At 39.9% G+C, this 57,671-nt stretch carries 52 protein-coding genes (1 of these 52 only partly in view); 21 read left to right on the plus strand and 31 right to left on the minus strand.

Annotated features, from left to right (window positions below; genetic code table 11):
- The first annotated feature begins 169 nt into the window (after positions 1-169).
- Together QL995_RS18170 and QL995_RS18175 are read left to right on the plus strand one after the other, a co-directional pair.
- Positions 170-3,643 (plus strand): S8 family serine peptidase, encoded by a 3,474-nt coding sequence (locus QL995_RS18170; RefSeq protein WP_290294778.1) that lies wholly within the window; start codon positions 170-172, stop codon positions 3,641-3,643.
- A gap of 139 nt (positions 3,644-3,782) precedes the next feature.
- Positions 3,783-5,957 (plus strand): S9 family peptidase, encoded by a 2,175-nt coding sequence (locus QL995_RS18175; protein ID WP_290294779.1) that lies wholly within the window; start codon positions 3,783-3,785, stop codon positions 5,955-5,957.
- A gap of 42 nt (positions 5,958-5,999) precedes the next feature.
- Here QL995_RS18175 and QL995_RS18180 read toward each other — a convergent pair whose 3' ends face one another.
- From QL995_RS18180 to QL995_RS18195, 4 genes are all read right to left on the minus strand, one after another.
- Positions 6,000-7,487: a HAMP domain-containing sensor histidine kinase gene (locus tag QL995_RS18180; RefSeq protein ID WP_007580487.1), complete on the minus strand. Its 1,488-nt coding sequence runs from the start codon at positions 7,485-7,487 to the stop codon at positions 6,000-6,002.
- Positions 7,488-7,497: 10 nt separating this feature from the next.
- Positions 7,498-8,223 (minus strand): response regulator transcription factor, encoded by a 726-nt coding sequence (locus QL995_RS18185; protein ID WP_007580488.1) that lies wholly within the window; start codon positions 8,221-8,223, stop codon positions 7,498-7,500.
- A 62-nt stretch (positions 8,224-8,285) separates the two neighbouring features.
- Positions 8,286-9,020: a spondin domain-containing protein gene (locus QL995_RS18190; protein WP_002962335.1), complete on the minus strand. Its 735-nt coding sequence runs from the start codon at positions 9,018-9,020 to the stop codon at positions 8,286-8,288.
- 10 nt (positions 9,021-9,030) lie between these two features.
- Positions 9,031-9,732 (minus strand): spondin domain-containing protein, encoded by a 702-nt coding sequence (locus QL995_RS18195; RefSeq protein WP_007580506.1) that lies wholly within the window; start codon positions 9,730-9,732, stop codon positions 9,031-9,033.
- Positions 9,733-9,916: 184 nt separating this feature from the next.
- On the opposite strand from QL995_RS18195, the gene QL995_RS18200 reads away from it, so the two are divergent.
- Together QL995_RS18200 and QL995_RS18205 are read left to right on the plus strand one after the other, a co-directional pair.
- The gene (locus QL995_RS18200; RefSeq protein ID WP_007580507.1) at positions 9,917-10,282 is read left to right on the plus strand and encodes a DUF4870 domain-containing protein; all 366 of its coding nucleotides are present in this window, start codon (positions 9,917-9,919) and stop codon (positions 10,280-10,282) included.
- A gap of 228 nt (positions 10,283-10,510) precedes the next feature.
- A complete protein-coding gene (locus QL995_RS18205) occupies positions 10,511-10,945 on the plus strand; it encodes a YqaA family protein (RefSeq protein ID WP_010554546.1) in 435 nt (144 codons plus the stop codon).
- Between the two features lie 17 nt (positions 10,946-10,962).
- Here QL995_RS18205 and folX read toward each other — a convergent pair whose 3' ends face one another.
- From folX to ycaO, 7 genes are all read right to left on the minus strand, one after another.
- Complete coding sequence (gene folX, locus QL995_RS18210; protein ID WP_290294780.1) at positions 10,963-11,319, minus strand: dihydroneopterin triphosphate 2'-epimerase; 357 nt, start codon at positions 11,317-11,319, stop codon at positions 10,963-10,965.
- Positions 11,320-11,323: 4 nt separating this feature from the next.
- Complete coding sequence (gene folE / locus QL995_RS18215) at positions 11,324-11,878, minus strand: GTP cyclohydrolase I FolE (RefSeq protein ID WP_002962341.1); 555 nt, start codon at positions 11,876-11,878, stop codon at positions 11,324-11,326.
- 22 nt (positions 11,879-11,900) lie between these two features.
- Positions 11,901-12,620, minus strand: coding sequence for a dihydromonapterin reductase (gene folM, locus QL995_RS18220; protein WP_007580509.1), 720 nt, complete (start codon positions 12,618-12,620; stop codon positions 11,901-11,903).
- Between the two features lie 225 nt (positions 12,621-12,845).
- Entirely contained in the window at positions 12,846-13,676 is an 831-nt protein-coding gene (nadE, locus tag QL995_RS18225; protein ID WP_121953458.1) for an ammonia-dependent NAD(+) synthetase, read from the minus strand.
- A gap of 68 nt (positions 13,677-13,744) precedes the next feature.
- The gene (locus tag QL995_RS18230; protein WP_007580511.1) at positions 13,745-14,374 is read right to left on the minus strand and encodes a YceH family protein; all 630 of its coding nucleotides are present in this window, start codon (positions 14,372-14,374) and stop codon (positions 13,745-13,747) included.
- 43 nt (positions 14,375-14,417) lie between these two features.
- Positions 14,418-17,780 carry an ATP-binding protein gene (locus tag QL995_RS18235; RefSeq protein WP_290294781.1) on the minus strand — a complete coding sequence of 1,121 codons (3,363 nt, stop codon included), beginning with the start codon at positions 17,778-17,780 and terminating at the stop codon, positions 14,418-14,420.
- 115 nt (positions 17,781-17,895) lie between these two features.
- Positions 17,896-19,656, minus strand: coding sequence for a 30S ribosomal protein S12 methylthiotransferase accessory factor YcaO (gene ycaO, locus QL995_RS18240; protein WP_290294782.1), 1,761 nt, complete (start codon positions 19,654-19,656; stop codon positions 17,896-17,898).
- Positions 19,657-19,812: 156 nt separating this feature from the next.
- On the opposite strand from ycaO, the gene QL995_RS18245 reads away from it, so the two are divergent.
- From QL995_RS18245 to QL995_RS18260, 4 genes are all read left to right on the plus strand, one after another.
- Positions 19,813-22,098, plus strand: coding sequence for a penicillin acylase family protein (locus QL995_RS18245; protein WP_290294783.1), 2,286 nt, complete (start codon positions 19,813-19,815; stop codon positions 22,096-22,098).
- A 79-nt stretch (positions 22,099-22,177) separates the two neighbouring features.
- Positions 22,178-23,026 (plus strand): MBL fold metallo-hydrolase, encoded by an 849-nt coding sequence (locus tag QL995_RS18250; RefSeq protein WP_197189247.1) that lies wholly within the window; start codon positions 22,178-22,180, stop codon positions 23,024-23,026.
- A 99-nt stretch (positions 23,027-23,125) separates the two neighbouring features.
- Positions 23,126-24,658 carry a bifunctional GNAT family N-acetyltransferase/carbon-nitrogen hydrolase family protein gene (locus tag QL995_RS18255; RefSeq protein ID WP_010554553.1) on the plus strand — a complete coding sequence of 511 codons (1,533 nt, stop codon included), beginning with the start codon at positions 23,126-23,128 and terminating at the stop codon, positions 24,656-24,658.
- Positions 24,658-24,975, plus strand: coding sequence for a multidrug efflux SMR transporter (locus tag QL995_RS18260; RefSeq protein ID WP_290294786.1), 318 nt, complete (start codon positions 24,658-24,660; stop codon positions 24,973-24,975). Before QL995_RS18255 ends, QL995_RS18260 begins: the two co-directional genes overlap by 1 nt.
- Positions 24,976-25,045: 70 nt before the next feature.
- On the opposite strand, the gene QL995_RS18265 is transcribed toward QL995_RS18260, so the two are convergent.
- Positions 25,046-25,924: a DMT family transporter gene (locus tag QL995_RS18265; protein ID WP_290294787.1), complete on the minus strand. Its 879-nt coding sequence runs from the start codon at positions 25,922-25,924 to the stop codon at positions 25,046-25,048.
- 239 nt (positions 25,925-26,163) lie between these two features.
- On the opposite strand from QL995_RS18265, the gene QL995_RS18270 reads away from it, so the two are divergent.
- Complete coding sequence (locus QL995_RS18270) at positions 26,164-26,547, plus strand: MAPEG family protein (RefSeq protein ID WP_010554555.1); 384 nt, start codon at positions 26,164-26,166, stop codon at positions 26,545-26,547.
- A gap of 73 nt (positions 26,548-26,620) precedes the next feature.
- On the opposite strand, the gene QL995_RS18275 is transcribed toward QL995_RS18270, so the two are convergent.
- The 3 genes from QL995_RS18275 to QL995_RS18285 all read right to left on the minus strand — a co-directional run bounded on the left by QL995_RS18275 (position 26,621) and on the right by QL995_RS18285 (position 29,007).
- Positions 26,621-27,829 (minus strand): M56 family metallopeptidase, encoded by a 1,209-nt coding sequence (locus QL995_RS18275; protein WP_290294788.1) that lies wholly within the window; start codon positions 27,827-27,829, stop codon positions 26,621-26,623.
- A gap of 9 nt (positions 27,830-27,838) precedes the next feature.
- Complete coding sequence (locus QL995_RS18280) at positions 27,839-28,213, minus strand: BlaI/MecI/CopY family transcriptional regulator (protein ID WP_007580531.1); 375 nt, start codon at positions 28,211-28,213, stop codon at positions 27,839-27,841.
- Between the two features lie 101 nt (positions 28,214-28,314).
- On the minus strand, positions 28,315-29,007 hold the full coding sequence (locus tag QL995_RS18285; protein WP_197103193.1) for a pseudouridine synthase: 693 nt from the start codon (positions 29,005-29,007) through the stop codon (positions 28,315-28,317).
- A gap of 109 nt (positions 29,008-29,116) precedes the next feature.
- Between QL995_RS18285 and QL995_RS18290 the strand changes: the two genes are divergently transcribed.
- Complete coding sequence (locus QL995_RS18290) at positions 29,117-29,422, plus strand: DUF6482 family protein (protein ID WP_024589642.1); 306 nt, start codon at positions 29,117-29,119, stop codon at positions 29,420-29,422.
- Positions 29,423-29,462: 40 nt separating this feature from the next.
- On the plus strand, positions 29,463-29,870 hold the full coding sequence (locus QL995_RS18295) for a GNAT family N-acetyltransferase (protein ID WP_290294789.1): 408 nt from the start codon (positions 29,463-29,465) through the stop codon (positions 29,868-29,870).
- A 12-nt stretch (positions 29,871-29,882) separates the two neighbouring features.
- Here the strand turns inward: QL995_RS18295 and QL995_RS18300 are convergent, their stop codons facing one another.
- From QL995_RS18300 to QL995_RS18335, 8 genes are all read right to left on the minus strand, one after another.
- Positions 29,883-30,239, minus strand: a complete 357-nt coding sequence (locus QL995_RS18300) for a HopJ type III effector protein (protein ID WP_222713931.1) — start codon at positions 30,237-30,239, stop codon at positions 29,883-29,885.
- 22 nt (positions 30,240-30,261) lie between these two features.
- Positions 30,262-31,365: a retroviral-like aspartic protease family protein gene (locus tag QL995_RS18305; RefSeq protein ID WP_290294790.1), complete on the minus strand. Its 1,104-nt coding sequence runs from the start codon at positions 31,363-31,365 to the stop codon at positions 30,262-30,264.
- A gap of 23 nt (positions 31,366-31,388) precedes the next feature.
- Positions 31,389-32,096, minus strand: coding sequence for an HAD-IA family hydrolase (locus QL995_RS18310; RefSeq protein WP_197152268.1), 708 nt, complete (start codon positions 32,094-32,096; stop codon positions 31,389-31,391).
- 10 nt (positions 32,097-32,106) lie between these two features.
- Entirely contained in the window at positions 32,107-33,051 is a 945-nt protein-coding gene (locus tag QL995_RS18315; RefSeq protein WP_010554563.1) for a tyrosine recombinase XerC, read from the minus strand.
- Positions 33,048-33,659, minus strand: a complete 612-nt coding sequence (locus tag QL995_RS18320; protein ID WP_290294791.1) for a DUF484 family protein — start codon at positions 33,657-33,659, stop codon at positions 33,048-33,050. Before QL995_RS18320 ends, QL995_RS18315 begins: the two co-directional genes overlap by 4 nt.
- Positions 33,656-34,486, minus strand: a complete 831-nt coding sequence (gene dapF, locus QL995_RS18325; protein ID WP_024589649.1) for a diaminopimelate epimerase — start codon at positions 34,484-34,486, stop codon at positions 33,656-33,658. Before dapF ends, QL995_RS18320 begins: the two co-directional genes overlap by 4 nt.
- Before the next feature lie 64 nt (positions 34,487-34,550).
- Positions 34,551-35,804 carry a diaminopimelate decarboxylase gene (lysA, locus tag QL995_RS18330; protein ID WP_290294792.1) on the minus strand — a complete coding sequence of 418 codons (1,254 nt, stop codon included), beginning with the start codon at positions 35,802-35,804 and terminating at the stop codon, positions 34,551-34,553.
- Complete coding sequence (locus QL995_RS18335; RefSeq protein WP_007580552.1) at positions 35,805-35,999, minus strand: lipoprotein; 195 nt, start codon at positions 35,997-35,999, stop codon at positions 35,805-35,807.
- 157 nt (positions 36,000-36,156) lie between these two features.
- Between QL995_RS18335 and cyaY the strand changes: the two genes are divergently transcribed.
- The 8 genes from cyaY to add all read left to right on the plus strand — a co-directional run bounded on the left by cyaY (position 36,157) and on the right by add (position 45,922).
- Entirely contained in the window at positions 36,157-36,480 is a 324-nt protein-coding gene (cyaY, locus tag QL995_RS18340) for an iron donor protein CyaY (protein ID WP_002960979.1), read from the plus strand.
- Positions 36,477-37,133: a dienelactone hydrolase family protein gene (locus QL995_RS18345; protein ID WP_290294794.1), complete on the plus strand. Its 657-nt coding sequence runs from the start codon at positions 36,477-36,479 to the stop codon at positions 37,131-37,133. Before cyaY ends, QL995_RS18345 begins: the two co-directional genes overlap by 4 nt.
- A gap of 22 nt (positions 37,134-37,155) precedes the next feature.
- Entirely contained in the window at positions 37,156-38,133 is a 978-nt protein-coding gene (locus QL995_RS18350; protein WP_290294795.1) for a DUF2914 domain-containing protein, read from the plus strand.
- Between the two features lie 35 nt (positions 38,134-38,168).
- Positions 38,169-39,107 carry a hydroxymethylbilane synthase gene (hemC, locus tag QL995_RS18355; RefSeq protein WP_007580559.1) on the plus strand — a complete coding sequence of 313 codons (939 nt, stop codon included), beginning with the start codon at positions 38,169-38,171 and terminating at the stop codon, positions 39,105-39,107.
- Positions 39,108-40,949 (plus strand): uroporphyrinogen-III C-methyltransferase, encoded by a 1,842-nt coding sequence (locus QL995_RS18360; protein ID WP_290294796.1) that lies wholly within the window; start codon positions 39,108-39,110, stop codon positions 40,947-40,949.
- Positions 40,946-42,055 (plus strand): heme biosynthesis HemY N-terminal domain-containing protein, encoded by a 1,110-nt coding sequence (locus QL995_RS18365; protein ID WP_290294797.1) that lies wholly within the window; start codon positions 40,946-40,948, stop codon positions 42,053-42,055. The genes QL995_RS18360 and QL995_RS18365 overlap by 4 nt, the downstream gene beginning before the upstream one ends.
- Before the next feature lie 51 nt (positions 42,056-42,106).
- Positions 42,107-44,794 (plus strand): CHASE domain-containing protein, encoded by a 2,688-nt coding sequence (locus tag QL995_RS18370; protein WP_290294798.1) that lies wholly within the window; start codon positions 42,107-42,109, stop codon positions 44,792-44,794.
- A 126-nt stretch (positions 44,795-44,920) separates the two neighbouring features.
- A complete protein-coding gene (add, locus tag QL995_RS18375) occupies positions 44,921-45,922 on the plus strand; it encodes an adenosine deaminase (protein WP_007580566.1) in 1,002 nt (333 codons plus the stop codon).
- 58 nt (positions 45,923-45,980) lie between these two features.
- Here the strand turns inward: add and QL995_RS18380 are convergent, their stop codons facing one another.
- From QL995_RS18380 to QL995_RS18400, 5 genes are all read right to left on the minus strand, one after another.
- On the minus strand, positions 45,981-46,391 hold the full coding sequence (locus QL995_RS18380) for a CBS domain-containing protein (RefSeq protein ID WP_007580571.1): 411 nt from the start codon (positions 46,389-46,391) through the stop codon (positions 45,981-45,983).
- Positions 46,392-46,559: 168 nt separating this feature from the next.
- Entirely contained in the window at positions 46,560-47,273 is a 714-nt protein-coding gene (gene fre, locus QL995_RS18385; RefSeq protein ID WP_024589658.1) for an NAD(P)H-flavin reductase, read from the minus strand.
- Positions 47,274-47,382: 109 nt separating this feature from the next.
- The gene (ubiD, locus tag QL995_RS18390) at positions 47,383-48,849 is read right to left on the minus strand and encodes a 4-hydroxy-3-polyprenylbenzoate decarboxylase (protein ID WP_007580574.1); all 1,467 of its coding nucleotides are present in this window, start codon (positions 48,847-48,849) and stop codon (positions 47,383-47,385) included.
- 71 nt (positions 48,850-48,920) lie between these two features.
- Positions 48,921-50,951, minus strand: coding sequence for a methyl-accepting chemotaxis protein (locus QL995_RS18395; protein WP_290294799.1), 2,031 nt, complete (start codon positions 50,949-50,951; stop codon positions 48,921-48,923).
- Positions 50,952-51,017: 66 nt separating this feature from the next.
- Complete coding sequence (locus QL995_RS18400; protein ID WP_007580576.1) at positions 51,018-51,299, minus strand: MliC family protein; 282 nt, start codon at positions 51,297-51,299, stop codon at positions 51,018-51,020.
- Positions 51,300-51,445: 146 nt separating this feature from the next.
- Here QL995_RS18400 and QL995_RS18405 point away from each other — a divergent pair, with 146 nt between their 5' ends.
- Positions 51,446-52,351, plus strand: a complete 906-nt coding sequence (locus QL995_RS18405) for a DUF808 domain-containing protein (protein ID WP_169045189.1) — start codon at positions 51,446-51,448, stop codon at positions 52,349-52,351.
- A gap of 44 nt (positions 52,352-52,395) precedes the next feature.
- Here the strand turns inward: QL995_RS18405 and QL995_RS18410 are convergent, their stop codons facing one another.
- From QL995_RS18410 to QL995_RS18420, 3 genes are all read right to left on the minus strand, one after another.
- Entirely contained in the window at positions 52,396-53,337 is a 942-nt protein-coding gene (locus QL995_RS18410) for a tetratricopeptide repeat protein (RefSeq protein ID WP_197118360.1), read from the minus strand.
- An 86-nt stretch (positions 53,338-53,423) separates the two neighbouring features.
- Entirely contained in the window at positions 53,424-54,824 is a 1,401-nt protein-coding gene (locus tag QL995_RS18415) for a M20/M25/M40 family metallo-hydrolase (RefSeq protein WP_165739343.1), read from the minus strand.
- A gap of 180 nt (positions 54,825-55,004) precedes the next feature.
- Positions 55,005-57,083 (minus strand): TonB-dependent receptor, encoded by a 2,079-nt coding sequence (locus tag QL995_RS18420; protein ID WP_290294801.1) that lies wholly within the window; start codon positions 57,081-57,083, stop codon positions 55,005-55,007.
- 191 nt (positions 57,084-57,274) lie between these two features.
- On the opposite strand from QL995_RS18420, the gene dbpA reads away from it, so the two are divergent.
- On the plus strand, positions 57,275-57,671 hold the start of the coding sequence (dbpA, locus tag QL995_RS18425) for an ATP-dependent RNA helicase DbpA (protein WP_007580581.1). The gene runs 992 nt beyond the window's last position; 397 of the gene's 1,389 nt are visible here — the first part of the coding sequence; the start codon lies at positions 57,275-57,277; the stop codon falls past the right edge of the window.

A 57,671-nucleotide genomic window follows, 5' to 3' on the forward strand; every position in this document is an offset into this window, starting at 1 on the left:
TTTAAATCAATTTGCTGGGGTGATGTTTTCTTGTTTTTTGGATTTGATGTCATGTGTTTGTAACCAAGGTGTTGCTTGGGTTGTACCGAAAGTTTTATATTCAGTACAACAATACAATCATTTTGATTAATACAAATACAATAATACATAACCTATCCAAGGGGAACTCATGGCTAAAAATATAATAAAAAAAACTGCTATAGCTACGGCAGTCTCAAGTGCATTTCTTGCTACTTTTGTTAATGCGACAACTTTACCTAATACAACGATTGCACCTCAAGCTGCTGAACAGGTGAAAGAGTTAGCATCTGAGCAAAAACAGCCTTCAGCACATATGATTGTTTTACGTGCAGCAACTTCTGTTGATGCAGTGGCTTCTGGCACTTATGAAGCGTCAAGCAGTCGTGAAATGATTGCTAACGTTGAGTTGCTTCAAAACACGATGGCCAACGAGCTTAGTAGCTTAGACTTTGATGCAAAAATAATTGGTAAAACAAAAATATTAGCACCAACATTAATTGTGCAGGCGACACCAGAAGCCTTAGCTAAAATAGCTAAAGATTCACGAGTGGCTAAAGTATTACCGATGTTTGACTACGAATTACATGTAGCTGCAACGTCTGAATATATTAATGCTAAGCCTTTAATTGTTGATGGTATTGTAACTGGTAAAGGTCAGCGTGTGGCTGTTCTAGATACTGGTATTGACTATACCCACAAAGCATTTGGTGGTGAGGGTACTGTAGAAGCATACAATGCTGCTCAAGCTGATCCTACAACGGTTAATTGGCCACAAGGTATTGTACAGGGCGGTTACGATTTTATTCATGAAGATGCAGACCCGATCGAGAATGATCCTGAAGTTGTAATTCCTGATGTAGATGAACCAACAAACCATGGTACGTCTTCTTCAAATTCAGTGAATGGTATTGCACCTGATGTTGAATTATATGTTTACTCTGTTTGTGGTGGTGGCTGTCCAAGTGCTGCTCAAGCTGCGGCATTAGAAGCTGCAATGGATCCAAATGGCGATGGTGATATTTCAGACCGCGTAGATGTTATGAACATGTCATTGGGTGGTGAGTTTGGCGATACATATACAGGTGGTGGTGCACAATACTTAATTCAACGTGCTGTTGATTTAGGTGTGAATATGGTTATTTCAGCCGGTAATGATGGTGATCATCCATTCCGTATTGGTGGCCCAAGCACGACACCAAATGCGTTATCAGTAGGCGCAATGACCCATCCTACAACTGAAGTTGGCACTGCTACAGGTACTGTTGCTGGTATTGAAGGTAATATTCAAGCATCAGGCTTTGGCCCGCAAACTGACTTTGTAATTACAGGTGCAGATATTGATTTAGTGTATCCTGACACAAACCAAGATGGTTGTGTTGATTTTGCTGATGATGTTGATTTTACTGGTAAAGCGGTTTTAATTGACCGTGGTGCATGTGCATTTACAGTTAAAGTACTTAGTGCACAGAAGAAAGGTGCTGAGTTTGTATTGATTGCAAATAATACAGATGATGGCACTCCTGCACCAATGGGTGGCAGTGATGACAATGTAATTATTAAAAGTGCAGGCATTAATTTTGCTGCAGGTGCTGCTTTAAAAGCTCAATTAGCTGCAGGCGATACGGCAACATTTGATATTGATGTAAAAATTAAAACTACAGCAGGTGCGGTAGCTACGTTCTCTTCTCGTGGACCTTCGATGGATGGTTTATTAAAACCAGAAATCACTGCTCCTGGTACGAGTATATTAGTTGCAGCAGCAGGTACACAGGATAAGCTAGCACCAGTAGATGGTACTTCTTTTTCAGGCCCTATTACAGCCGGCGCTGTTGCAATGGTACGTGAAGCTCATCCTGAGCGTAATGCATTTGAGATTAAAGCTACAATAATGAATGCAGCTGACTTAAATGTAACAAATGAGCCTTTAGCAAGCAGTCCTGACTCAGAACTGGCTCCAATTAGTATGATTGGTTCAGGCTTGGTTGATGTAACTAAAGCAGTCAACTTACCAGTTGCTGCATGGGTTAATAATACACAGTTTAATACTAAACAAGCAGCTCTTTCATTCGGCCTTGTGTCAATGGCTGGAACAGAGTCTCTAACTAAAACAGTGACTGTTAAGAACTTCTCATCAGATGCTAAAACGTATGCACTACGCACTGAAGCTCGCTACCAAAATGATGACGATACAGCTGCAATTAGCTGGGATTTCCCTGAGTCGGTAACAATCCCTGCAGGTCAGTCAATTAACTTTGATGTGACGCTAACTGTTGATCCAACAAAACTACCAGCGTGGGAATTAGAAAACCCATTTAGTGCAGACGACATTGCTGCAAGAAGCGCTGCTCTTACTTCAGTAGAGTTTGATGGTGCATTGGTATTTAATGATGCAAGCACAGATACAGACCACGATTTGCACGTTGTGTATCATGCAATGCCAAAAGCTGCGACAGAATTAAGCGTTTCATCTCAAATCATTGATAACGAAATGGCACTTATTGTTGAAAATAGCGGCCAAACAGACATTACTCCTTTTGCAGAAAGCATTGTTGCAACAGGCACAGAGAAAACACGAGAAGAAGCTGAGTTTAATATTTTAGCGACTACTTTCTCTGCATTTGCAGATAGCTCTTGTGACTCTGGTATTTTTGTAACATCGTCTATCCAATTGCGCGACCCATTAACGCATGTATTCCAAGCGGGCTATAGACTTGAAATAGATACAGATAATGACGGTGTTTATGATCAAGTTATGCAAAACTATAACGACCGCGGTCGTCAAACAGCATTCCCAGGTCGTAGCCGTACAGTAATTGGTGAAACTGATGGCGCTGGTAACGATTCGTTAGCATGGGTTACTCCGCTTTATCACTCAGCCGGTGAGGATACTATTACCTTCTCCACTTGTAGTGAGCTACTAAACGTTGATGGTTCATTGCTTGGTGAGAATATGAACTTTAAAGCATCTGTGGGTTACCCTTCATATGTTACAGGTGTATTCACTCAGACCGATAGTATTGAAGGCTCAACTACATTTGGAGCATCTCCAAGTGTAACGCTTACTTCTATGGAAACTGGCGAAGCAGTTACTTCACTTAAACCGGGTGAAAAAGCAATTGTTGAAGCAAGCGGTCCATTTGCATTATCACAAACATCTGGTTTGGATATTGTTAAAGTGATGAGTAGTACTGAGTTAGAGCTTCCTGCAATCGACGCCCCAATGCTAGTTGGTGGTGAGTTTAGTGTTTCAGAAGATGCTGCTAACGGAACGGTTGTTGGTGCACTAACTATCACTGAGTCTGAGCAAGACTTAGATGTGTCAGAGTACTATGTGCAATCAAGTACTCACCAAGGTTTTGGTATTGATGCGGATGGACAAGTGGTTGTAACTAATACTGAATTGTTAACTGGTGATTCATCAGCTGAACTTCAAGTTGTTGCAATTGATGTACGCGGTAATGTATCTGCTCCTGCTGTAGTTACTGTAAGTATTACTAAAGTTGTACCACCAGTAGTAGAGACTGTAGCACCAGAAAGCAAAAAGAGCTCATCTGGTTCACTTGCATGGTTAACATTACTAGTAGCGCCGTTTGCATTCATACGTCGTCGTAAACAAAAGTAATTTTATAACTAAATAGTTATATAAAGGGAGCTTCGGCTCCCTTTTTACATAGCTTCACAAACTAAATCACAACATAGGTTGTTTTTAGGTATATTTAATTACTTAATAAAAAATAAAAATACAACAAGGACTTTGACTGATGAAACGTACTCCATTCGCACTCGCAGCACTATCGCTCGCTATTTTAAGTGGCTGTAATCAAGCCCCTGAAGAAACCAAAAAAAGTAATACACAAGTTAAAACGGTTCAAGTAGCCCAAGCTGTAGCGCCGGTAGCTAAAAAAGTGCCACATGAAATGACTATTCATGGTGATACACGTATAGATGATTACTATTGGCTGCGTGATGATGAACGTAAAGCACCTGAGGTAATTAACTACTTAGAAGCTGAAAATACGTATACTGATGCAATGCTCGCACATACTAAAACGCTGCAAAGTGAGTTGTTTGAAGAGCTAAAAGGGCGTATCCAAAAAGACGATGATTCAGTCCCAGTTAAAAACGGTGATTATTTTTACTCAACGCAAACACGTGGCGATAACGAGTACACTACTTACTTACGCAGCAGCGATTTTGCAGGTACGGATCAGCAAGTTATTTTAGATGTAAATGAGCTTGCTAAAGGCCATGATTATTATGCAGTAAGTGGCTTAAATGTAAGCCCGAATGGCAATTTAATGGCTTATGGCGAAGATACTGTTAGCCGTCGTATTTATAGTATAAAAATAAAAAATTTAACAACCGGTAAATTACTCGAAGATACACTTGAGGGCACCAACGGCGGTATAGTTTGGGCAAACGATAATAAAACTGTTTATTACATTAAAAAAGATTTACAAACTTTATTAGGTTATCAAGTTTATCGTCATACATTAGGTACACCACAAACTGATGATGAGCTAATTTACGAAGAAACTGATACCAGTTACTACATGGGTATGAGTAAAAGCAAAGATGAGTCAGAAATTTATATTTGGCACAGCAGCACGGCTGCATCAGGCGTATCTGTATTAAGTGCTGATGATACTAAGGCAATGCCTAAACGCTTAATTGAGCGCGAAGCAGGGCTTGAATATGATATTTCGAAGCTAGGGAATACTTACTACATTGTAACTAACTTAAATGCTGTAAATTTTCAGCTGATGAAAGTTGATATTGATAAAGCAGGCGACAAGGCTAATTGGCAAAGTGTGATCCCAGCGCGCGATGATATTAAACTCGAAGGCATTGATTTATTTAATGACTACTTAGTTTACCAAGAACGTGAAATGGGCCAATCAAAGTTGATTGCGCGTAATTTAAAAACAGGCAAAGAGTTACCACTGAGCTTTAACGATAGCGCTTATACAATTGGTACTTATGGCAATAACGATATAGATAGCAGCACGTTACGTGTTTACTACACAAGCATGACCACTCCAAGCTCATCGTACGATGTAGATTTAGCGACTGGCGATAAAACGCTTCTTAAGCAACAGGTTGTGTTAGGTGATTTTGATGCTGACAATTACGCTTCAGAGCGTATTTTTGTAACAGCACGCGATGGCATAAAAGTACCGGTAAGTTTAGTTTACCGTAAAGATGCGTTTAAAAAAGATGGCACTAACCCGCTACTGCAATATGGTTACGGTTCTTATGGCGCAACCATGGATCCAACGTTCTCAAGCTCACGCTTGAGCTTGTTAGACCGTGGTTTTGTATTTGCAATTGCCCATGTACGTGGCTCGCAAATGCTAGGTCGTCCTTGGTACGAAGACGGTAAGCTACTCACTAAAAAGAATACATTTAACGACTTTGTTGACGTAACTAAAGCACTGGTTTCTCAAAAGTATGGTGCAAAAGATGAAATATTTGCGTTAGGTGGCAGTGCTGGTGGCTTATTAATGGGCGCAGTAGCAAACCAAGCGCCTGAGCTTTATAAAGGCATGGTTGCTGCGGTACCGTTTGTAGATGTAGTAACAACGATGCTTGATGCGAGTATTCCGCTTACAACAAATGAATACGGCGAATGGGGTAATCCGAACGAAAAAGCGTATTACGATTACATGCTGTCTTACTCGCCATACGACCAAGTATCTAAGCAAGCATATCCTAATATGTTGGTAACGACTGGCTTGCACGATTCACAAGTTCAATACTTTGAACCTGCAAAATGGGTTGCTAAGCTGCGTGACTATAAAACTGATGACAATAAGTTACTGTTTAAAATAGATATGGAAGCAGGGCACGGCGGCGCATCGGGTCGCTTTAAGCGCTTAGAAGATACCGCGCTAAACTATGCATTTATGCTTGATTTAGCGGGTATTAAAAAGTAATTAATTTATATATTTAAAATAAACAAAAATGTAAGGTGCTTTTTAAGAAAGCACCTTTTTTTGTGGCAAGTTAAAGCTAAACATAGTGCCTTTACCAATTTCACTTTGTACGTAAATTTCGCTATCCATCAGTTTTAATAACCCTCTGCAAATAGCCAATCCTAAACCACCTTGCTGGCGCCCTTCTTTATTAGAATTACTTGCTTGGTAGTGCGGATCAAAAATAGCATTCAGCTCATCTTCTTTTATGCCTACGCCCGTGTCTGATACATGCACAAATAGTTGATTATCGTCACTGCGTTTTACATGTACTGCAATGCTGCCGCCGCGAGGGGTATGCCTAATTGCATTATCAATTAAGTTACTTAACACGCGCTCTAATTTAGCTATATCGGCAACCACAGGAAAATCACAAATCGCAGGTTCTACCGACAAACTAATGCCTTTTTTGTCAACGGCTAAACTAAATTTTGCCATGCAATCGTAAATGAGTTCACCTAAATTAAAGGTTTCTTTATTTATACTTATTTCGCCATTTTCTAAGTGAGCAAGCTCAAATATTTGCTCTATGAGTAGCTTTAATTGCCCGCAATTATTAAGCGATACCTGCAAGTATTCTTGCTGCTCTTTTTTACTTAGCTGCTCGCCTGACTGATTTAATACTTCTAAAAACCCCTGCAGTGAAGCAAGTGGTGTACGTAGGTCGTGCGATAGATGGGTCAGCAACTCTTTGCGTTGTTTATCGCCTTGTTCAAGCGCTTTAAACTGCTCATTAATACGCGTTAACATGGCTTGAATACTTCGCCCTAAACTATGCACTTCGTTACTTTTTTGCGTTGAATAGTTACTTAGCTTGGTGTCGGTAAGGCTGTAGTTAGCGGCTTCAATATTACTAACATCGCGTGCTAAGCGCTGAATTGGGTTGGTAAAAAAACGTAGTAAAATTAGCATCGCAATAAATAAAAATGCGAGTGCAGAGCCAAGCCATAAAGCAGCTAGCCATAACTTATCATTATTTTTTACAGTGCTTAGTGAGGTATCGTAAGCCTCACCACCAATAATTACATATAAATAACCTTGTAGCTTATCTTGATTAAATACTGGCGCGGCTGAAAATATTTTTTGTTGCTCTTTATTACGAGGATTGTCACCATAAATAGGTGCAGCGCTTGGGTCGTTAATCAGCCTTTTTAAAGGCGTTAAACTAATATGCGTGCGTTTAACTTTACCCGGCTTTGCTGAGTAAGTAAGAATTTTTCCGGTTTCGTCTACAAAATAAAATTCAAACGCAGGACCTAATAACATTAAGGTATGGAAGAGGTTTTCAAGCGCTTTATAGTCGTAAACCCCTTCTTTTATTAGTGGGTTATCTTGTACTAAATGTTCCGCTAACGCTAAGTGCAGATTTTGTTCGGCGTGGTGTTTTGAAGTCAGTTCTAATTGCTTGCTCCAGCCGTAAACTAGGGCGCAAATAAAACAAAAAATCACGACTAGCGATATAGCTAATTTTTGATACAAAGATAATTTCATAATAGGTGTCTTAATTGAGTTGGCTAGGGTTTAGTTTGTAACCAACACCCCAAACTGTTTCGATGATAGGCGCTTGTTGGTGTTCTTCTAGCTTGGCACGTAAGCGGTTTATATGTGAATTAACCGTATGCTCGTACCCACTGTGTTGGTAACCCCATACTTTATCGAGTAACTGCTGGCGGCTAAAAACATGATTAGGATGGCGTGCAAAGTAAACGAGTAAATCAAATTCGGTGGCGGTAAGGTTAAGGGCTTGCTTGCCTAAATACACTTGGTGCGAACTAAATTCTATATTGAGTGAGCCTACATTTAGTGTTTGTTCGCTATCAACGGGGGAGTTGTCGTTATTTTGGCTAGCGAGTAGCTGTGCTCTGTGGCGTAATTGGGTTTTTACTCTGGCTTGTAATTCGCGTGCAAAAAAGGGTTTACAAATATAATCATCGGCGCCCATTTCAAGGCCAATAACTCTGTCCATATCGCTACTAAGTGCGGTGAGTAAAATTACGGAGGTAGTTGGGTAATGCTCTTTTATTTTTCGGCATAAGCTCAAACCATCCATTTGGGGTAAGTTTATATCGAGTAAAATAAGTCCGTAGGGATGCTTAGCTATTTTTTTTAAGGCAAGTTCTGCGCTTACAACATGATCAACATGTAAGTTAAGCGACGTTAGCTGCGTGGTAATTAACTTACCTATTTCTCTGTCATCTTCTACTACTAATATTTTTTCGTGACGCATGTATTACCTCGTAAAAAGGGGGGCATCCGTGCTCCCTTACTTCCCCATTACAAGCTGGAACGTTACTGCGTGCGCGTAATTACTATTTTCGATACTGGGTTATCAAACTTATGTTCAACACCAAGTGCTGATGTAGATAATCCATCTTGATTTGAAACAATGCCTGGATGCATCGTTATTATATCGGCTGTATCGTCACGTATTTCGTTGAACCCTTCACCGCTAGCGGCAGGACCTGGCACAGTTTCAGCTGTTTCTGTATTTGCTTCCGTACCCGCATCATAAGCAGTCGTAGTGCGTGATAACGAACCGCCAACTTCTAATGTTGATACATCTAAAGAACTAAGACCGGTAAAAGCATCATTTGTATTCCCAAGCATGGCAGCAAATGACAAATTAAGCGTTTCTTGCTCTTCAACAGTAATTATTACTGTGGTGGTTTCACCAGGGCCAATAGCGCCTTCAGCTGAAACTGCAGCAAGTGCACTTTCGTAGCTGAGGTATTCTTCATTTGCACCGCTTTCTGCAAGCATTTCTAAACCAACAGAAGCTGTGGTACCGAATGACCAAGGTGCTTCATCTTCAAAAGCAATGACAGAGAGTGGTGACAAAGGCTGTCCTGCAGTTAAGTTGCTAAAAGTAATAGTAAACTCACTGATCACAGGTTCTACAACAATTGGCTCAACAACGACCGGCTCTTCAACCACTGGGTCGTTATCATTATCGCTACACGCTGCAAGTGTGGTTGCAAGTGCAAGCACTAGTAGACTTTTTTTAAGGTTGTTAGCAGATGACATAATCATGCTCCTACTTAACTGTAACGGTTAATTGCGCTACTGGGTTTAACCATCTGTGTACTGTATTACTTAAATCGCTATTTCCCGCTTCTAAATCGTCATCACCTAAGCTACCTGGGTGAATATGGATGCTTGTATTTGTATCACCACTTAATATACCTGTACCGCCAGTGCCAGCGTCGCCACCTGGAGCCGCAGGAATACCCGGAGTACCTGGAGCGCCAGAGCCTTCAACTACAAGCTCATTGTTTTGTTCTGTGCCTGCATCGTAAGCATTTAAATTAATTGTGTAAGTACCCGCTTCTGTTGGGATTTTCCAGCTGTTTAAGCCTACAAAGCCATCATTAGTTGGTAGCATCATTGCAGTTAAAGATAGGTACTCGTTACCGTCGGTAGTGGTAAGTGTTGCCGTTGTAGATGCGGCTGGTGCAAGTAAGCCTTCAGCTGGATTTGCAGCCATATCACTGCCCGCTGCAGTTGCTTGTGCAACTAGCTCTGCAATATTGCCGCCTTCAGCCATTGTTTGTAATGCTGTAGATGCTTGCGTTGCTACTTCAAATAGTGTGTCTTCGCTGTTGTGTGCTGTAATTAACAGTGGAGTGAAGTGAATACCCTTGGTTAGGTTAGTAACTTTTAGGTCTAATTCTGCGGCCATAGTCGATTGGCTAGCTGCCGCTAAAAGAATTGCAATTGTTAATGTAGAAGTTTTCATTATTATTCCTGTAAGTGATGATTCGAGTTAAGTATTGAATAATCGTCTCCAGAAACTCTCACAAACTTATCACTTTTTTATCACAAGATTTTACGCTGTGATTTTTAAATACAAATACGTTGGTTGATTTGTAGACATTTGTTTAGTTAAGAGGCAACATACATAAAACAAAAAGGAGAGTGTTATGGAAGAAAATCAACAGGTTGAACCAGTTAATAAAGATGACCGTATGTGGGCTATGTTATGCCATTTGAGTGCGCTTGCCGGATTTATTGTGCCGTTTGGCTCAATAATTGGGCCATTAATTGTGTGGTTAATTAAAAGAGATGAGATGCCAGTTGTTGACGTGCACGGTAAAAAGGCGCTTAACTTTCAAATAACGATGGCAATTGCATATGTAGTTTGTTTTTTACTGATGTTTGTAGCAGTAGGCTTAATATTACTACCTATAGTGGCAATTTTTGGGTTTGTAATGGTTGTAATGGCAAGTATTAAAGCTAACGAAGGTAAAGAGTTTAATTACCCGTTTAGTTTAAATTTGATAAAATAAAACCTCAGTTTATTTTTATACCAATTGCATTAAATTAGTGATCTATTATAGCGATAAGAAAATAGCTCAATAACAAGGCTAAAATTATGATACATAGTTGTTCTATATAAATAATTTTTAACGTAGTTAGTGAGTTATTTAATACGCTAGAATGATCATGTTTTTAATAAAATTGGTATTATAAACCCAGCTATAGGCTGGGTTTTTACGTTTAGCCATAAGGACATTATGCTTTATCTCACGTTATTTATTAGCGCATTTATATCTGCCACATTACTGCCTAGCTCTTCTGAGGTGATAATGGTGGGGATGATTGCCCAAGGTAAAGTTAATTTATGGCTTATGTGGTGCGTAGCAACACTTGGAAATGTATTGGGAAGCTGCGTTAATTACTGGTTAGGCACGCAGGTACTGCGTTTTAAAGATAAAAAATGGTTTCCTGTATCGCAAAAAGGGCTTGATAGCGCACAAAAGCAATTTAATAAATACGGTGTGTATAGTTTGTTGTTTGCTTGGTTGCCAGTAGTAGGCGATCCGCTAACTGTAATTGGGGGGATATTTAAAGTACGCTTTAGTATGTTTTTATTACTAGTAACACTAGGCAAAGGCGCGCGCTATTTAGCGGTTATCGCCCTTGCCGTAGGATTCGAAAAGCTTTTTTAAATAAGTTTTTTAAGACCTTATTTAGTCCAATCAAGCGTTAACGACACCGAGTCGGCAAAACGCAGTGCATGCGGTTTATCAACACGTGCTTTAGCGTAATGAACACTTGGGTGTGAGTGACAAACCGCAAGAATTTCAGCCACTAATTTTTCGAGCAGTAAAAAGTGGCCTTGCTCTACTAAGCTAATTACTTCTTTGGTGATCACTTTATAATTAAGTGCTTGGTCAACTTCATCCGTTTTACACGCGTCATCAGCAGGGTAGTGAATCTCTAGGTTGATCACTACATCTTGCTTTTTTTCACGCTCATCGGGGTTAAAGCCAATAAACGTACGGAGGCGCAAATTAGTAACGTTAATAATTGCATTAGCCATAGGGTTAACCTTTTATAAGCTGCAAAAATTCGTTGCGTGTTTTAGGGTCGCTTCTAAAGTTACCTAACATTACTGATGTACGCATGCTTGAATTTTGCTTTTCTACACCACGCATCATCATACACATGTGTTTTGCTTCAACAATAACGCCCACACCTTTAGCGCCAGTAACTTCTTCAACTGCTTTAGCGATTTGATGCGTTAGCTGTTCTTGAATTTGAAAACGGCGTGAAAACATATCAACAATACGTGCAAATTTAGACAAGCCCAATACTTTACCGTTTGGAATATAAGCAATATGGCAACGGCCAATAAAAGGTAGTAAATGATGCTCACACATAGAGTAAAGCTCTATGTCTTGCACTAACACCATGTCGTCAGCGTCAGATGTAAATACCGCTTTATTAGTTATTTCATCAAGCGTTTGACGATATCCTTGCGTTAAATATTCCATTGCTTTTGCAGCACGTTTTGGCGTATCAAGTAAGCCTTCGCGGTTAGCATCTTCGCCTACTGCGGTGATGATTTTTTCGTAACTTTCTTTTAATTCATTGTGCATAAATATCTCAGTTTATTTATATTTACTTTAAATGACGGCCGCCATCAACAGGCAAAGAGCGCCCTGTGATGTAGTGGCTTTGTAATAGTAAATCAATGCTATTGATAATTTCTTGGCATCCGGGTTCAATGCCCATTAATGATTTTTTAAGGGTCTTAGCTCGATATTGCTCATCGTCATGTTCATTAAAAATAATGAGTGATGGAGCAACCGAGTTCACTTTTATGTTTGGCGCATATTTAGCGCTAAACGATTTAGTTAAGTTATCGAGAGCTGCTTTACTTGCTGCATAAGCTAAGTGTTTAGGGCTGCCTGTTTCAACTACATAATCAGTAAGGTGAATTATATCAGCAGGTACTTTTTCACTTTGCTGATAGTTTATAAGCAGCTCAGCGCACATTAAATTAATTAAATACGGTGTTTTGGCGTGTATACGCATCATATTATCGAACAGTACTGCAAAGTCAGGATTGTTAGCTTCGCAGTCCCAGCTTGATGCATTGTGAACAATAGCGCGCAGCGATGTTGTATGCTCTTTAAGCGTATTTATAAATGCACTTATACCGTCATCGGTACTAAAATCGGCATAAATACATACAGCGCCTAGTTGCTCTAATTTATCAACAGCGTTGTGGCGAGTACGATACGTAATAATAACAGCCTGCCCTTGGGCTATATAATGCTGAGCGAGCGCTAAACCAATACGTTGGCCTGCGCCGGTAATTAAGATGGGCGATGTCATATAAGGCAGTGTTCTCTTTGGCGGGTAACTTATACCAATATTGTTAAAACATGATCGATCTATCGCTATTTTCTTAGGGCTATAATAGATCACTAATTTAACGCAATTGGTATTATAAAATTTAAAGCGTTAATTTACTAAAATATACGCAGTTTCTTAATCTGTCGATCAAAAAAGCAATTAATCCTCAAAGGCGTTAATTGCTTTATTTTATTTACTAAAACATTAATCGTAAATTGTCGGAATTGGTTGGCGCTTATGTTGTGTACGCATGTAAATACTTACAAGCTTTTGTTCAACGTCTTTAGAAACAGATTTACCTTCTAAAAAGTCATCAATTTGCTCATAGCTCAAACCAAGTGCTTCTTCATCTGTAAGCCCTGGGCGGTCGCTTTCTAAATCAGCTGTAGGTGCTTTATCTACTAATAAAGCTGGGGCACCGAGTGCAGTAGCAAGTGCACGCACTTGGCGTTTTGATAAACCAAATAGCGGAGCTAAATCGCACGCGCCGTCACCAAATTTAGTATAAAAACCAGTAATGTTTTCAGCACTATGATCGGTACCCACTACTAAGCCTTGGCAAAAGCCAGCAATTTCGTACTGAGCAACCATACGTTGGCGTGCTTTAACATTACCTTTAATAAAATCTATCTGAGCTTGCTCAGGCAGTGCTTCACCACAGCCAACTACAGCAGCTATCGCTTGCTCATGCAATGCATCAGCCGCAGGTTGTACGTTTACGGTCATACGTTTACTTGGCTGGATAAAATCAACCGCCATTTGCGCTTCGTCTTCATCGGCTTGTACGCCATAAGGTAAGCGCACAGCAATAAATTGGTATTTGTCAGTATCGTGTTCTTTATTTAGCTCGTTTACGGCAAGTTGACATAAGCGGCCGCAAGTTGATGAGTCAACACCACCACTAATACCCAATATTAGTGATCGTGAGTGAGCTGCTACTAAACGTGCTTTAATAAAAGCAACCCGGCGAGTTATCTCAGCATTTACATCAATAGTTGGCTGAACCTTCATTTCAGCCATAATTTCGGCGCGCATTGCCAGCTCCTTATAAAATTTAATATGTGATACGCAATAAACTTATTATGTGATTTAGTCTTAATTAATTAAAGTTTTAAATGAGCTTTTATTTTGCGAAGCTCTACTTTTAATTCTTCTACTTCTGCTAGTAAATCACTTAATTCTTTATCTTTAATTACTTCGCTTGGTAGAGCAACAAAGGCATCGGCGGGATTATTTTGTTGTTCGCCAAATAAATGAATGTATCGGCTGTCGCGTTTACCTGCTTCTCGTTCTAATTTACGGGCGTAATCGCTTTCAATCAGTTTATTGAGCGCTGTTTCTACTTCATTTACGTTATTAAAATCAGCAAGCCTAGCACTGCGAGTTCTTAATTCACCTGGGGTTTGGGCACCACGTAAAAGTAATAAACAAACAATGGCACGTTGCTGAGCAGAAAATTGCAGATTACTAAACTCAGTGTTGCAAAAGCGGTGGTCGTATTTATTTACGCGACCAGAAAGCCCTTCATCTATAGTTACCAAACGCATGTCTATTAGTTCATCAAGTGCGTTTTGCACGTCACTATCTGTAAGATTTAACACAGGATCGCGATTAGACTTTTGATTACATGCGTTCACTAGAGCGTTTAACGATAGCGGATAATGTTCTGGCGTTGTGCTTTGTTTTTCTAGTAAGCAACCAAGAATACGTTGTTGATTTGCTGATAACTGCATAAATAATCTCAAATTAGTAAGCGTATTTTATTAGCTTACACCTTTATTGGATACCAAGCCATTGCTGGAGTTTAGGTTTTAGGGCGGCTAAATCGAGCGGCTTACTTAAATAGTCGTTCATGCCTGCTGCTAGGCATTTTTCTTTATCGCCCTGCATGGCATTGGCTGTAAGTGCAATAATAGTAATATTTTCATTACCCTTACCTGCATCGCCTTCTCTAATGGCTTTAGTGGCTTGGTAGCCATCCATTTCAGGCATTTGGCAATCCATTAAAACTAGCTTATATGGCTTACCTTGTTTTGCATTGAGTTTTACAATTGCCTCAAGCCCATTTTCAGCAATATCAAAAGTCACACCTGCTTGCTTTAATAGCGCCGAGGCAACTACTTGGTTTATTTTATTGTCTTCAACGAGCAGTAGTTGTGGTTCTGATGAATCGAGTACTGGTGCTTTAGTTAGTTTATTTTGTAGTTGTGCTTGTTGCTGCTGTTGTTCAATGTATTTATCGTTAGTGAGTGAGTCAAACAAATCAGAAGGTGTGAGTGGTTTGAAAATCATACAGTCGACTTCCATACCTACTTTAGACTCTTCAGGTGAATAACTCATTGGCGCCATAAGAACTAACTTGCAACTATGCATATTTATAAAGTTTTTAAGCGCAGTTATATGCGTTTGCGGCGCTTTTTCAAAAAAGTAGTAATCAACTAAAATAGCTTCAGGGTGGGTGGTTACATTATTTAAATAATCATCAACCTCAAGATAGTCATGTTTGCAATTAACCTTTGCACCCCATACCGTGAGTTGTTTGCTGGCTGTATTTGCATTTAACGAGCACTCATCAATAATTAAAATATGTTTGTTTTTAATTAAATGACTCGGTAAATCTTGTTCTTTACTTAAGCGAGGCTGTATTTGTATTGTGAAAGAAAATGTACTTCCTTCACCTTGCATGCTGTTTACACTTACTTCACCGTTCATCAGCTCACACAGTTGTTTTACTATGGCAAGGCCAAGCCCTGTGCCCCCAAACTGGCGTGTAGTTGAGGTATCTGCTTGTGTAAACGAATCAAATAACGACGCTTGTTTTTTAGGGTCAATACCAATACCAGTATCAATAATCGAACATTGTAGAAACGAGCCATCCGTTGTTTCATCCACTTTGGCGGTAATAACTACTTCACCATCAATAGTAAATTTAACGGCGTTGCCAATTAAGTTATTCAAAATTTGGCGTAAGCGGTTCGGATCACTAATTATTTCGCTAACTGTAATTTGAGTGGCATCTAAAATAAGTTTTGTATTGTTTTGCTCTACTTTTAAAGCAAACGATTCAACCACTTCTCCTAATAACCGAGGTAGGTTAAATTGCACGTTTTCAATATCGAGCTTACCTGCTTCAATTTTAGAAAAGTCTAATATGTCGTTAATTATATTAAGTAAAGATTGAGCTGATGACTGAGCAAGTTCGATATGATGCTTTTGCTGCAGGTCTAGTTGCGTTTGCTTAATTATATTAAGCATGCCTAAAACACCATTCATTGGGGTGCGAATTTCGTGGCTCATACTCGCTAAAAATTCACTTTTAGCTTCAACAGCTTGTTCTGCAGTTTCTTTGGCGGCAACCAGCTTTTGTTCAGTTTCAATTCGTTGCTGGCTCGAGTGCAAGCTGCCTATTAACGCTGCAACGGCAATTAAAAAGCTTTCTTCGTTTTTAGACCAGTGGCGCTTGGATTGACATTGCTCGGCGCAAACAACGCCTATAGCACCACTTCCCGCAGGAATAATTACGCACAGCATTGATTTAATCTCGAGTGGCATTAAATACTGCTCTTTAATTGGTGCGAGTATTGGGTGTTCTAGTGTATCGGGTGCATTAAATACTGCTTGATGATCTATTGCATTAAAAAAGCCGGGGTTGTTTTTTCTTAGCCAAATAGAGTCAATTTTGTCACTAGACGAATGTTTGCTATGTATGGCAAAGGGGCTTAGTTGAGACTTGTCTTCATTAAAAAACCAAATACTGGCACGTTTAATATCGAATGCTTGGCAGATTGCTTCAGTGATAATATCTTTCGATTGGCTAAGTTGCCCATTTAATATTAATTTATTAACGGTAAGAGAAGCTAAAATTTCGTTATGTAATGCGGTTTTATTATTTTCTAATTCAATTTTTTTACGGGTATCAATATTCTGTAGTGAGCCAAAAATACGTGTGCATCGTCCATTCTTTCGTTCTGCTTCACCATGTACGAGTACCCAAACAGATTCACCTTCTGCATCCATTACTTCTAATTCAACTTCGTAGCTTTCACCATATTTTATGGCTCGTTCAATTAAAGGTTTAATTGTTTCTCGGCTAGTGCCTTTTTTAAAGTAGTTTAAATCTTTAGGCCATTCTGGTTGGTTATTTAATGGGTATTTAAATAGTTTTTTGGTCATATCAGACCAATACACTTGTTTAGTTTCTAAGTTAAATGACCATGCGCCTATTTGAGCTAGATCACTCATTGCTTCAAGCATTTTTTCGTTTTGTTGCTGACGATTAAGCATTTTCAAAAAGAATAAAAAGGCCCAGATTAATAACCCGCAAATAATAATAATCGATAACCGAAGTGGCCATATTGATGAAATAGGAGGGCTCCAACCGATTTTTGGCGCTACATATAACTGCCAGCTGCCGCCTTGAAAATTTAGAGTGAACTCAAGAGGATCTTGCTGAATAATATTTTGATTGCCGAAAAAAAACTCGCCTTTTTTACCTAAACCATTACGCCCTTGAATGGCAACGTTGTACTGTTTTTCTAATTCATAAACGCCAGAATTGATATAAACCTTGTCAATATCGAGTACAACCGACAACAACCCCCAAAACTCATTATTGGGAGGGGTATACACCGGAACCCTGGCGATTAATGCTTCCCCCCCTTGAACTAATGTTAGCGGTCCTGCCATAATAATTGTGTTGGTATCGCGAGCTCTAAGTGCATCAGTACGCTGATTTTTATTATCTAAAAAATTAAGGCCAATTGCTTTTTCGTTCCCTTTTAAAGGATAGGTCATTTGAATGACCATATTGGGAGCGCCACCAATATTACGAAGTTCATTTGATGTATCAAAAAGAGGAGCTGCGATTTGTTCAAAGCGTTCTTGTTCTAAACCCGGTTCTGCGGCAACGGCAACACCTAAACCCCGTACTAGTTGAATATTAGAAACTAAGGTTGATTCGAGTTGAGCTCTATAAGTACTTACTTCTGAAAGAATTTGTAGGCGGTGAGCATCTTTTACACGATTATAGTTAATACGATCAAGAACAACACCAACTAGTACAGTTAGCGTAAGCGATAACCAAAAGGTCAGCTTAAAGTTATGAACATTCGTTTTTTTGTTATTACTAGACGGTGGCATTAGCTACATCGTGGCGTTAATTTAGGCAAATTAACTATAGCTAATTTATGACATAAATGAAAACGGCGCATTAACAAATGCGCCGTTTATTTTTTATAATTAGTAGTTTAGCGAGTTACGAATCGCTAACTTCACGTGCCCAATGATTTTGCTTTGCTACGTGTAGCTTGCGGTAACCATCAAGTAGTGCCGCATGCTTTTTAAAGCCTTCAAGCGATAAACCTGGAAAAGTTAAACCGTTAAATTGCTTTTTACCTTCGGCAATTTCTATAGCCAGCGCTACATTATTAGCACCAAACATTAGGCCTAATGCATCTTGATAATCAGCGTATTCGCGCTCGTCATCGTATTTAATTTCAAGAATCGCTTTTAAACAGCGGAAGTGGCGCATTGCATCTTCGTTTACTTGGCCTGTATGAAGTATCCAATCAACCCAATCAATGGCTTCTTCGCTGCCTGCGGCTAAACATAGGTGCGCTTTAAGTTCACCTATACGCAGTGTGTGCCATGGTGTGTCGGCATCAGTTGCTAAGCCAATAAATTCTGCGGCGCGGATAATATCGCTATGACCGGCTTCTTCTAGGCTGTCGTAAATTTCCATCCATTGCTCTGCATCGTACTGATCAAGCGATAGGAATGCTTCGCGGAATTTAGCGCCTTCGTTGTTGTTGCGCCAAATAAGCTCATCAACAGGGTAAATGTCTGACATGCCCGGTACTAAAATACGACATGCGTATACGTTTAGGTGCGTGTAATCCATGATGTAGATATCATGATCCATGCTGTGAATTAGATCAGTACAGAAGTTATATTCTTGCTCTGTTGTGCCGCTAAAGTCCCAGTGTACAAATTCAAAGTCAGGTTTTGCACGGAAGAAATCATGCGAAATCAAACCGCTTGAATCAATAAAGTGCAGTTCAATGTTCTCTGGTGTTGCTACTTCATCGTTATCAAATGTTGCAGGTTGGAATACATCTAGTTGATCAAGACGACGACCTTGTAGTAACTCGGTAACGGTACGTTCAAGCGCAACTTCAAATGATGGGTGAGCACCAAAAGAAGCAAATACAGAACCATCAGTTGGGTTAATAAGCGTTACGCTCATTACTGGGTAAATCCCCCCAAGTGATGCATCGGCAATGCGCAAATGAAAGCCATGGCTGCGAAGCTCTTCACACGCTTCGTGAATTTTAGGATATTGCTTAACAACGTCTTCAGGTACGATTGGTAAACAAATGCCTTCGGCGATGATGCGGTTTTTAATAGCGCGTTCAAATACTTCTGATAAACCTTGTACGCGAGCTTCAAATTTTGTGTTACCTGCGCTCATACCGTTAGATACAAAAATATTACCAATAACGTTTACCGGAATGTATACGTCTTGGTTATCGCGTTGGCGAGTGTAGGACAGGGTACAAATACCACGATCGATATTGCCAGAGTTAAAATCAAAAAGGTGTGATGCGTTTAGTTCGCGCTCTGGGTCAAAGTAATCCCATAAGCTTTCATCCATAATACCCTCTGGCACTTCATCGCCTTCAACTTTAAACCATTTTTCGGTTGGGTAATGAGTAAACTCGCCATTGGCAAATTCTTCACCTAGATAAAAGTCTGCAAAAAAGTAGTTACAGCTTAAACGCTCAAAGTATTCACCGAGTGCTGAGGCAATAGAGGCTTTGTCGGTTGCGCCTTTACCATTGGTAAACATAACACCGCAGTCACTGTCTTTTATATGAACCGAATAACAGTTAGCTACAGGGTTAAGCCAAAGCGCTTCTTCAACATTAATGTGTAGGGCTTCAAGCTTGTTTTGCATGGTAGAGATTGACGATTCTAGGTCGCGGTCTTTACCTTTGATAAATGTTTTTTCAGTCATATTGATCTCAACTAGTTCTGCACGATGTGTGGAGCTGACATTATCGTGGATTTTGATGTTTATTTCACCCTTTGCGAGCAAGAACATTATTATTTAATAAAACTGTGGTTATTATATGTCCTTAACGCTTGGTCAAAACGTGCAAAGGAAAGGTTGATGTTTAAAGTAATCAAACGCTTGTTATTATTAATTGTGATTTTAGGGCTGGCAAGTACCGCCGTTGTTTATGGGGTACTTAGTTTAAGTTTACCTGCCCTTGATGGAAACGGACGTAGTAACGCGGTAGTAGATCCTGTAAAAATTTCGCGCGATGCACTAGGGCAAGCAGTAATAAATGCAAATAGCCGAAACGATGCAGCCTACGGTTTAGGTTATGCGCATGGGCAAGACCGATTTTTTCAAATGGATTTACTAAGGCGTAACGCCGCAGGCGAGCTAAGTGAGTTATTTGGCGAAGCCGCGTTGGGGCTCGATAAAAAGATGCGTTTTCATCAATTGCGTAAACGCAGCCAAATTATTTTACAAACGCTGCCTGATGCCGATAAGCAATTACTTAAAAGTTACGCTCAAGGTGTAAACGAAGGCTTAGCGCAAGTAGGGTATTCAAGCTTTGAATATTTACTAACAGGTGCAGCACAAAAGCCATGGCAAAGTGAAGACAGCCTACTTGTGATATTTAGCATGTACCTTGATTTGCAAAGCGCCACATTTGAACGCGACCAAGCACTTATTCAAATTGAGCAAGCGTACACAAAGCAAATGGTTGATTTTTTAACGCAACCGAGTAAGTACCAAGCCGCACTTGATGGCAGTAAATTAGCGCCTTATAGCGGCGGCATACCTACTTTGCCAACTCAAACACAGCATACAGTTAAAAGTATTGAAGCCAACCAAGAGCGCGGCAGTAATAACTGGGCTGTTACGGGAATGCTAACTAAAACAGGTGCTGGTATGGTGTCGGATGATATGCATTTATCGATGGCAGTGCCTGTAATTTGGTACAGGGCTCAGCTAAATTATATACAAAATGGAAAACCCGCTCAGGTAACCGGTGTATCGCTGCCCGGAGCGCCGGCAATTGTTGTTGGCACTAACAACAATGTTGCATGGGGATTTACTAACGGTTATTTAGATACAGCCGATTGGATTGCATTAAACGATGATAGTAAAACATGGCAAGTAGATGAACCTATTGTATTACCCGATGGGGAGGTTGAAAACTACCCATTAATACTTAGCGAATACGGACCTGTAAAATACATTAACGAAAAACCTTATGCATTGAGCTGGGCTGCACATCAGCCTTACGCCGTTAATATGCAACTCTTAAAGTTAGAGCAAGCCAAAACAGTAGATGATGCACTTGCCGTAGCAAGTGATGTGGGAATACCGGTACAAAACCTAATGGTGGTAGATAGCCAAGGTAACGCAGCGTGGAAAAATATGGGCGGTATACCTGCTCGTAAAACGCCAAGTGAGCTCGGTGTAAATGCCGGTGACTACTCAGCGCTTTGGCAGCAAACCGAATTAGAACGCCCCTTTATTAAAAACCCACAAAGCGGCAGATTATGGACTGGTAATTCTCGCGTGGTATCGGCTGAGGATAACGCCCGCTTTGGCAATGGTGGCTATGCACTTGGCGCACGTTCGAGCCAAATCCGCGATAGATTATTTGAAAAACAAACATTTGCTGAGAGTGACTTTTACGCATTACAACTTGATAACCAAGCTCGCTTTTTGATGCCTTGGCATGCTTTGCTATTAAAGCAATTAAAAACAGATCAAACCAAAAATCAGCAATATATAACAGCGCTCGAAAATTGGCAGCAATGTGCGTGTTCAACCTCCATAGGGTATACCTTAGTTAAGCGCTACCGCGATGAAGTGATTAATATTTTATTTAGTAATATTGAAAGCCAATTAAATAAACAGCAAGGCACACTTAAATACGTAAAACGAGATTTAGAGCCCGCAGTTTGGCAGCTTATTAATAACAAACCCGATACGTGGATAAACCCGCAATTTAAAAGCTGGGATGCACAATTACACGGTGCATTTAACCAAACTATCACTAAGCTTACTGAGCAATTTGGTAATAATGTACAAAGCTGGCAGTGGGGCAAGGTCAATGAGTTAGTGATAGAGCACCCGTTTGCAAAGCAAATGCCGTTACTTGCTAAGTTATTAAATATGCCTACAGCAGTGGGGTTTGGTGATAGCTACATGCCCGCCGTACAAGGGCGTAGTTTTGGCGCATCGCAGCGCTTTATTGCTCAACCTGGGCATTTAGAACATGCAATTTTAGCTATTCCCGGTGGGCAATCGGGGCACCCTCTTTCTGAATTTTATAGAGCGGGGTTTAGTGATTACGTAGAGGGTAAACATACACCTTTATTGCCGCAAACACTTATACATCAAATAGTCATAAGTCCTATTAAATAACGTTTAAGTGATCAGTGAGTGAGCTTAAATAGTGATAAAAACGTTCTATATTTATTAATTCATACAACAGAGAACAAAAATGAAAAAAATACTACCCGCATTAATAACAGGTTTATTACTAAGCACTACAGCGCAAGCAGATAATGGCCCAGTAACAGCACAAAAGCTAAGTGAGCATGTATACGTACTATTTGGGCAAGGCGGTAATATTGCAGCGAGTGTAGGTGATGATGGCATTTATATTATTGATGATCAGTTTGCCAAGTTATCAGATGATATTAAAAAAACGATTAGCGACTTAAAACCAGGCAGTGCAGAGTTTGTTATTAATACGCATCATCATGGCGATCATACCGGTGGCAACGAAAACTTTGCTAAAGCAGGTGCGCACGTTATAGCGCACGATAATGTACACAAACGTCTAGAAGAGCAGCACGGAGAAGGGTCAGACTTTTTACCACGCATTAGTTTTGGTCACGATTTAAAACTGCATTTTAATAACGAACACGCTCATGTAGTGCATTACGAACATGCACATACCGATGGCGACTCGGTTGTTTTTTTTAGTAACGATAACATAGTGCACATGGGCGATATTTACTTTAATTTTGGCAGCTTACCGTTTGTTGATGTAGATAGCGGCGGCAGCGTTGATGGTATTTTAGCTGCAGTAGACGATGTAGTTAAACAAATTGACGACAACACTAAAGTAATACCAGGACACGGTAAGGTAAGTGACCGTTCAGGACTGATAGCGTATGGTAAGCTAGTTCAAAACGCGAAAGACGTAATGCTAAAAGCAATGCAAAATAATGCAAGCTTAGAGCAAGTACTTAAAGCCGATCCATTGGCAGAACTTGGTCTTGAATACGCAGGCTGGTTACCAAAAGAGAAAGTAACCACACTCTTTTATCGCAGTTTAAAGTAGTACATCTAAAGTAAAAAACATGATACAAAGCTGAGTGTATTCTTGATTTAATCGAGCGTGCATTCGGCTTTTATTTTCTTATGCCTAAAGGAGTTGTGTATGTCGGCAGAAAAAACCCATCTTGAAATTTGTAACTTAACCAGAGAGCAATATCCGCAAATTAAAACCTTGATGGATCAAGCGTATCCCGACTTAGGTGGTGCGTGGCCAAGTCATACCATTTTTAGATTAATAGACCAATTTCCTGAAGGGCAAATCGGTATTGTAGATGACGGCGTGCTGGTGGGCTTAGCGCTGAGCGTACAAGTTGATTACACACGTTTTTCAAACCCGCATACATACGAAGATATTGCAGATGGTCACGACCGTGTATTTAGCGATACCGATGGCGATGCGCTATATGGCTTAGATGTTGCCATTAGCGAAACTCACAGAGGCATGCGCTTAGGTCGTCGCCTTTATGATGCCCGTAAAGAACTGTGCCGCCAATATAACCTACGCGCTATTTTAGCGGGTGGTCGTATTCCACGTTATTACAATCACAGTAGTGAAATGACGCCAATGGAATACATTGCAAAAGTAGATCAGAGAGAGCTATACGATCCTATTTTAAGCTTTCAGTTATCTAACGATTTTCAGGTAAAGCGTTTACTTAAAAAGTACCTACCGGAGGATCAAGAGTCAGTTGGTTACGCCACTTTGCTTGAGTGGAATAACATTATGTATGAACCAACCGACACGGTACTCGAGTCAACTAAATCAATTGTGCGCGTAGGTGCTGTGCAATGGCAAATGCGTTGTGTTGAATCGGTTGAAGAAATGCTAAAACAGGTTGAATACTTTGTAGATACCGTATCTGACTACAAAAGTGACTTTATCCTATTCCCTGAGTTTTTTAACGCGCCATTAATGGGCTTAGGAAATCAAAGCAACCAAACTGAAGCGATTCGTTATTTAGCGGAATATACCGAAACGTTTAAAAACGCGATGTCGCGTATGGCAATAGAATACAACGCCAATATTATTACCGGCTCTATGCCGCTTGCCGAAGACGATAAAATTTATAACGTAAGTTATTTATGCCACCGCAGCGGTAAAATAGACGAGCAACGTAAAATACATATTACCCCGCATGAACAAAACGATTGGGTTATTCAAGGCGGCGACAAAATTGCTGTATTTGAAACCGATGCTGGGCGTGTAGGTATTCAAATTTGTTATGACGTAGAGTTTCCTGAGCTTTCACGCATATTAGCAAAACAAGGGTTAGATATTTTGTTCGTCCCATTTTGGACCGACACTAAAAATAGCTACTTACGCGTGCGCCATTGTGCACAAGCGCGTGCAATAGAAAACGAATGTTATGTGGTTATTGCGGGCTCGGTAGGTAACTTACCACAAGTAGAAAGCCTTGATGTGCAGTACTCACAATCGGCTGTGTTAACGCCATCGGACTTTTCGTTCCCGCACGATGCAACACTTAACGAAGCCACACCTAATACAGAAATGCTGTTATTTAGTGACCTTGATATGGATAAGCTTAAAATCCTTCACAGCGAAGGTACAGTGCGTAACTTAAAAGATCGCCGCGAAGATTTATATGAAGTTATATTGAAAAAGAGAGATGTTTAATGGCGTGGATTTATTTGGTTATTGCCGGTTTACTTGAAATTGGCTGGCCGATAGGTTTAAAAATCTCACAAAACTCAGGTACTCGCTGGCAAGGCATAGCAATAGCGGTGGCATTTTTAGTTGCTAGTGGTTTTATGTTGTGGCTTGCTCAAAGGCAAATATCAATGGGCACCTCATACGCCGTGTGGACAGGTATTGGCGCTGCGGGTACGTTTTTAGTGGGTATATTGTTTTATAACGATGCCGCTACATTTGGTCGTATTGCGGGAGTGTTAATGATTATTAGTGGTGTGATAACACTAAAAATCAGCTCTTAATTGGTAATTTGAATAAACGCTTAATTATGAATAGCGCAGGTATAAAAGCCTGCGCTTTTTTATGTTGCCATTAATTCGGCAACATAACCAAAACAGCGGCAATGGCTATGAGTATTAAGCCTGCAGTATCTTGTTTTTTAAGTGGCTGCTTTAACCAAAGTACGGCAATTAGCATGGTAAAAAATACTTCAACCTGTCCAAGTGTTTTAACGTAAGCAACGTGCTGTAAGCTCATTGCACTAAACCAGCCAATAGAGCCAACACAACTAAAAACACTAATAGCGGCTGTAGTGCCTTTGTAGTACCACAATTTACTGAGCGTTTTTGGCTCTTTTAATAATAAATAGCCCAGTAGTATTAGTGTTTGTAAGCTAATTACAAACAGCAAAACCCAAGCGGCTGAGTGGGGAAATAATAATCCTGAATTTAAGCTCGCTTCACGTACCCACAGTGAGGTAAGTGCAAAGCAAGTACCACAAGCAAGGCCTAGTAATGCCGTTTTAGCATTAAAGTGCTTAACGCTTGTTATGCCGCTGAGTAGCAATACGGCAATAGCGCCAAAAAACACACCAAGCCAGCCGAGTAAAGAAAGTGCCGAGCCAAAAAATAATACACCTAAAATAGCAGCCACTAACGCCTCGCTTTTGGCAAGACCAGCACCTACGGCGTAATTATTCATTTTAAATAACTTAACCATTAAACCAGTGGCAAGTATTTGCATAACACTTGCGCCTACAATAAATCCCCAAAAGGCATTATTAAACGTAGGCATGGCGGTATCTTGATATTGATAAAGGCCATATAAATACACGGCAGCAATAGGGCCTGCAATAATAAAGCGGGAGAGGGTTACGCCAGCCACACTCACATCGTTACTTAATTTACTTTGCAGGGCATTACGCCATGCTTGCATGAAGGCGGCTAAAAAAGTGAAAAATATCCAGGTCATGGTCGTCATCGTTAAAATGTAAGGCAGTAAAGTTAACAAGCTTTGTGAAGTAAAGCGATGCATTAACTATGATGTTGAATATTCATCATCTGCGACATTATGTCGCATGGGTTTGAGGATATATTTAGCTATAGTAAGCCTGATGTTATTGTTAGCCGCCAGCGTTTGTCATAAAACGTATCTGGCGGCTTTTTTATTGCGCTTATGCTAAATTATCCGAAACATCAAAAGGATAAATTATGACAACATTAGTTGTATGTGCATTACTTGCGGTATTAATGCCTTACTTTGCAAAAGTGCCGGTTGCTATAGCAATGGCAAAATTAGGTCGATACGACAATAAACATCCAAGGGCGCAACAAAAAAAATTAACCGGCTTTGGTGCACGGGCGCTCGCTGCTCATCAAAACTGTTTTGAATCGCTTGCTGTTTTTGCTGTCGCTATTGCAGTTGTACTGGGCACTAACTCTGTAGGTGCAGTGACCGAAATGTTAGCGGTTACGCATATTGTGTCGCGTATTTTGTATTGCGTTTTTTACTATATGAACCTAGATATAATTCGCTCATTAGTGTGGTTTATTGGCTTGGGTACAGCCATTGCCATGATTGTGGTGAGTTTGTAACTTTATAGCGTAAAACCACAAAGCAAGCAGCCTAAAAGGGCGCTTGCTTTGTAGTCTTGAACAACTCGAGGTGTTAATGCGATACTTTAATTCGCTCTATTAAATCGGTAGGCGCCACTTCACTATTAATCGCAAAATCTAGTTGCACAAGTACATCTTCAAAACCTGAATCTGATGCTTTATATTTCCATTTTGCTAGCGCCTCTTTCGCTGATTTATCAAAAACATCTTTAGGTTTAGATTGAATAACACTAATGTTTTTTGTTTTACCGTTTGCTGCAATATCGTATTTTAATACAACAGAGCCGCTGATCCCTTGTTGAGCTGCTTGTATTGGGTAAGCAGGTTCAATGCGTATTGTTGGTGAAATGTGATCCTCTTTAGTCATTGCTTCTGGTTGCTTTGCAATTGCTAAGCCACTTAGCATGCTTGCGGCTACAAGTAATAAGCCACCTTTAGCAAACTTTGAACGCTCCCCGTTGTGTTTTATATTAGTAAGTCGTTGTAACATGGTTTTTTTATCTCCGTAGTGTGAATAAGCCATAAGTCCTGTGGGCGCATTTGCCGCGCAGTTTATTAAGGCTTTGCTATATAAAATATGTTGTTGTGTGGTTTTATTGCTAAGTACCCGTTCATCACAAGTCAGCTCTTGTAGTCGGCGCATGCTTGCGTAACAAAACCAAGCTAGTGGGTTAAACCAAAGTAAAATAGTAGGTAGTAATATAAGTGCATTTGTTAGGTTGTCTTTGCGTTTTATGTGTACGTTTTCGTGCTCTAAAATAAGCGCTAATGTGGCTTTATCAAACTGGGTATTGTAGTTACTCGGTAACACCAGCTTGCTGTTTAAAATACCGACCACCATTGGCGTGGCTACATGTTGGCTGATATAAGTTTTAACATCAGCGGTAAGAGTGCCTTCAAATTGTGTTAACTCAGTTAACTGCAGGTTTTTAACAAAGCGGGTATGCGTAATAAAGCTAGCTATTAATAACCCTGCGGTAATAAGTACATACATGAGCGCCCAGCTAATACCCATTTCATGTATAAAGGGTTGGTTAGGGGTGATTAAGTAATGGCTAATATTACTATTTTGCAGTGGTTTAATCGCATTTGGTAAATTAGCAATAACCAATGCCGCAGGTAATAGCCATGCTAATTTATATACAAACCGCGAGCCAAGGGCTTTTAAACCAAATCGCTCGAGTAAAATAAATCCACAAAACAAAATGCTTAATAGTAATTGCTGCTCAATCAACCAATTAAAACCAGTTTGAATAACCATGTTAATCCCTTACTTTTGGTTTTTTTCCCAGTCATCTATAACTTTTTTAAGCTCGTTTATATCTTGCTGAGAAAGCTGCTCCGATTTAGCAAAACCACTTACAAGTGGCGCAATACGCCCACTAAAAAAGCGCTCAATAAAGTTTTGGCTTTCTTTTAAGGTGTAGTCGGCGCGCTCCATACACGGCATATAAATATACTGACGACCTTCTTTTTCAAATGTAAGTGCGCCTTTTTTTACTAGTCGACCTAGTAGGGTTTTAATGGTTTTTTCGTGCCATTGCTTATCGTCGCTTAAGCGCTCAATTATTTGGCTCGCGGTGGCGGGGTAGTTAATCCAAAGTGCGTCGAGCACGTCAAACTCTGCTTTTGATAACTCAATCATGCTATTGCCTACAAATGTAATCTTTAATTAAAGACTACACCTGTAATCTGTAATTGCAAGTTTATTTTTAACTTTTTGAGATGTAATTAAGTGACTTGGTATTAGATTTTTGAAATATCGTTTTTATTAATTTGTATATATTGGTTTTCAGGTAGGTTTAGTTTTGAAAGGGTGAGGTCACTAAATTGCACTCTAAATAAATCAATTACTTTATATCCGCAGTAATGCGCCATTTTACGTATTTGTCTGTTTAGCCCTTGTTTTAAAACAATACTAAACTGATTGCTGGCTATTTTATTTACTTCACAAGGCAAGGTTATGTGTTTATCAACTGGTACGCCTGCTGCCATTTTTTTACAAAAAGCATCGTCTAAAGGCTTATTTACGGTGACTAAATAATGTTTAGGCTGGTGGAAGTCAGGATGTATTAGTTGATTACAAAAATCCCCATCGTTGGTCAAAATAAGCAAACCGCGAGAGTCTTTATCTAATCGACCAATAGGGTAAACGCGGGTGAGTGTGGGCAAATGGTGAATAAGGCTGGCTGGGTCATCAATATTTAATTTGCAGTCAATACCTACTGGTTTGTGGTACGCAAAATAAACTAAATCGGCAGCACCTTTAATTTCTTTTTCATTCACTATTACAATGTCTTGCTCATCAACGTGATCTATATGATTCGCTGGGCGATTATTTACAGTCACAACACCTTCATCAATTAAACGCGATGCCTGTTTACGAGAACAAATACCTGCATGGGCAATATATTTAGCGAGTCGGACTTTTGTGCTCATAACGTGTGACGCCAGCGGCTAATAAAAATTTGATCGTGATTATAGCAAAGCTGCGTATCGATAATGTTAAATAACCAGAACTCAGGTTAAATATAAAAAGGTAGCCAAGATGGGTATTAAATTTTCACAGTTAAAAAAGCATGAGCCGCTACAAAAAGTCATTGTTCACTCGTTAGATATGGCGCTTTATCAAGTATCAGTAATGATTAATAACGTTGAATACTATGTAACAGAAGACAGCGGTGAGTTTTTAAGAGCGCTAAGCCCACTGCATGTTCAAAAGCGTTTTGACAAAATAGCGTATGCCGAAATGGTACTGCGCCAAACAAGCGCTTACGACGAAATGTGCGGTCAGCCAGAAAAAACCGGTAGCAATATGCTTGAAGTACCTTACGGTAAAAATAATCTTTATTGATTGAGCTAATTTGCTAGTATCTGCTTTTTAAGGGCGATAAATGTATCAATTAAAAGTAGATAATACCGATGCGTTAAACTCAGCGCTTCGCGCACAAATGGTTGAATTTAACGCCCAGCATTTTGATGCGCAAAGAGTGCCATTAGGCTATAAATTTACTGATGAGCAAGGCGAGCTTGTTGCCGGTATTAGTGGGTGTGTGTTTGGAAATTGGCTGATGATTAGTTGGCTTTGGTGTAGCGATAGTGCGCGAGGTAAAGGGCTTGCAGATAAACTGCTAACGGAACTTGAACAAGTAGCTATTGAGCTAGGTGCAACAACTGCTCAGCTTGATACACTTGATTTTCAAGCAAAACCTTTTTACGAAAAGCGCGGTTATAGTGTTAAGCATCAACTTAATAATTACCCACGCTCAGGTACGCGCTACTTTATGGAAAAGCCGCTTTAAAATTTGAGTTAATTATTTTGCTTTTAGTGGCTCGCCTTCAAAGGTAATTCCTAAAAAAGGCGTTGCCTCTGGTGCTAACATAAAGGTGCGAATGTTCATGTGATCATCCCCTTTAGGGTTTTTCAGCACGTCCTCTCGGTAAAACTTACCAAAGCAATCTAAGGTATTTTGTTTACTTAAATCGTTTAATTTAGCAAATGCAAAAATTTTACATGAACCGTTGTTCTCACTTACAGAGCTAAGTAATCCATGGTTATTAAAGCCGCACGCGGTAAACGTGTAATTTGCCTCAATAACAGCAATAGTATCGGTAAATTGAATGCTTTTTGGGTTTTCTGCAAGGGTTGCTAAGTAGTCATTTAACGTCATTTTTTGTCCTTATATTTTATAATTATTTAGCGCTCAACTCTAGCTCATCTGTTTGCTGATTTATATTGAATTTAAATCGCGATAAAAAGTTCATCCCTAGCAAACCTTGCCCACCTGTGCTTTCAATGCTCAACACTTCAAAACCATAAATAATTTGCGAGCCCACTTTAAACGATTCAATTTGATAACGCTTTACAATAATTTGACCATTCGCTGTATTTACCGTTACATCGCCTAAATACAAAGGCAGTGGCGAAATTTGCTCAATTATACTTGTAGGTAGTGAGGTGATGCTTGCGCCTGTATCAATCATTAGTTCGGTCGATAGATTGTTATTTATTTCGGTGTTTATTAAGTAATGCGCGCCGTAAGGCGTTAAAGCAACAAAGTCGTCTTGCGATTGTGCTTTATTGATCATAGCTTGCAGTGTTTGCACTTGGCTTTTTAGATTGTGCTGGTTTGGCATTCGATCAAGGGTTGCTTGTGCACTAATTAAATCGCCTTGCTGAAAGTAGGCGTACGCAAGCGGATATAAAAACTGCGCGTTATCGCTTTTATAATCAAGCCAAATTTGTGTTTGCTCAATAATAGCTTGCCAATTTTGTTGCTCAGTTAATGTGTGTAATTCGTTTTGAGTGAGCGTATTTAAGCGTGTATTTACGTTGTTTTGCTGATCAGCAGGTTGTAATGAATTAAGCTCAAATAAAGCAATAATGGCGTTTTGTGTTTGCTCGCTATTTATTAAATACTCAACCTGTAAGTTAAGTAATTCTACGTTATAAGGGCTGTTATTTAATAGCGCATTGAGAAATGACTCGCTGAGTAATAAATTGCTATTTAGCCATGTTTTAAGCTGTATCAGCCACGATGAATAAAGGTTTTTTGCACTTTCTGGATTGCTGTTTTTGAGTTGTCGATAGCTACTAAGTGCGGCTTCAAATTGGTGTTGTTTAAATTGCTGCTTTGCCGTATTTAGTAACGTATCTTGTTGTTTAGGCGATATGCTTTGCTGGGCACTTTGCGTTTTTTGTGGTGTAGTTAACGCAGGCTGCGGCCATAATAAATAAGCGTTAAGGCTAAGCGAGCCAATTAATAGCAAGGTGATTAGCTTGGTATAGTGGCTCATTGTGACCTCTTATTTTTAATAGGTTATTTAATAAAGTGCGTTAAGGCATGAATATTGGCTATTTCAATATCGGCCAGCCCTTTATAAGCATAATTGGCGCCTTGATCGTTTAACCATACCGATTGGCAACCGGCATTATTTGCGCCTTGTACGTCGGTATCTAGGCTATCGCCAATATGTAAAATATCGCTTTTAGCAACATTTAAATGTGTGGCTGCTTTATCAAATAGGGTGCTGTGAGGTTTTGCTTTACCGTGCATACCTGCTTGCAGTACGAGTTCAAATTTATCGTGTAAGTTAAAGCGTTCAATTTCAACATTGCCGTTAGTAATTGCAACAAGCGTAAAGTGTTTGGCTAGGTTATCTAGTAAGTTAAGTACGTCATCGCTTACGACTATGTTGCTGCGCGCATCGGCAAAGGCGTTATAGGCGGCATTTGCATGGCGCTCTACTTCATCTGCGGTAAAGCCAAGTTTAGAAAGCGCTAAACGTAGGGTGTGTTTGCGCCATTTAGTTACATCATCCGCGAGATCTGGGTTTTGTATTACGGCAAGTTCTCGGCATAGTTGCCAGTACTTTAGACCTTGCTCTTGATAGCCAGGTAGTGCGTTTAAATAATTTTGTTGGGCTTTAACGGCTGCTTTTATAATAGGGTGGTTACTGTATAACGTGTCGTCTAAATCAAAGCTCATGACAGAAAATGGCTTAATAGCACGATTAAATCGGATCATATTTATTTTCCTAATCAGTTCGTTTTTTTGCGCGAGGGTGAGTGTTGTCGTACACCTTGGCTAAATGCTGAAAATCTAAATGTGTATATACTTGTGTAGCCGACAAACTGCTGTGCCCTAGTAATTCTTGCACGGCGCGTAAATCACCAGATGATTCTAAAATATGTGACGCAAACGAGTGGCGCAGCTTATGCGGGTGAACCTGCGAGCTAATGCCTTGTTTTATTCCCCACTCTTGCATACGCAGGCGCACTTGGCGAATCGAAATACGATTTTTTTGGCTACTTAAAAATACCGCTATTTCATCGGGCTTTGCAAACTGAGGGCGTATTGTGAGCCATTTTTTTAATGCATCTAACGCTTTTTTGCCCACCGGAATTAATCGCTCTTTATTGCCTTTACCACGCACTAAAATTTCGCCATTGGCAGCACTAATATCTTGCATGTTAGCGCCAACTAACTCACTTATACGCAGCCCTGATGAATACATAAGCTCCATCATTGCTTTATCTCTAATTGCGAGAGGCTCGTCGTCGGGTATTTCGAGCAAGCGTGCCATTTGATCCACATCGAGATTTTTAGGTAGGGGCTTTGCAAACTTAGGACCTTTTATACCCACCGCCGGATTATGGTAATGCGATTGCTCGGCAATATTTTTTGCTTTTAAAAACTTATACAAACTACGAATGCAGCTGAGCTTTAAACTAATAGTACGCCCACTTAATTGTTTTGAGCGTAGTGCCATGCTGTAGCGGCGAATATGCTCGCCTTGCACGCCAAACCAGTCGTCACATAATTTGCTAAAATAAAGGGCTGCAAAGCCAAGCTGGCTTACATATTGATTAACTGTGTGCGCTGAATATTGCTTTTCAAACTTTAAATAATCGCTAAATAGCGTTATGGGTGTACGCCAACTGTCGCTTAACTGGGTAGTATTAGGCGCATCGTCACTCATGCTAGTTTTTGCAACCGCAGGTGTAATGCGTTTATAAAGTCGAGCACAAACAGGTTATCTTGAGCGGGCTCAAAGTGGTTTACGTTACTGCTACCAAACGCCAAAATAGCGATAGGGTGTTTAGTGTCGCCAATTAAATAAATAGCGACAGATTGTGTATCTTCACTAAATAATAATTCGCGCTCTTGCTGATTAATACGCCCTAAATAATGCCCAGAATGGGTAAGGCGATGCGCAATAAGTTCGTCGTATTTGGGATTATATTTTACTAATTTGCAGTCGTTAACATCTTCACTTGAGCAAATTATATTGCGTAGATTATTTGCAAGAGTGTCAAAATCGTCATGATTCCAAAGTTGGCGATGACACTGGCTAAACAAACGATATACAAGCTCGTTTTGCGTTGCATGCTTGCTCATAGCGTCTATTTGGTTTTTTAAAAGCGTGTTGTGCTCGCGTAATTGGCGTTGCTGAATATGTACCAGCGACGTTGCACCTTGAGCTTGCTGTTGCAGCTCAAGTTGTGTGAGTAGCTCCGGGTGTTGAACCAAAAAATCAGGATGTTGATGTAAGTAATCAATAACCTGTTCTTTACTTAGCTCGCTCATAGCGCTACTTGCCCGTCGAACACATGCTCTGCGGGGCCAGTCATGCGTACTGGGTGACCTTCGCCACTCCAACGTACTTGTAAGCTACCGCCTGGTAAATCTACTTGAACGGTTGTTGATAACTTATTTTGCATATGACCAATAACCATTGCTGCACACGCACCTGTACCACAGGCTAGGGTTTCGTTAACGCCGCGCTCCCACACTCTTAATTTAATGTGTTCTTGCGACACAACTTGCATAAAGCCAATGTTCGCTTTTTGCGGAAAACGTTCGTGGTTTTCAAGTAATGGACCCAATATATCAACTTGCGCGGTGGTTACGTCGTCAACCTCTAGCACGCAATGCGGGTTACCCATAGATACCGCGCCACTAAATACAGTGTGTTCTTCGGTTCTAATAATATAAGTAAGCTCACGCTTGCTCGCTTTTAGAGGGATTTTACTAGGCTCAAAATTTGGATGACCCATGTTAACCGTTACTTGACCGTCTTTTTCTATGTAGAGCGTTAAGTTGCCCGACTTGGTCGACACCGTAATTTTATGCTTGTTAGTAAGGCCCTTCATACGTACAAAGCGGGCAAAACAGCGTGCGCCGTTACCGCATTGTTCTACTTCGGTACCATCGGCATTAAATATTCGATAATGAAAGTCGAGATCAGGAGAGTATGGCGCTTCAACCATTAGCAATTGGTCAAAGCCAATGCCAAAATGGCGATCTGCCAGTTTTTTGATTTGATCTCGCGACAAAAAAACATTTTGTGTAATGTTATCAATCACAACAAAGTCGTTGCCTAAGCCGTGCATTTTGGAAAAATTAACTAACATAGCGCTCTAATTCGGTTTTGCTCTGTGCTAATCATGCCACAGAGCAGCTAGTAGACAAAAACGTTTATGGTAAAACTTTCTCACCCTGATAAAGGCTTTCAATAGTTTCGCGTTCACGAATAAGATGATGCTGCTGACCATCTACCATTATTTCTGCAACACGCGGGCGCGAGTTGTAGTTTGAACTCATGGTAAAGCCATACGCACCAGCACTTCGCTGTGCGAGTAAGTCGCCTTGTTTAAGCGCTAGTTCACGATCTTTTCCTAAAAAGTCGCCGGTTTCGCACACCGGACCCACAATATCAAAGTTGTGAGTCGGTGTTTCGTCGTCGCGAACTGATACCGGAATGATTTTTTGCCATGCTTGATAAAGCGCAGGGCGAAGCATGTCGTTCATACCTGCATCTACAATGGCAAAAAATTTGTCTTGGTTTTGTTTAATAAATTCAACTTGAGTAACTAAAATACCTGCGTTAGCTGCAATAGCGCGCCCTGGTTCAAAAATAAGTTCAAGATGTTTGTAGTTAGCTAAGCGTTCGGTTACTTGCGCTGCATATTCACTTGGGTGTGGTGGTTGCTCATTGTTATATGGCACGCCTAAACCGCCACCAATATCTAAGTGAGTTAGCTCAATACCATTAGTTTTTAGCTCATCAATAAGCGCCATGAGTTTATCAAGGGCTTCTAAAAATGGTTTAACTTCAGTTAATTGAGAGCCAATATGGCAATCAACACCAATAATTTTTAAACCAGGTAAAGCCGCTGCTTGCTGATAAACACTCAGCGCAGTTTGTATATCAATACCAAATTTATTTTCTTTTAAACCAGTAGAAATATACGGATGTGTTTTTGCATCTATGTCGGGGTTTACGCGAATAGAAATAGGCGCTTCTAGGTTAAGCTCACAAGCCACTTCAGAAATACGCTCAAGCTCAGAGGCTGATTCAACGTTAAAACATTTAATCCCCAATTTTAATGCGTAAGCTATTTCGTCAGACGTTTTAGCCACGCCCGAAAAAACCACTTTAGAGGCATCGCCTCCCGCTTTAATTACACGTGCCAGTTCGCCTTTGGATACAATATCGAAACCCGATCCTAAGCGCGCTAATATATTAAGCACGGCTATATTTGAGTTTGCTTTAACGGCGTAACATACCAAGCTTTTATGATTCTTAGTGGCGTTAGCAAACGCTAAATAATGGCGCTCAAATGTAGCTCGCGAGTACACATAACACGGCGTACCGTATTGCTGCGCTATGCTTGCCACACTGACGTCTTCGGCAAATAATTGGTTGTTTTTGTAGTTAAAATAATCCATTTATTGCTCCTGACTTTGCGATATTTTGGCTTGCTCAGCGGTAGTGGCTGGTTTAGCTGTATTTTGAGGTTGGTTTTGCTCTGTTTGTTGCTCTGGTAAATATAACGGACCGCTTTGTCCGCAGCCAGCTAAGGCGCTTAACAGTACAGTGCTTATTAATAGTTTTTTTAATTGTAAGGTATGTGTCGCTTTCATTAGATTAATACGGTTGCTGGCTTTATAATCGCAGAGTAACAGAATATCTAAAAAATGCAGCTATTCGCGGATGATTTTATTCCTGTTACACTAGCTGCACACTTTTAAAGCTAAAACGTACCCAATATTAGGCGGCTCGCCTGCAAAGGAAATAACAATGACTGAACACGAATATCACCAATTAGCCGAAGCTCTTATGTTCACTATTGAAGAGCAGGTTGATGATTGCGAAGCTGATTTAGATTACGAATCGGCACAAGGTATTTTAGAAATTATTTTTCCTGATAAAAGTAAAATAGTGATTAACAAGCAAGCACCTCTTCATCAAGTATGGGTTGCGACTAAGTTTAACGGACATCATTTTGAAATGCGTGATGGGTTATGGATTGATAACCGTTCTGGCGCTGAATTTTGGGCGTTTATAAATGAAGCCTCAACTCGCCAAGCAGGCCAAGAAGTTAAGTGGCAATCATCACTATGAGTTTAGATTTTGTAGAATATGCAGCCCAAAGTGAGCACAAAGCAACGGTTATTTGGTTACATGGTTTAGGTGACTCTGGGGATGGTTTTGCGCCAGTAGCTCCGCAGCTTAATTTACCAAGTGAGCTTGGTATACGGTTTGTTTTTCCGCATGCGCCAGTGCAGCCGGTCACCATAAATGGTGGTATGGAAATGCGCTCTTGGTACGATATTAAATCTATAGAATTAGATAAGCGTGCCGATGAACAAGGCGTAAGGGATTCGGCTGCAAAGGTAGAAGAGTTAATTAATACAGAAATTGCTAATGGCATACCTGCTAATAAAATTATCTTAGCTGGTTTTTCTCAAGGTGGTGTTGTGTCTCTGCATTTAGCACCGCGCTTTGAGCAAAAGCTTGGGGGTGTTATGGCGCTTTCTACTTATATGTGTGTGCCGCAAAAATTTGCTGATGAAGCAAAGCATACTGATTTAAACGTATTTATGGCTCATGGTAGCCAAGATAACGTTGTACCGCATAGTGCGGGAAGAAGTGCGTTTGAAGTATTAACAGCACATAACATGGATGTAAGCTGGCAAGAATACCCAATGGCTCACCAAGTTTGCGCAGAAGAATTGCAAGCTATTCGCCAATGGTTAATTGCTCGTTTAAGCTAATTTTGGAACCGCTGAGGTCAATATGAGTCAAAAAATAGTTATTAAAGCAAATGTTAAACGCGAACTACAAGAGAGTGTACCAACGGTAAGCTACGAGTGGAATTGGCGTCGTATTGTGAGTATTGCTATGTTGGTATTAATGACCTCTGCAGCAGTTGTGTATGGCTTAACAACGTCAGCCAGTGCAGAGCAAGGTGAGCATCCAAATGAGCAGGAGCAATTTTTAAGCTTTAGCAGTAACGCTCAAAACCAGACAAACGTTGAAGTAACGGATGTTGAGTCTGAATCATCAATAAACAATACCCCTAATGAGCCTGCAGAGGTAATGCAATCTCGGATTGAACTGTTGCCAGCTGAGCAAAATGAGGCTCAACTAAGCATTTCAAGTAATACATCTGATGACGCTGAGCTTGTAAATAATCCCCCTGTTTTATTGGCTAACAACGATAGTGTTACTGAACAAAGCGAAAGCATTAATACAGAGTTAAACTCAAACCTTGATAATGATGTGCAAGAAGAAACCGCAGAAGCTCAAAACGTAGCTGAGCTAGCCAGTCAAAGCGACTTACTTTTAGAGTTAGAAAGTGATGATGGCGCATTGAGTGGCACTGAAGGTTTTTCGCCGACAGCACAAGTGGCAAGTGTGGCTTTGGGCGCGCAAATAGACACGGGTAAAATTAGCCGTGCGGTACTTACTCGTAAAGTAAGTAAGCGTGAGCCCACTAATGTGTTTGCTGCTGATATTAGATTAAGTCAGTTTGATGAAGGCGTATCGTTTTTTAGTGAGATTAAAAATCTTCAGGGCCAGCAAGTTAAGCATGTTTGGTCGTTTGAAGGTGAAACTATGGCTGAAATTACACTTAACGTTACTTCGCCTCGCTACAGAACGTACTCAACAAAAAATATCATGGACACACAAACAGGCCATTGGCGTGTTGATGTAGTTGATGAGCAAGGCAATTTAATTGCCCAAAAAGAGTTTAGAATTTTAGCTGACTAAAACTAGCTAAACGCAGTAATTAATTGGATACCCCTATGACAGAAAAAACAAAATTAGTACGCATCGCAACGCGCAAAAGCGCCTTAGCACTTTGGCAGGCCGAATTTGTAAAAGCAGAGCTTGAGCGTTTTCATGCAGATGTGCGCGTAGAATTAGTCCCAATGTCGACGCAAGGGGATATAATTTTAGATACGCCATTGGCTAAAATTGGCGGTAAAGGCTTATTTGTTAAAGAGCTAGAGCAAGCTATGTTAGATGGCCGAGCTGATATTGCCGTGCATTCTATGAAGGACGTGCCAGTAGAGTTCCCAGACGGATTAGAGCTGTATACTATTTGTGAGCGTGAAGATCCGCGTGATGCGTTTGTATCAAACAATTTTGCAAATTTAAACGAGCTACCACAGGGCGCCATTGTGGGTACTTCGAGCTTACGCCGCCAGTGCCAAATTAAAGCACTTCGCCCTGATTTAGATATTCGTGATTTGCGCGGTAATGTAAATACGCGTTTAGGTAAATTAGATGATGGCCAATACGATGCTATTATTTTAGCGGCAGCGGGGCTTATTCGTTTAAAAATGAGTAAGCGTATTGCTGACTACATTGAGCCAGAAGTGTCATTACCGGCAAATGGACAAGGCGCTGTAGGTATTGAATGTCGTATTGATGATGAAGTAACAAAAGCATTACTTGCACCACTTGAGCATACCCAAACACGTATTCGCGTAAACGCAGAGCGTTCGATGAACCGCTATTTAGAAGGTGGTTGCCAAGTTCCTATTGGTGCTTATGCATTAGTTGATGGCGAGCAGGTACATTTGCGTGGTTTAGTGGGGGCTGTTGATGGCAGCGAAATTTTACGTGACGAAGTAACAGGTCATGTAAATGACGCAGAAGAACTAGGTATTGAGCTTGCTAAAAAATTACTAGCTCAAGGCGCAGACAAAATATTAGCTGAAGTTTATAGAGACGCATAAATGACACATATTCTGATAACTCGGCCCGAAGGAAAAGGCGCAGCCCTTGCACAGCAATTAGAGCAAGCGGGTTATCAGGCGTCTTTATTTCCGGTATTAAAAATAACTCATTTAACACCCTCCAGCACTGAGCTTAGTCCGCTGTTAAATGCAGATAAAATAATATTTATATCGCAAGATGCAGTCAGTGCACTTTCGCAATTAAAACCCGATATAAATACCAAAGCGCAGTTTTATGCGGTTGGACAACAAACAGCCGACATTATATATGAGCAATTTGGTGCGCGCGCAGCAGTACCAAAGCAGTATGATTCAGAAGGGTTGCTTGCGCTCAAATCACTCGCCGAGGTTGATGGCAGTAATATAGTGTTAGTTAAGGGGCAAGGTGGCCGCCCTGAGTTAGCTAAAACGCTAAAAGAGCGCGGTGCTTTTTTAAATAATTGCGTTGTGTACAAACGTGAACCCACAGAGAGTATTACCCCTAACTGGACAGACCACTGGAAAAGCCAGAATGTACACGGTATAGTCATAACAAGTAATGCAGCAGTTGATGCTATATTTAAAAGCCTTACTGCACACCAACTACAATGGTTACAACAGTGCCGATTTTATGTTGCAAGCGAGCGGATAGCCGCTTATTTAAAGTTGCAACAGGTAAGTTCGGCTAATATACACATTGCAGCAGGGGCTAGCGATAATGCTATGTTTACCTGCATAAATCAGCAAGGTAGCAACATGAGCGAACAGTCAAAGCCAGTTACGGCAGAAAAAGCCACATCAACAATAGCTAACCCGGCCTCAGCTAAATCAGCTAAGCAAGAGCCAGCAGCTACAAAAAATACGACAGAAAAAAACAAACAAAAGGTAAGTAAGGTTGCAGCACTTGCGCTTCTTATTTCGTTAATTGTGGCCTCTGGTGTTGGATACGAGTTTTATCAAAAATTAAATGCTGGTAAGGCGCAAAACCTAGCCGTTAATGAGTTAAGCGAGCAAAATAAGTTACTCGTTCAAGAGCTGCAAGCACTTAAATCGGCGCAATCTAATTTGCAGCAAGCGCTGTTTAATAGTGAGAAAAAAGTAGCCGCAACCCTAAGTGAAAGTGCAGCTCAAAATCAGCAAGAGCTAAAAGCAGCCCTGCAAAAAGCGCAGCAACAAGGCTCGTCTTTAAACCCACAAGAAGTAACCAGCTTACAGCGTATGGCTGAATTTAAACTATGGGCTGAAAAAGATTACCAAGGCACTAGTGCTGTTTTAAAGCGCTTAGATGCATTACTTAGCGAACACCCAGGAACAGTTGAAGTTCGCCAAGCTATTATGCAAGACATACAAACACTTGATAGCCTTAAACCTATAGCAACAGAGGCTATTTATTTACAGCTAAACAGTGCACTTAATAGCGTTGATAATTTAGTTTTTAATGCGGTTAACTTGCCAGAAGAAGCGGCTGCAATAGATGAAAATGCTTTAAGTGATGACGTGAGTGATTGGCAGCAAAACCTGAGTAATAGCTGGAATAAAATTGTGGATAGCTTTATTACTATTCGCCAGCACGAAGGTGTTTCCATTGAGCCATTACTTACAGATCAAGAGCGCCATTTAATTAATCAACGAATCAAGCTTAATATAACTCAGGCACAAGATGCACTTATGAGTAAGCAGGCGAGTATTTTCTTTAGCGCCTTAAGTGAAGCAAAACGTTTAGTTGGTGAGTACTTTAAGCAAGACGATGATGCAACCAAAACGGTACTTAAAGCGTTGTCTAAACTCGAAAAAGAGCAGCTTAATTTTAATCCAAAAATAACCTTAAATAGTACACAAAAGGTTAAGGAGTGGGCGCAATGATAGGGCTAATTATTTTAATTGTAGCTATTGTTGTTGTACTAGCGGTTACTCCATTTGTGCTAGATGAAAAAGGTTATGTACTTATTTCATTTAACAATACGACGATAGAAGGCACGATAGTATCGTTTTGTATAATGGCAGTCATTACCGCTGTTGTTTTATATTTAACATATAAGCTAATCCGCTACTTATTATCGATTTATCATAATACTAAACATGGCTTTTTTGCACGTAGCCAAGAGCGCAAACAAGTAGCTATTGAGCAGGCTCTGTGGAGTGCTATTAATGATGATTATGAGCATGTAGAGCAGGCTCTATCGGGTAATAGCGTACCAGATAAGTTTGAAGATATTCGCTTAGCATTACTTGCAAAAGCAGCGCTTGCCAATAATCAAACAGATAAAGCACTTGAGCGTTTATTTGAAATAAGCCCAGAGCATCAATTAAAAGTAGCAAAGCTATGGTTGGCAAGTGGCGACAGTAGCGCGATTGAATCACAAATGCGTATTAGCGCAGAAGCTAAAAAAACCACCGCACTTGAATTAAAACTTTATGCAGAAGTATTAGTACAGCAACAACACTTTAGTGCGCTGGAAGATTTTTTGCCGCGTTTATTACGCAAAAAAGCACTTACTGATGCACAGTGGACGCAGTTATTTAGTGCCTACTTTAATGCGTTAGATGCAGACAAACTGAGTGAAAAATATAAACAGCTACCGAAAAAGCTGCAAGCTCATGCCCACACCGCATATTTAATGCAAATGGCGCAAGCAGGTCAATTGGCTGCTATTGAAAGTGACTTAATTAAAATGGTTAAGCACAATGAGCAACACTTAGAGCTTGCCAATATATTAAGTAAAGCAACAGCAGCCGATGCGCCTAAGTTGCAAATAAACATACAAGAACGCCTTAAAAAGGATGATTCAAATAATTCACTATTACTTGCGCTGGCTTGCCTTGCTAATGCTAAAGGTGATTATGACTTAGCAGCTAGAATTTTTGATAAAGCACTGAATAGTGACAATAAAAAACAGTTCTCTGAACAAGCTGTTTTAAGTTATAAAAATAGTGCACAAGCAGAAAAGGCGCTCGTTTTATATCAATAAATGACTACACTATAACTACTTAGCATTTTTTGTAGTTCAGGAGCACAAGCATTGAGAAAGTTTTTAATATTAACCCTTAGCTTGGCTTGTGCTTACTTTTTTACTGGGTATTTTAGCAACTCACTTCTTTCTGTAGATGGCTATGCGGTCGCCTCTTGGCCGCCCTCAGGAATTGCTTTAGCGAGCTTTTTAATTTGGGGACGTAAGTCATTTATTGGCCTTATTCTTGGTGCTTTCTGTACTAACTTAATTCATCTTGATAACACCGTAGATATTCTTCATTTTAATGTGCTTTTACAAGCTATTTGCGTCACTTTAGCCTCTGTTTTACAGGCTTGGATTGGTCGTCAAATTATAGTAAATGTTATAAAGGCTCCGCTAGATTTATCTTCTTTAAAACACAGTGTTCAAAGCTTAATAGTAGCGGGGCCAATATGTTGTGTTATTGCTGCAGGTGTAGGAACAAGTTTATTAGCATTGAATAATGTGATTCCGACCAATGCTATTTTTGATAACTTTATAGCATGGTGGATTGGCGACAGTATCGGTGTACTTATATTTACTCCACTCATGCTCGCAGCCTTTAATTACACGCAAGTACGCCACCGTATGTTGGTAATTTTACCTTCACTATTAATTTATATACTAATCAGCGTTAGTTTTTATGGCGCTGCCAGTGTTAAAAAAGAAAAAGACATTCAAAAGCAAGAAGCTAAAATACTTACTGTGCAAAATGCTATAAGCCAGAAGCTCGATGGTATTACTGCTCACTTAGGATTGTTAGCTACATTTTTTGCTAGTAGTAATGACGTGAACTTTAAAGAGTTTAAACAATTTACTTCAAAGCAGTTGGACTATAGCCAAGAAATTTTAGCATTTGAATGGATACCTTATGTACCAGCAAATAAACTCGCAGATTTTGAAACACATGAAAATACAGCCACAGGCAAACCTTTATACATAAAAGAAAAGTCACTTGATGGAGGTTGGCAACCTGCAGGTACTCGTAGTAATTACTTTCCTGTAAAATATGTATATCCCTTAAAAGATAATGAAGGTGTTTTAGGGTTTGATTTAGCTTCTAGTAAAGTAAGAGGTGCAGCGCTTAGCAAAGCGAAAGAGCTTAATGAACTTGCACTAAGTGAGCCAATTAATTTAGTCCAAAATACAGCTGAAGACGGTGTACTCTTTTTATATCCTGTTTTTGGAGAGTCGTCTACCGAAGATGATTTTCAAGGTTTTGTGGCAGCGATTGTCAGTCTGAAACGCTTATCGCAAACACTATTATTTGATAACAACAACTCAATTTCAGCCAGTTTTTTTGATACAACGATACCAGGGAAAAAGCAGGCAATTTATATTGCCGATACCGATAATTCGCAAACGCTGTTTAAAGAATATCAATTGTTGATTGGCAAACGCATGTGGCAGGTCGAGTTATATGAACCAATAGTTAGAACGTCTTGGTTAATGTATTGGCTTGCACAAATAGTAGGTATGTTGTTTGTGTGGTTACTGATTACATTTTTGATTTCAGTTACAGGTACAAACATACAAATTCGCGAACAAGTGGCTAAGCAAACGCATACATTACGCAAAGAAAAACAAAAAGCAGATGAAGCGAGTCATATTAAAGGACAGTTTTTAGCAAACATGAGTCACGAAGTCCGCACCCCTATTAACGGTATAAAAGGGCTGCATTATTTAGCGCTGCAACAGAATGATTGGCAACAAGCAAGAAGTTACATTGAACAAGCAGATGGAGCACTGGGTGTTTTACTGCGGGTATTAAACGATGTGCTCGACTTTTCAAAAATGGAAGCAGGCAAGCTAGACTTAATGCAAGAGCCTATTAACGTAGCGAGTTTAGCGGATGAAATGCTTAATTTACTTCAGTTTGAAGCTGACATTAAATCAATAAAGTTAAGTCTCGATTTTGATAAAACATCAAATTTGGTCATTAATACCGATCCAATCCGCTTAAAACAAGTGCTGCTGAATCTGCTCAATAATGCGGTTAAATTTACAGGGGAAGGTGAGATCACTCTGAAAATTTGGCAGTCGAAAAAAATGACTTACTTTAGTATTAACGATACGGGTATTGGTATTAGTAGCGAAGCACAAAAACAATTGTTTAAACCGTTTGCGCAAGCCGATAGCTCAACCTCACGTCAATATGGTGGTACAGGCTTAGGGTTAAGTATTTGCAGAAAGTTGGTTGAGTTAATGGGTGGTGCAATTGATTTAGTCAGTTATGAAGGTAAAGGTTCTACATTTACATTTAGTTTGCCGCTTATATCGCCTTTACCAAAGGCAGAGCAAATTCAACAGCAATACGACGAAATAGATGTAAGTACCTTATCATTCGCAAACTATAAGTTACTTTTAGTCGAAGATAACCCACTTAACCAGCATGTTGCCAGTGCCATTTTAAAAACAAAAGGGTGTATTGCCGACATTGCTAATGATGGTTTTGAAGCCATAGAAAAGCTAACCGAAAATAGCTACGACATTGTTCTTATGGATATTCAGATGCCAAAAATGGATGGACTCCAAGCAACAAAAGTAATTCGTTGTGATTTAGGGTTAATTGATTTACCCATAATAGGGCTATCGGCGAACGCCCATGATGATGACGTTAAAAAGGCATTAGCCTCTGGAATGAATAGTTATATTACCAAACCTATTGATGCAAATACGCTTTTTAAAACTCTTTGGCATTATTTATCAAATAAATAAGTAACGTTATTTTTTGCACAAAAAGCAGACATATGACCGCTTAAACTTAACGCAAACCATATAGACTTGAAAAATAACTATATCTGCGTATCATGCGCGCAAATTTAACTAAACTGGGTTGCTATTATGATCAATAGAAAATTACCTTTGCTAGATATTCACCGTCATTTAGATGGTAATGTACGTGCGCAAACCATATTAGAACTTGGTCGTCAGTTTAATATAGAGTTACCTGCAGATAACGTTGAGGCATTAATTCCTCATGTTCAAGTTATTGACCCTGAGCCAAACCTTATGGCTTTTTTACAAAAGTTAGATTGGGGTGTCACTGTACTTGGCGACTACGATGCGTGTAGACGCATAGCGATTGAAAACATTGAAGATGCACAAGCACAAGGCCTTGATTATGTAGAGCTTCGATTTAGCCCTTACTACATGGCACAAAGCCAAGGTTTACACCCAGAAGGGGTTGTAGAGGCGGTTGTTGATGGTATTAAATCAGCAACAAAGGGTGCAAATATCAAAGCTAACTTGATTGGTATTTTATCGCGTACTTATGGCGTAAAAACATGTCAAAAAGAGCTTGATGCTTTACTCGCATTTAAAAATGATTTAGTCGCTGTTGATTTAGCCGGTGACGAAATTGGCTTTCCTGGTGAGTTGTTTGTAGAGCACTTTAAACAAGTACGAAATGCTTATTTAGCTTCGACTATTCATGCTGGAGAGGCACTCGGTGCTCCAAGTATTTGGCAAGCAATTAATGAGCTAGGTGCAAGCCGAATAGGGCATGGCGTTAAAGCTATTGAAGATCCAAAACTAATGGATTACTTACGCGATAACCGTATTGGTATTGAGTCGTGCTTAACAAGTAATATTCAAACCAGTACAGTAAACGATTTAGCTAAGCACCCACTTAAACAGTTTTTAGATCACGGTATTTTAGCGTGTATTAATACTGATGACCCTGCGGTTGAAGGCATTGAAATTGAGTACGAATATACCGTTGCAGCACCTAAAGCGGGCTTATCTCAAGCTGATATGGAAAAAGCCCAAAAAAATGCATTAGAAATAGCATTTTTAAGCGATGGCGATAAAAAAGAGCTTTCAGCAATCGTTAGCGCACGTTAACTCTATTTAATACACATTAAAAATGCCGCTTTATAAGCGGCATTTTGTTATCTGCAATTTAGTGTGTTTGGCAGCTCATGTAATTATCGTAAAGTGCTTTAAGTACATCTGCTCGGCTGATCATGCCGATTACTTTAACACCCTCTACAACAGGGTAGTTTTTTGGTTTACCGGGCTGCATTTGCTCTGCAAGCTCAATAATATTGGTATCGCCGCTAACGGTCACTACCTTTGTTTGCATAAGTTGCGATACTTTAACCATCCCATCACAAAAATAACTGCTTTGCGTAAGTGGTTTTAATAGTTCTTGCTCAGATATAAATCCGACTAGGCATTTATCTTTATCAAATACTGGTGCACCAAGTAGTTTAAATTTTTGTAGTTCTGCTATGGCTGTCGTCATTTCTGTATCTGGTGTGATATTTGGCAACTTGCGTTGCATAAAATCTTTTACTTTTGTATTTAGCATTTGGGTCTCTCCCGCTGATGTTCTATACAAAGTATGGTTTATAGATAGGGATTTAGGAAATTGTTTATGTTGATGAGATTGATAGGTTTTAACTATTAAGTATTTGTTGTTATATAAAATAAAAGCACCGATTAGGTGCCTTTATTCATAACTGAAAGTTAATTTCAATTATTTGATAAATGCGAATGCATCTGCGTACATGTTTTCACGAATTGCACCATGAGTAATAAAGTCATCACGGACAATACCTATCATGTCAAAACGACCGGCCATATAAATATCGTATGGTTCAAGTGATACAATATCTTGCATTACCGCTTTATGTACATAGCCAGTGTGACCTTGCCAATTAGCAGATGGATTTTCTACCACAGGGATAAACTCAAAGTTTTTGTGGCTATCGGCCCATGTTTGCATTTCTGTATGTGCGTATAAAGCTGACTCTTCTTTTACACCCCAGTAAAATAATACAGGACGGTCGCACTTAATTTCAGCTAAGTGATCAGCCATTGATTTTGCGTATGAAAAACCAGTGCCACCGGCAAGTAAAATAATAGGGCGCTCACATTGCAGGCGCAACTGTGAAATACCCAAGCCAGCTTCAATGTCTACTAACTGCCCAGTGGTATGGGCGTTTCGTAAATGTTCCAGCGATTGCATTGCATACGAATCGGCACCTGACGCGCCAATATGCAGTTCTATTGCATCGCACTGTGAAGGGCGACTAGCTATAGAAAAAGCACGTTTGTCTTTTTCGCCCAATACGAGTTGCATGTATTGGCCAGCTTCAAAGGTCACAGGTTGTTGTGGCTTTAAAATTACTTTGTGAACAAATTCTGTAAGTGGGCTGATAGCTACAACTTCAGCTTTTAATGTTTGCATTTTTTACCTTTTAGCAGCGCTTTAAACAGCAGATACGCAATCGAATGACTCGATTCTAGCATATCTGCAGGGTTATTTTATAGCCTGTTATGTACTTACATATAAACACTTAAAGAATATTAAGGCTTTCCCAAATATCATCTACGCGGTCTTTGGTGTCTTTATCCATAACAATAGGCTCGCCCCATTCGCGGGTGGTTTCGCCAGGCCATTTATTGGTGGCATCCATTCCCATTTTTGAACCAAGGCCAGAGACTGGCGATGCAAAATCGAGATAATCAATAGGTGTGTTTTCTATTAATGTTGTATCGCGAGCAGGATCCATTCGGGTTGTTATAGCCCAAATAACATCTTCCCAATCACGGGCATTAATATCGTCATCGCACACAATTACAAACTTGGTATACATAAACTGACGTAAGAACGACCAAACCCCCATCATCACGCGCTTAGCATGACCAGGATATTGTTTTTTCATTGTTACAATCGCCATACGGTATGAGCACCCTTCAGGCGGAAGGTAAAAGTCGACTATTTCAGGAAACTGCTTTTGTAATATCGGCACAAACACTTCATTAAGTGCTACACCTAAAATCGCAGGCTCATCAGGCGGACGGCCAGTAAATGTGCTGTGATAAATAGGATCTTTACGATGCGTTAAGTGAGTTACCGTCATTACTGGAAAGTCATCTACTTCATTATAGTAACCGGTATGGTCACCATAAGGGCCTTCTGGCGCCATTTCACCTGGCATAATGTAACCTTCAAGTACTATTTCTGCACTGGCAGGGACTTGTAGGTCATTTGAAATAGATTTTACAACTTCGGTTCTGCTACCACGTAATAAACCAGCAAATGCATATTCGCTTAATGTGTCGGGTACAGGCGTTACTGCACCTAATATAGTAGCTGGATCGGCACCTAGTGCTACCGAGACAGGGTAAGGCTGCCCAGGGTTTTCTTTACACCATTCTTGAAAATCAAGCGCGCCACCACGATGCGACAACCAACGCATAATTATTTTATTTTTGCCTAATAATTGCTGGCGATAAATACCTAAATTTTGGCGCTTTTTATAAGGCCCTTTAGTGACTGTAAGGCCCCAAGTAATTAATGGCGCTGCATCACCTGGCCAGCAATGCTGAATAGGTAATTTAGTTAAGTCTACATCATCACCTTCTAAAACTACTTGTTGGCAAGGCGCTTTTTTAACTTCTTTTGCTGGCATATTAAGCACTTGCTTAAAAATAGGTATAGCGCCTAGTGCTTCTTTAATACCCTTTGGTGGATCAGGCTCTTTTAAAAAAGCGAGTAGTTTACCTACTTCGCGCAGCTCGCTAACGTCTGTTTGGCCCATGCCCATTGCTACGCGTTTTGGTGTACCAAATAAGTTGGTAAGCACCGGCATATCGTAGCCTTTTGGATTTTCGAATAATAACGCAGGACCTTTAGCACGCAATGTGCGATCAGATATTTCGGTCATTTCAAGATACGGGTCGATTTCTTGGGTGATACGTTTAAGTTCGCCTTTTTTTTCAAGCAAATCGATAAAATCACGTAGATCTTTATATTTCATTGTGGGCCGCTATTAAGCAAAAGAGTTGAAGTATTATACCCATTTCATGCAAGCCAAGTCATTACTTGCACTTAAAACTTAAAGCGCTCTACGGCACTTGTTAAGGAGTGTGCAAGTTGATTTACGTCTTCACTTTCGCTTGCTAGGGTTGTCGCGTTTTTGGCATTCAAGGTTGCTTGCTCTGTCACCTTGGCCATTATTTGTTGAATGTCGTTACTGTTAGTCAATTGCTCATGTGATGCATGAGCAATCTGCTCACTCATCTGATTAACAGACAACAATGTGCTTTTAATACGCTCTACGGCTTTATTTAGTTCAGTGCTGTTTTTAACACATTGCTTGGCTTGGTGTTGGCCATCGGTAATGTGTTCTTGAGTTGTTTGAGTGTGCTGTTGCAATGTTTGGATCATGGTGTTTATTTCGCTAGTCGAGGTCTGTGTACGTGCAGCTAATGATCGAACCTCATCAGCAACTACAGCAAACCCGCGTCCGTTTTCACCCGCTCGCGCTGCTTCAATTGCAGCATTGAGTGCCAATAAGTTGGTCTGCTCGGCAATGCTGCTAATTGTTTCAACAATGGCTTCAATAAGCTGAGTGTGTTGGGCTAGTTCCTCAGTGCTGCCTACTGCTTTATCAAGGCGCTGTAATAAAGTTTCTATACTTAGACTATTTTTATTAGCAATCTTGTTTACGTCATTGGCAAATTGCGATGCATTGGTTATTTCACTTGATGTTTTATCTGCTTGTTCATAAACCGCTTGTGAGTTGGTTAGCATATTTTGTGCAAGCGATGTTGCCTGCGCGCTTCGCTCCAACTGCTGTTGTGCAACAACCGTCATTTGCTGACCTTTTTCACTGGTTTTAATAGCGCTGCGGTCTAGTTCATGGGCGTCACTACTAATTGCGCCAATTAACTGGGTAAGGTCTTCACTGAGTTTATTTATGTTATTTAGCAAAGTACCAAATTCATCTTTACTGCGCGGATGGCTTCGCTTTGATAAATCACCTGAGGCGATTCGGGCTAAATCGCAGTTTACTTTTTTAAGCGGTTTTAGCATTGCGCGAGTTGTAAAAATAGAGATAGCGATAATCAATATAATTAAAACAAGCGTAATAATTACTACAGAACTAACCCCAGTATTTATGGCAGCCTTTGCATTAGTTTGTAAGGCATTAAAGCGCTCATCAGCCAATTTATTAAGTTCAATAAGCTGACCTTCTGTTGTTATAAATTGCTGTTGAAAGTGTTCAAAATTTTGAGCCGCAGCAATAGTACTTTTGAGTACTTTATTTTGTTGGGCATAAATTCCTGTATTGTTGTTAAGTAACTCTCTTAATTGATTAAACTTAGTCGTTAAATTTTTAGCATTAAACGCATTATTAAAGGGTAGCGCTTGTTGCTCTAAATAGGTGAAATTAGGTTGGATGTTATCTAGTAGAAATAGGGTATCTTGCTGATGGCTATTTAAATCATTGATACTTGTAGTTTGAGTAATGCTTTTTATATTATTGCTTAAGTTAAACAATAAATCATCTATACGGGTCGCTGTTCCAAACATAGCATTAAGTAGCGCCTGCTGTTTTGCAGGCACTTCTAAAAGTTCTATATCAAGTAAGTTAGAACTTAAATTGTAAAGTTGCTCGTTAAACGTTGCTGATAATTCTATGGTGGAATTTTGCGCTACAAACTTACTCTCTTTAGCACTAAACATTGCGACACTTACTTTAGTCAGTTGCTCAAAGCCTTCGTTGGTACTGGCGAGTAAATTTTGCATTGTTATTTGTTGATTTAGTTGAGTGCTTAATGAATTGAGCATATCGCTAAATTGTTGTTGCTCAGCTTGCGCCTGTTTTTTATTTTGTTGAAGTAAATCAAGGTTTGCTTGGCTGTAAGCTAAGGCATTAAATTTGGTAATAGACAGTAATGATAGCCTTAAATCTTTACTGAACTGTTGTACAGGAACCGCTAATTTTTCGGTTCGGGTATTGTTAACGCTAATTTTGTTTAATGACCAATAAAAAAACACACTACTTGTTAGCACCAATAAACCAATGGCTGTAAAAGCTAAAATTATTTTATGTTTGATCGCAATTGAACGCATAACTTCATCACAATAATGGGTCTTTAATTATTGTAGCATTGCTGTAATTTATTGGTTAGTTTTGTGTTAAACCTTGATGCACTGTCTTTTTTTACCAGCAATGATTAGCATGGCCTCATTTCCCTTACCCCAAAACAGTACCTCTTCACTTATATATTTATTCCCTGATGCACTTTTTTCGTGATTAAGTACATGCACTTTATTGTTAAAGATAAGTTCGGCTTCAGAATTATTAATGATATTGAGTTTTACACTCTCATCATCGCATTGGTAAGCAGTACTGGTTTGTAAATCACTACATGCGGTTAAGCTTAGTAAAATAGCGATTAATGCTAAATATACTTTCATTTTTTCCTCCCATCTTCTTTAAAAGTTAGTTAAAACACAGGGCAAAATTTTAATCTAACGTAAGAATAACAAAGCAAAATTAACCGTTGGTGAAAGTAGCGCTTTACGTTATGTTTATAGCAATATTTTTTGAGCTCGGAAGCTTTATGGCAGGCACTAACCTTTTAACGTTATTAGACGATATAACCACTTTACTTGATGACATTGCGACAATGAGTAAGGTAGCAACAAAAAAAACAGCGGGTGTATTAGGCGATGACTTAGCGCTCAATGCACAGCAGGTTACAGGTGTTGCAGCAGAGCGTGAATTACCGGTTGTTTGGGCTGTGGCAAAGGGCTCATTTTTAAATAAAGCGATACTCGTACCCGCTGCTTTATTAATAAGCGTATGGCTGCCTTGGTTAATAACACCGCTTTTAATGATGGGTGGTTTGTTTTTGTGTTTTGAGGGAGCTGAAAAAGTATTTGCTAAGTTTTTGCCTCATCACAATGAAGTGGTAGATGAAGATGAAAAATTAGATTTAGTTGAGTACGAAAAACAAAAAATAAAAGGGGCAATAAGAACCGACTTTATTCTTTCTGCCGAAATTATTGTTATTACTTTAGGCACTGTGGCAGGCGCTACATTACTTAACCAAGCTTTAGTGCTTTGTGTTATCGCAATTATAATGACGATTGGCGTTTATGGCTTAGTGGCCGGTATTGTAAAGCTGGATGATGCCGGGCTTTATTTACTCAACCAATCTAAAGTGTCAGCTAATAAATTTAAAGAGTTACTTGGTAAAGGCTTACTCGCAGCAGCGCCTAGATTAATGCAGTTTTTAGCATTTGCGGGCACTATTGCGATGTTTTTAGTAGGTGGGGGGATTTTAGTGCATGGTGTTGAGTTACTGCATCACACGCAGATAGATGTAACGAGCTATGCTCAGTCTGTTGCTGGCGGCACAGGAGAAGTATTAGCGCCTCTATTATTTGATGGTTTGCTAGGTGTTATTGCCGGCTTAGTTGTTGTGCTTATACATGTAAGTTATACAAAGTTATTTAAAAAATAGTTTATAGCTGGCGTACTTGTTGCGCCAGCTATATTTAAATTCACTCATTCACAGTTAGCTATTTTACAAAGCGATTCTAATTCAAATTGTGCTTTAGTATTTTTTTGCTCAATGGCCTTTTTATACCAATAAATAGCCTGTTGATAATTTTGAGCTATTCCCTGACCATCACGATACATTTGCGCTAAATTTAATTGCCCCCATTGAGAACCCGCTTCAGCAGCTAGCTTAAAGCTATTAAATGCTTCAAAAAACAACTTATCTTTAAAATAATTAATGCCTTGTTGATTGTTTTTATCGAGTTTTAAACCTTTATATAGTGGCTTAGGTTTGGGAGGAAACATCACAAACCCGCCATAAAGGCTGTTGGCATAAGGTCGCAGCACGTCATAAATAGCTTCGTCTTTATACAAACGCTTTACTTCATCACGAGGGAGAGTGATTGTTTTAGTGGAGAAGTAATTGTCTTGAATTAGTTGGCTGGTACGCATTGCCAAAGTAATACTATTATTACGTTTATAGCTGTAGTTGCTTATCTGAAAGGTAATAAACTGCTTATCAAAACTTAAAACTTGAGCAATTCTTAAATTGGTTAGGGTCCAGGGTTCGTGTGTAAATTTGTCGGCGTGTACTAAGTAGGTGTCATATATTTTAGGTGTATTCAAATAGCTTTGCTTTTGAGTCTCGGTATCAAGGTGTTGTTGATAAAAAAACGAAACAATCCAAAGCAATAAAAATACGCCAATAAAGTATTTAGGTAGGCTTAGTTTTTCTATTAACGGTAGTTGCGGTATTTTAACAGGTTCGCTTTTTCCGCATTGATAGCACTCGCGTTTATAGCTTAATTTTAAGGCAAGCATAGGTAAAATGCTAAATCGTAAATAGCGGCTTTTATTTACTAAATGGTAGGCGTCGCTTTGGCAGTGAGGGCAGCGTGTTATTTGTGCAAAATGTGGAAATGATTCACTCGTGTTGAAAAGTAACATAAAGCACGCTCCTTGTTTAATTACCTAAAGGTAAAACAAGAAGCGTGTTAGTTAAAGCTACAAACTGTAAGTAAGTATGTCTGTTATTACTTATTTTGAGCTTTAGGCTTGATAGTGGTTTTTGCATCGGCAGCCATTAGAGCAAATACAGCATATGCAGCGGTATTTTGACGAAGCTTAGCAGGTGTCACTTTATCAAGCGTATCGTCAGCTGTATGGTGGTAATCAAAGTAATCTGTTCCATCTTGAGCAAGTTCAAAAATAGGCGCTGACGTTGCTGCTTTAAGTGGAATTAGATCGGGGCCACCATTCGCTTGGTTTTTACCAATGTGCTCAATATTTAACGGCGCAAGTTCTTTTGCTATAGCGCGAACTACAGGAAGTGACTCTGCGCTTACGTTCGATTCAAAAGCATATACAACATCGGCGCCAAAATCAGACTCAGCGGCTGCAACAATATTGCTTAGCTCGTTTTTATGCTCTGCAAAATAAGCTTTTGCACCCCAAAGACCTAGCTCTTCAGCTGCAAAAAGTACCACACGAATACTGCGCTTAGGGCGTTTTACATCGCTAATATGTTTAGCGGCTGCCATTGTTAGTGCAACGCCTGCGCCGTCATCTAATGCGCCAGTCCCTAAGTCCCAAGAATCTAAATGCCCCCCAATTAATACATATTGCTCAGGGTTTTCGGTACCATTAAATTGGCCAATAACGTTATAACCAGTGCCTTCACCAAGGCTTTCGGTTTGCACATTAATATTTACCGACACTTCTTTATTTAAAGCAACTAAGCGTGCTATTTGATCTGCATCTGGGTTAGCAATTGTTACGTTAGGTATTTTTGTAACACCTTCTTTGTAGTAACTACCGCCAGTGTGTGCAAAGCGATGATGACCGGTACTAACCGAGCGCATCATGTAGGCAACAGCGCCTTTTTTAGATGCTTCTATAGCGCCTGTACCGCGTGCTTTTACAGCAGGTCCGTAACCATTCCCGTCTATGTCGCGGTTCATACGGTAATTAATATACGCAATTTTACCTTTTAAACTGTTTGCCGGTGCGGCTTTTAATTCATCAAGTGTTTCGAATAATACAACCGGCGCTGTAATCCCATCTTTTGGCGTGCTTATACTGTTACCTAATGCAGTTAAGTGCAGTGGTTGCTCGCTTGGTGTTAGTATTTTTCCGCTTTCGCTATAACGGCGCCATTCAGGAAATGTGGCTTTTTCTAACCATACTTTATCAAAGCCCAGTTCATTAAATTTGGCTTGAGCCCATGCCACGGCTTTTTTATCGTTTTCGGTACCAGGAAGGCGTGGGCCTACTTCAGTTGTTAATGACTCTAGTAATTTATAACTTAAATCACTATTTAGTGCAGAGGTGCGCACTTTGTCTACTTGTTGTAATTGCTTTTGGGTAAATTCGGCGCTGTTAGCGTTTGCAGCCATACTGCTAGTAAGCAGCAGTGCGGTAATTAATTTTTTCATTTTGGTAGGCCTTTTTAATAATTAGCGCTATTAGAGCATGTAACAAACATGATAAAAAATAGATGAGATGAATAGGCTTTGTAATAGGTTTAATGCTGTTAGGTGTGAATATTTAGATATAAAAAAGCCCGCGTAAATGTACGCGGGCTATATTTTAAAGCTGTTATTTAAGGTATTTATTTAAAAGCTAAATTGCGCAGCTAAACGAAGATTTGTGCCCTCGCCAACAGTTACATTATTTGTGCCGCCACCACCTAAATAGCTTTTATCAAATAAGTTTTCGATGTTAAGGCGTAAGTTAATATCGGTATTACTTAAGTTAAACTTATAAGTTGCACCTACATCAACACGCGTATATGCATCTTTAGTAATTGTATTGGCGCTATCGGCAAAGCGCTCACCTTCGTAAAAAGCACCAGCATTAAGTGCAATGGCGTCGTTTAATTCATAACGCGTCCAAAGTGATGCCGACCATTTTGGTGCGTCGGTAGGGCGTTTACCTTCCAATACTTCATCGCGTTCAAAGTTAGCATCTAGATACATAGTTGATGCCATAACAAATAAGCGGTCAGTAGCGGCACCTTGTGCGCTTACTTCAACACCTTTGTGGCGTTGTTCACCCACTTGGTTTGTTTCACTTGTGAATGAGCCAATAGGCGTCTCAAGTTGTTCGCTAACAAGAGTACCTTCTTTGCTAATATCAAAAATAGCACTGGTAAGCATTAGGCGGTCATCAAATAACTGCCATTTAATACCAATCTCTCTTTGCTTAGATGTAACAGCATCTAATTTCATGCCGTTATTTACATCTGTTTCATCAATCAGTGTTTCACTACCTTGAGGCTCAAAACCTTCTGAGTAACTAGCGTATATAGTTGCAGAAGCATTTGGGTGATAAAGCACACCTACTTTTGGTACAAATGACTCGTTATCATTTCCTGTGCTATTTTGTTTGTCGTAACGACCACCCAATGATAGTTGCCACTCAGGCGAGAACGAAATTAAGTCTTGAACGTAAATTCCGTAGTAGTCGTATTCAGTTTCGCTTACTGTATCATCTGTTTTATAGCTTACTGATGGACGAGATGGTTCTGCTTGTCCTGCAGAAAAATCAAAATAGTCGGCAGAGGTACGGCGCTGTCCGTAGTAATAATCAAGCGAGTTTGCGCCAATTAAAAATTGGTGCTGTAAGCTACCTGTTTTAAATTCACCAATAAAATCAATAAATGCAGTTTTAAATTGCCAATCGTCAAAGCGATCATAAGGGCGAGATTCATAACTATCGCCTTCAGCAAAGCCACCTGGCATACGCGGTGCTGACTCAAAGCGTTGGCGTTCAAATGTTTGTTCGTTATAGCCAAGCTTTACTTGCCAGTTATCGGTTAAAAATACTTCTAGGTCTACACCTAGGTTTTCTACGGTTATATCGGTAAACGCCCAAGACATATCACGGATTGTTTTATCATCACCAATTACATTGGCATTGTCGTCTATCCATGCACCAGTATCTAAACCTGCTTCGTCGTCTGTGCGGTCGTAATGCACACGTACTAATGCGTTGTCGCTAATATCGTAATCTACAACTAAAGCACCTAAAAAACGGTCACGCTCGCGGTTTTCACCGTTTTGGTATTCACGCCAGTAATCAACATCTTGTTTAACTAAAATACCACGAGCACGTAAATCTTCAGATTCAGTCAAGGCACCAGCAGCATCAACCATAAAGCGCGTTGAGCCATGTTGGTCTACATCGGCACTGGCATTAAATAATGTTTGTGCTGTAGGCTTTTTAGTAACCATGTTCACCAAGCCCCCCGGACCTGATTGACCATATAAAATGCTCGATGGGCCTTTAATTACTTCAACTTGTTGTAAAATTTCGATTGGTTGTTGGTAGTGCGACCAATGCTGATGACCGTCGCGTAAATAACCTGTCGATGAGCTTAGCTCAAACCCACGTAAGTTAAATACCTCACGATTACGTTGTTGTGAGCCTGCAGTTAAGCTTGCGTCATTTGTTAGTACTTCGCCAAGGGTAGTGGCAAGTTGCTCACTAATAATAGTGTCGGTTATTACGGTTACAGATTGTGCGGTTTCAAGTAATGAAGCTGATGTTCTCATTGCGCCATTAGCGTTATCTACTTTGTAATCGTTAAAGTAGCTACCTTTTACTTCTATACGCTCAAGGTCAGTAGTGTTTGCGTATGTGTTTGTTGTAATGCTTGCTAATAGTGCTATGTAAAGAGAATTCAGTTTCATTGTTTGCTTCCAGCAGTGATATGTAAAAAACAATCGCGATCTTAATGCAAACTACTATCATTTTCAACACCTTTTGTTAACGTACTTTATTATGTGTTTGTTAATGGTTGCTAATTACGAATTCTGCTATTATTAGCAGCATATTTAGTGGGGCTTTCCCCCACGTTATTTTTATTGCTATGGAACTTACTGTGACTTCAACTGCTTTTTCATCTTTGGCTTTACCAGCTGGACTCGTTGATAATTTATCAACACTTGGTTATGCGCATATGACACCTGTACAAGCGCAAAGTTTACCGCCTGTACTTGCTGGTAAAGACATCATTGCTCAGGCAAAAACCGGTTCAGGTAAAACTGCTGCGTTTAGCTTGGGTGTGTTAGCTAAATTAAACGTAAAACGCTTTCGTATTCAATCTTTAGTGTTGTGTCCTACTCGTGAGCTTGCCGAGCAGGTTGCGGTTGAAATGCGTAAATTAGCGCGCGGTATCCATAACATTAAAATATTAACGTTATGTGGCGGTGTATCAATTGGTCCACAAATAGGCTCGCTTGAACATGGCGCGCATATTATTGTTGGCACACCTGGGC

Origin of the sequence: Pseudoalteromonas sp. APC 3358, from assembly GCF_030408075.1 — a bacterium.
In the GTDB taxonomy this organism is placed as follows: domain Bacteria; phylum Pseudomonadota; class Gammaproteobacteria; order Enterobacterales; family Alteromonadaceae; genus Pseudoalteromonas; species Pseudoalteromonas arctica.

Bases quoted from the DNA above. Each gene is read 5' to 3' on its own strand.
- QL995_RS18415 (WP_165739343.1), bottom strand. From the start codon at position 54,824: ATGAAAAAATTAATTACCGCACTGCTGCTTACTAGCAGTATGGCTGCA.
- QL995_RS18235 (WP_290294781.1), bottom strand. From the start codon at position 17,780: ATGCCACCGTCTAGTAATAACAAAAAAACGAATGTTCATAACTTTAAG.
- QL995_RS18190 (WP_002962335.1), bottom strand. From the start codon at position 9,020: ATGTCATCTGCTAACAACCTTAAAAAAAGTCTACTAGTGCTTGCACTT.
- hemC (WP_007580559.1), top strand. From the start codon at position 38,169: ATGACAGAAAAAACAAAATTAGTACGCATCGCAACGCGCAAAAGCGCC.
- QL995_RS18175 (WP_290294779.1), top strand. From the start codon at position 3,783: ATGAAACGTACTCCATTCGCACTCGCAGCACTATCGCTCGCTATTTTA.
- lysA (WP_290294792.1), bottom strand. From the start codon at position 35,804: ATGGATTATTTTAACTACAAAAACAACCAATTATTTGCCGAAGACGTC.
- ubiD (WP_007580574.1), bottom strand. From the start codon at position 48,849: ATGAAATATAAAGATCTACGTGATTTTATCGATTTGCTTGAAAAAAAA.
- QL995_RS18255 (WP_010554553.1), top strand. From the start codon at position 23,126: ATGTCGGCAGAAAAAACCCATCTTGAAATTTGTAACTTAACCAGAGAG.
- ycaO (WP_290294782.1), bottom strand. From the start codon at position 19,656: ATGACTGAAAAAACATTTATCAAAGGTAAAGACCGCGACCTAGAATCG.
- QL995_RS18265 (WP_290294787.1), bottom strand. From the start codon at position 25,924: ATGACCTGGATATTTTTCACTTTTTTAGCCGCCTTCATGCAAGCATGG.
- add (WP_007580566.1), top strand. From the start codon at position 44,921: ATGATCAATAGAAAATTACCTTTGCTAGATATTCACCGTCATTTAGAT.
- QL995_RS18400 (WP_007580576.1), bottom strand. From the start codon at position 51,299: ATGAAAGTATATTTAGCATTAATCGCTATTTTACTAAGCTTAACCGCA.
- QL995_RS18350 (WP_290294795.1), top strand. From the start codon at position 37,156: ATGAGTCAAAAAATAGTTATTAAAGCAAATGTTAAACGCGAACTACAA.
- fre (WP_024589658.1), bottom strand. From the start codon at position 47,273: ATGCAAACATTAAAAGCTGAAGTTGTAGCTATCAGCCCACTTACAGAA.
- QL995_RS18410 (WP_197118360.1), bottom strand. From the start codon at position 53,337: ATGTTACTTTTCAACACGAGTGAATCATTTCCACATTTTGCACAAATA.
- QL995_RS18260 (WP_290294786.1), top strand. From the start codon at position 24,658: ATGGCGTGGATTTATTTGGTTATTGCCGGTTTACTTGAAATTGGCTGG.
- QL995_RS18285 (WP_197103193.1), bottom strand. From the start codon at position 29,007: ATGAGCACAAAAGTCCGACTCGCTAAATATATTGCCCATGCAGGTATT.
- QL995_RS18180 (WP_007580487.1), bottom strand. From the start codon at position 7,487: ATGAAATTATCTTTGTATCAAAAATTAGCTATATCGCTAGTCGTGATT.
- QL995_RS18185 (WP_007580488.1), bottom strand. From the start codon at position 8,223: ATGCGTCACGAAAAAATATTAGTAGTAGAAGATGACAGAGAAATAGGT.
- folX (WP_290294780.1), bottom strand. From the start codon at position 11,319: ATGGCTAATGCAATTATTAACGTTACTAATTTGCGCCTCCGTACGTTT.
- QL995_RS18230 (WP_007580511.1), bottom strand. From the start codon at position 14,374: ATGCAGTTATCAGCAAATCAACAACGTATTCTTGGTTGCTTACTAGAA.
- cyaY (WP_002960979.1), top strand. From the start codon at position 36,157: ATGACTGAACACGAATATCACCAATTAGCCGAAGCTCTTATGTTCACT.
- QL995_RS18290 (WP_024589642.1), top strand. From the start codon at position 29,117: ATGGGTATTAAATTTTCACAGTTAAAAAAGCATGAGCCGCTACAAAAA.
- folE (WP_002962341.1), bottom strand. From the start codon at position 11,878: ATGCACAATGAATTAAAAGAAAGTTACGAAAAAATCATCACCGCAGTA.
- QL995_RS18310 (WP_197152268.1), bottom strand. From the start codon at position 32,096: ATGATCCGATTTAATCGTGCTATTAAGCCATTTTCTGTCATGAGCTTT.
- folM (WP_007580509.1), bottom strand. From the start codon at position 12,620: ATGACATCGCCCATCTTAATTACCGGCGCAGGCCAACGTATTGGTTTA.
- QL995_RS18360 (WP_290294796.1), top strand. From the start codon at position 39,108: ATGACACATATTCTGATAACTCGGCCCGAAGGAAAAGGCGCAGCCCTT.
- QL995_RS18335 (WP_007580552.1), bottom strand. From the start codon at position 35,999: ATGAAAGCGACACATACCTTACAATTAAAAAAACTATTAATAAGCACT.
- QL995_RS18395 (WP_290294799.1), bottom strand. From the start codon at position 50,951: ATGCGTTCAATTGCGATCAAACATAAAATAATTTTAGCTTTTACAGCC.
- QL995_RS18420 (WP_290294801.1), bottom strand. From the start codon at position 57,083: ATGAAACTGAATTCTCTTTACATAGCACTATTAGCAAGCATTACAACA.
- QL995_RS18365 (WP_290294797.1), top strand. From the start codon at position 40,946: ATGATAGGGCTAATTATTTTAATTGTAGCTATTGTTGTTGTACTAGCG.
- QL995_RS18305 (WP_290294790.1), bottom strand. From the start codon at position 31,365: ATGAGCCACTATACCAAGCTAATCACCTTGCTATTAATTGGCTCGCTT.
- QL995_RS18380 (WP_007580571.1), bottom strand. From the start codon at position 46,391: ATGCTAAATACAAAAGTAAAAGATTTTATGCAACGCAAGTTGCCAAAT.
- QL995_RS18300 (WP_222713931.1), bottom strand. From the start codon at position 30,239: ATGACGTTAAATGACTACTTAGCAACCCTTGCAGAAAACCCAAAAAGC.
- QL995_RS18295 (WP_290294789.1), top strand. From the start codon at position 29,463: ATGTATCAATTAAAAGTAGATAATACCGATGCGTTAAACTCAGCGCTT.
- nadE (WP_121953458.1), bottom strand. From the start codon at position 13,676: ATGCGCGCCGAAATTATGGCTGAAATGAAGGTTCAGCCAACTATTGAT.
- QL995_RS18200 (WP_007580507.1), top strand. From the start codon at position 9,917: ATGGAAGAAAATCAACAGGTTGAACCAGTTAATAAAGATGACCGTATG.
- QL995_RS18405 (WP_169045189.1), top strand. From the start codon at position 51,446: ATGGCAGGCACTAACCTTTTAACGTTATTAGACGATATAACCACTTTA.
- QL995_RS18270 (WP_010554555.1), top strand. From the start codon at position 26,164: ATGACAACATTAGTTGTATGTGCATTACTTGCGGTATTAATGCCTTAC.
- QL995_RS18280 (WP_007580531.1), bottom strand. From the start codon at position 28,213: ATGATTGAGTTATCAAAAGCAGAGTTTGACGTGCTCGACGCACTTTGG.
- QL995_RS18250 (WP_197189247.1), top strand. From the start codon at position 22,178: ATGAAAAAAATACTACCCGCATTAATAACAGGTTTATTACTAAGCACT.
- QL995_RS18205 (WP_010554546.1), top strand. From the start codon at position 10,511: ATGCTTTATCTCACGTTATTTATTAGCGCATTTATATCTGCCACATTA.
- QL995_RS18320 (WP_290294791.1), bottom strand. From the start codon at position 33,659: ATGAGCGAGCTAAGTAAAGAACAGGTTATTGATTACTTACATCAACAT.
- dapF (WP_024589649.1), bottom strand. From the start codon at position 34,486: ATGTTAGTTAATTTTTCCAAAATGCACGGCTTAGGCAACGACTTTGTT.
- QL995_RS18245 (WP_290294783.1), top strand. From the start codon at position 19,813: ATGTTTAAAGTAATCAAACGCTTGTTATTATTAATTGTGATTTTAGGG.
- QL995_RS18195 (WP_007580506.1), bottom strand. From the start codon at position 9,732: ATGAAAACTTCTACATTAACAATTGCAATTCTTTTAGCGGCAGCTAGC.
- QL995_RS18170 (WP_290294778.1), top strand. From the start codon at position 170: ATGGCTAAAAATATAATAAAAAAAACTGCTATAGCTACGGCAGTCTCA.
- QL995_RS18345 (WP_290294794.1), top strand. From the start codon at position 36,477: ATGAGTTTAGATTTTGTAGAATATGCAGCCCAAAGTGAGCACAAAGCA.
- QL995_RS18275 (WP_290294788.1), bottom strand. From the start codon at position 27,829: ATGGTTATTCAAACTGGTTTTAATTGGTTGATTGAGCAGCAATTACTA.
- QL995_RS18315 (WP_010554563.1), bottom strand. From the start codon at position 33,051: ATGAGTGACGATGCGCCTAATACTACCCAGTTAAGCGACAGTTGGCGT.